Source organism: Thermus altitudinis (assembly GCF_022760835.1).
Classification (GTDB): domain Bacteria; phylum Deinococcota; class Deinococci; order Deinococcales; family Thermaceae; genus Thermus; species Thermus altitudinis.
Genome location: NZ_JAKTNQ010000015.1, coordinates 1 through 53,946 on the forward strand (window position 1 = coordinate 1; position 53,946 = coordinate 53,946).

General features: G+C 64.9%; 53 protein-coding genes, 3 tRNA genes, 1 other RNA gene and 1 pseudogene (1 of these 58 only partly in view). 30 read left to right on the forward strand and 28 right to left on the reverse strand.

What is annotated here, in order from left to right:
• On the reverse strand, window positions 1-374 hold a 374-nt coding region (locus L0D16_RS06755; RefSeq protein ID WP_243030784.1), incomplete at its 3' end, for a histidine phosphatase family protein.
• 17 nt (window positions 375-391) lie between these two features.
• On the opposite strand from L0D16_RS06755, the gene L0D16_RS06760 reads away from it, so the two are divergent.
• Window positions 392-1,312, forward strand: coding sequence for a diacylglycerol/lipid kinase family protein (locus L0D16_RS06760; protein WP_243030785.1), 921 nt, complete (start codon window positions 392-394; stop codon window positions 1,310-1,312).
• A gap of 286 nt (window positions 1,313-1,598) precedes the next feature.
• Complete coding sequence (gene aspC, locus L0D16_RS06765) at window positions 1,599-2,753, forward strand: aspartate/prephenate aminotransferase (protein WP_243030786.1); 1,155 nt, start codon at window positions 1,599-1,601, stop codon at window positions 2,751-2,753.
• On the opposite strand, the pseudogene L0D16_RS06770 reads toward aspC, so the two are convergent.
• Window positions 2,750-2,941 (reverse strand): annotated as a pseudogene (locus L0D16_RS06770) (DUF2283 domain-containing protein); the annotation flags it as partial. The gene aspC and the pseudogene L0D16_RS06770 sit on opposite strands and share 4 nt — an antisense overlap.
• A 320-nt stretch (window positions 2,942-3,261) precedes the next feature.
• Window positions 3,262-3,711, reverse strand: a complete 450-nt coding sequence (gene lspA / locus L0D16_RS06775) for a signal peptidase II (protein WP_243030788.1) — start codon at window positions 3,709-3,711, stop codon at window positions 3,262-3,264.
• Window positions 3,712-3,784: 73 nt separating this feature from the next.
• Here lspA and rpmB point away from each other — a divergent pair, with 73 nt between their 5' ends.
• The 3 genes from rpmB to L0D16_RS06790 are packed head-to-tail and all read left to right on the forward strand — an operon-like array spanning window position 3,785 to window position 5,935.
• On the forward strand, window positions 3,785-4,081 hold the full coding sequence (gene rpmB / locus L0D16_RS06780) for a 50S ribosomal protein L28 (RefSeq protein ID WP_243030789.1): 297 nt from the start codon (window positions 3,785-3,787) through the stop codon (window positions 4,079-4,081).
• Window positions 4,082-4,137: 56 nt separating this feature from the next.
• Entirely contained in the window at window positions 4,138-4,833 is a 696-nt protein-coding gene (locus tag L0D16_RS06785) for a M23 family metallopeptidase (protein WP_243030790.1), read from the forward strand.
• 4 nt (window positions 4,834-4,837) lie between these two features.
• Window positions 4,838-5,935, forward strand: a complete 1,098-nt coding sequence (locus L0D16_RS06790; protein ID WP_243030791.1) for an AI-2E family transporter — start codon at window positions 4,838-4,840, stop codon at window positions 5,933-5,935.
• Between the two features lie 58 nt (window positions 5,936-5,993).
• Here the strand turns inward: L0D16_RS06790 and tgt are convergent, their stop codons facing one another.
• The 6 genes from tgt to L0D16_RS06820 form a co-directional block, all read right to left on the reverse strand.
• Window positions 5,994-7,151, reverse strand: a complete 1,158-nt coding sequence (gene tgt / locus L0D16_RS06795; protein WP_243030792.1) for a tRNA guanosine(34) transglycosylase Tgt — start codon at window positions 7,149-7,151, stop codon at window positions 5,994-5,996.
• The gene (gene ispG, locus L0D16_RS06800; protein WP_243030793.1) at window positions 7,151-8,359 is read right to left on the reverse strand and encodes a flavodoxin-dependent (E)-4-hydroxy-3-methylbut-2-enyl-diphosphate synthase; all 1,209 of its coding nucleotides are present in this window, start codon (window positions 8,357-8,359) and stop codon (window positions 7,151-7,153) included. Before ispG ends, tgt begins: the two co-directional genes overlap by 1 nt.
• A 54-nt stretch (window positions 8,360-8,413) precedes the next feature.
• Window positions 8,414-9,193, reverse strand: coding sequence for an enoyl-ACP reductase FabI (locus L0D16_RS06805; protein ID WP_243030794.1), 780 nt, complete (start codon window positions 9,191-9,193; stop codon window positions 8,414-8,416).
• Between the two features lie 41 nt (window positions 9,194-9,234).
• Window positions 9,235-9,675, reverse strand: a complete 441-nt coding sequence (locus L0D16_RS06810; RefSeq protein ID WP_243030795.1) for a PIN domain-containing protein — start codon at window positions 9,673-9,675, stop codon at window positions 9,235-9,237.
• Window positions 9,675-9,923 (reverse strand): AbrB/MazE/SpoVT family DNA-binding domain-containing protein, encoded by a 249-nt coding sequence (locus L0D16_RS06815; RefSeq protein WP_243030796.1) that lies wholly within the window; start codon window positions 9,921-9,923, stop codon window positions 9,675-9,677. The genes L0D16_RS06810 and L0D16_RS06815 overlap by 1 nt, the downstream gene beginning before the upstream one ends.
• Before the next feature lie 94 nt (window positions 9,924-10,017).
• A complete protein-coding gene (locus L0D16_RS06820; RefSeq protein ID WP_243030797.1) occupies window positions 10,018-10,290 on the reverse strand; it encodes a glutaredoxin family protein in 273 nt (90 codons plus the stop codon).
• 127 nt (window positions 10,291-10,417) lie between these two features.
• Between L0D16_RS06820 and zapE the strand changes: the two genes are divergently transcribed.
• From zapE to fmt, 7 genes are read left to right on the forward strand one after another with little or no spacing between them, the layout of a single operon-like run.
• The gene (gene zapE / locus L0D16_RS06825; RefSeq protein ID WP_243030798.1) at window positions 10,418-11,389 is read left to right on the forward strand and encodes a cell division protein ZapE; all 972 of its coding nucleotides are present in this window, start codon (window positions 10,418-10,420) and stop codon (window positions 11,387-11,389) included.
• Between the two features lie 9 nt (window positions 11,390-11,398).
• On the forward strand, window positions 11,399-11,653 hold the full coding sequence (locus L0D16_RS06830; RefSeq protein WP_243028027.1) for a hypothetical protein: 255 nt from the start codon (window positions 11,399-11,401) through the stop codon (window positions 11,651-11,653).
• Window positions 11,653-12,795 carry a phosphopentomutase gene (locus L0D16_RS06835; RefSeq protein WP_243030799.1) on the forward strand — a complete coding sequence of 381 codons (1,143 nt, stop codon included), beginning with the start codon at window positions 11,653-11,655 and terminating at the stop codon, window positions 12,793-12,795. The genes L0D16_RS06830 and L0D16_RS06835 overlap by 1 nt, the downstream gene beginning before the upstream one ends.
• A gap of 3 nt (window positions 12,796-12,798) precedes the next feature.
• Complete coding sequence (cdaA, locus tag L0D16_RS06840; protein WP_243030800.1) at window positions 12,799-13,512, forward strand: diadenylate cyclase CdaA; 714 nt, start codon at window positions 12,799-12,801, stop codon at window positions 13,510-13,512.
• Window positions 13,505-14,323, forward strand: a complete 819-nt coding sequence (locus L0D16_RS06845; protein ID WP_243030801.1) for a CdaR family protein — start codon at window positions 13,505-13,507, stop codon at window positions 14,321-14,323. The genes cdaA and L0D16_RS06845 overlap by 8 nt, the downstream gene beginning before the upstream one ends.
• 5 nt (window positions 14,324-14,328) lie before the next feature.
• On the forward strand, window positions 14,329-14,904 hold the full coding sequence (gene def, locus L0D16_RS06850) for a peptide deformylase (RefSeq protein ID WP_243030802.1): 576 nt from the start codon (window positions 14,329-14,331) through the stop codon (window positions 14,902-14,904).
• The gene (fmt, locus tag L0D16_RS06855; protein WP_243030803.1) at window positions 14,901-15,815 is read left to right on the forward strand and encodes a methionyl-tRNA formyltransferase; all 915 of its coding nucleotides are present in this window, start codon (window positions 14,901-14,903) and stop codon (window positions 15,813-15,815) included. The genes def and fmt overlap by 4 nt, the downstream gene beginning before the upstream one ends.
• 102 nt (window positions 15,816-15,917) lie before the next feature.
• Here the strand turns inward: fmt and L0D16_RS06860 are convergent, their stop codons facing one another.
• Together L0D16_RS06860 and L0D16_RS06865 are read right to left on the reverse strand one after the other, a co-directional pair.
• Window positions 15,918-17,633 (reverse strand): hypothetical protein, encoded by a 1,716-nt coding sequence (locus tag L0D16_RS06860; protein ID WP_243030804.1) that lies wholly within the window; start codon window positions 17,631-17,633, stop codon window positions 15,918-15,920.
• On the reverse strand, window positions 17,630-18,241 hold the full coding sequence (locus tag L0D16_RS06865) for a hypothetical protein (RefSeq protein WP_243030805.1): 612 nt from the start codon (window positions 18,239-18,241) through the stop codon (window positions 17,630-17,632). The genes L0D16_RS06860 and L0D16_RS06865 overlap by 4 nt, the downstream gene beginning before the upstream one ends.
• A 79-nt stretch (window positions 18,242-18,320) precedes the next feature.
• Here L0D16_RS06865 and L0D16_RS06870 point away from each other — a divergent pair.
• The 6 genes from L0D16_RS06870 (at window position 18,321) to L0D16_RS06895 (ending at window position 22,562) form a co-directional block, all read left to right on the forward strand.
• Window positions 18,321-18,394: transfer RNA gene (locus L0D16_RS06870), tRNA-Gln, on the forward strand.
• 6 nt (window positions 18,395-18,400) lie between these two features.
• Window positions 18,401-18,475 (forward strand) — tRNA-Glu (locus L0D16_RS06875).
• Between the two features lie 21 nt (window positions 18,476-18,496).
• Window positions 18,497-18,572 (forward strand) — tRNA-Glu (locus L0D16_RS06880).
• 131 nt (window positions 18,573-18,703) lie between these two features.
• Entirely contained in the window at window positions 18,704-19,681 is a 978-nt protein-coding gene (trxB, locus tag L0D16_RS06885) for a thioredoxin-disulfide reductase (RefSeq protein WP_243030806.1), read from the forward strand.
• An 8-nt stretch (window positions 19,682-19,689) separates the two neighbouring features.
• Window positions 19,690-20,946, forward strand: coding sequence for a DUF4127 family protein (locus L0D16_RS06890; RefSeq protein WP_423247863.1), 1,257 nt, complete (start codon window positions 19,690-19,692; stop codon window positions 20,944-20,946).
• Between the two features lie 8 nt (window positions 20,947-20,954).
• Complete coding sequence (locus L0D16_RS06895) at window positions 20,955-22,562, forward strand: HD domain-containing phosphohydrolase (protein ID WP_243030807.1); 1,608 nt, start codon at window positions 20,955-20,957, stop codon at window positions 22,560-22,562.
• Between the two features lie 47 nt (window positions 22,563-22,609).
• Here L0D16_RS06895 and glmS read toward each other — a convergent pair whose 3' ends face one another.
• On the reverse strand, window positions 22,610-24,424 hold the full coding sequence (gene glmS / locus L0D16_RS06900; protein WP_243030808.1) for a glutamine--fructose-6-phosphate transaminase (isomerizing): 1,815 nt from the start codon (window positions 24,422-24,424) through the stop codon (window positions 22,610-22,612).
• A 465-nt stretch (window positions 24,425-24,889) separates the two neighbouring features.
• Between glmS and L0D16_RS06905 the strand changes: the two genes are divergently transcribed.
• Both L0D16_RS06905 and uvrB read left to right on the forward strand, forming a co-directional pair.
• Entirely contained in the window at window positions 24,890-27,697 is a 2,808-nt protein-coding gene (locus tag L0D16_RS06905; protein WP_243030809.1) for an S-layer homology domain-containing protein, read from the forward strand.
• 58 nt (window positions 27,698-27,755) lie between these two features.
• A complete protein-coding gene (uvrB, locus tag L0D16_RS06910) occupies window positions 27,756-29,750 on the forward strand; it encodes an excinuclease ABC subunit UvrB (RefSeq protein ID WP_243030810.1) in 1,995 nt (664 codons plus the stop codon).
• Here the strand turns inward: uvrB and L0D16_RS06915 are convergent.
• The gene (locus L0D16_RS06915; RefSeq protein ID WP_243030811.1) at window positions 29,747-30,883 is read right to left on the reverse strand and encodes an E3 binding domain-containing protein; all 1,137 of its coding nucleotides are present in this window, start codon (window positions 30,881-30,883) and stop codon (window positions 29,747-29,749) included. The two genes, uvrB and L0D16_RS06915, sit on opposite strands and share 4 nt — an antisense overlap.
• Before the next feature lie 20 nt (window positions 30,884-30,903).
• Between L0D16_RS06915 and L0D16_RS06920 the strand changes: the two genes are divergently transcribed.
• The gene (locus tag L0D16_RS06920; RefSeq protein WP_243030812.1) at window positions 30,904-31,998 is read left to right on the forward strand and encodes an aminopeptidase; all 1,095 of its coding nucleotides are present in this window, start codon (window positions 30,904-30,906) and stop codon (window positions 31,996-31,998) included.
• Here L0D16_RS06920 and L0D16_RS06925 read toward each other — a convergent pair.
• Both L0D16_RS06925 and L0D16_RS06930 read right to left on the reverse strand, forming a co-directional pair.
• Window positions 31,995-32,765 carry an ABC transporter permease gene (locus tag L0D16_RS06925; protein WP_243030813.1) on the reverse strand — a complete coding sequence of 257 codons (771 nt, stop codon included), beginning with the start codon at window positions 32,763-32,765 and terminating at the stop codon, window positions 31,995-31,997. The two genes, L0D16_RS06920 and L0D16_RS06925, sit on opposite strands and share 4 nt — an antisense overlap.
• On the reverse strand, window positions 32,758-33,636 hold the full coding sequence (locus L0D16_RS06930) for an ABC transporter ATP-binding protein (RefSeq protein ID WP_243030814.1): 879 nt from the start codon (window positions 33,634-33,636) through the stop codon (window positions 32,758-32,760). The genes L0D16_RS06925 and L0D16_RS06930 overlap by 8 nt, the downstream gene beginning before the upstream one ends.
• A 19-nt stretch (window positions 33,637-33,655) precedes the next feature.
• Between L0D16_RS06930 and ffs the strand changes: the two genes are divergently transcribed.
• Window positions 33,656-33,756, forward strand: an RNA gene (gene ffs / locus L0D16_RS06935) — signal recognition particle sRNA small type.
• A gap of 85 nt (window positions 33,757-33,841) precedes the next feature.
• Here the strand turns inward: ffs and L0D16_RS06940 are convergent.
• Window positions 33,842-35,044, reverse strand: a complete 1,203-nt coding sequence (locus L0D16_RS06940; RefSeq protein ID WP_243030815.1) for a CaiB/BaiF CoA transferase family protein — start codon at window positions 35,042-35,044, stop codon at window positions 33,842-33,844.
• Between the two features lie 31 nt (window positions 35,045-35,075).
• Between L0D16_RS06940 and L0D16_RS06945 the strand changes: the two genes are divergently transcribed.
• Window positions 35,076-35,861 (forward strand): carbohydrate ABC transporter permease, encoded by a 786-nt coding sequence (locus tag L0D16_RS06945; RefSeq protein WP_243030816.1) that lies wholly within the window; start codon window positions 35,076-35,078, stop codon window positions 35,859-35,861.
• Window positions 35,862-35,894: 33 nt separating this feature from the next.
• The gene (locus L0D16_RS06950; protein WP_243030817.1) at window positions 35,895-36,416 is read left to right on the forward strand and encodes a hypothetical protein; all 522 of its coding nucleotides are present in this window, start codon (window positions 35,895-35,897) and stop codon (window positions 36,414-36,416) included.
• A gap of 550 nt (window positions 36,417-36,966) precedes the next feature.
• Here L0D16_RS06950 and L0D16_RS06955 read toward each other — a convergent pair.
• Window positions 36,967-38,214: a replication-associated recombination protein A gene (locus L0D16_RS06955; RefSeq protein WP_243030839.1), complete on the reverse strand. Its 1,248-nt coding sequence runs from the start codon at window positions 38,212-38,214 to the stop codon at window positions 36,967-36,969.
• A gap of 43 nt (window positions 38,215-38,257) precedes the next feature.
• Between L0D16_RS06955 and L0D16_RS06960 the strand changes: the two genes are divergently transcribed.
• Window positions 38,258-38,959 carry a hypothetical protein gene (locus L0D16_RS06960; protein ID WP_243030818.1) on the forward strand — a complete coding sequence of 234 codons (702 nt, stop codon included), beginning with the start codon at window positions 38,258-38,260 and terminating at the stop codon, window positions 38,957-38,959.
• 229 nt (window positions 38,960-39,188) lie between these two features.
• On the opposite strand, the gene typA is transcribed toward L0D16_RS06960, so the two are convergent.
• Window positions 39,189-40,952: a translational GTPase TypA gene (typA, locus tag L0D16_RS06965; protein ID WP_243030819.1), complete on the reverse strand. Its 1,764-nt coding sequence runs from the start codon at window positions 40,950-40,952 to the stop codon at window positions 39,189-39,191.
• A gap of 52 nt (window positions 40,953-41,004) precedes the next feature.
• On the opposite strand from typA, the gene L0D16_RS06970 reads away from it, so the two are divergent.
• Genes L0D16_RS06970 through folE form a run of 4 tightly spaced genes read left to right on the forward strand, consistent with a single transcriptional unit; the run spans window position 41,005 to window position 43,562 of the window.
• Window positions 41,005-41,871: a DUF1028 domain-containing protein gene (locus tag L0D16_RS06970; RefSeq protein ID WP_243030820.1), complete on the forward strand. Its 867-nt coding sequence runs from the start codon at window positions 41,005-41,007 to the stop codon at window positions 41,869-41,871.
• On the forward strand, window positions 41,862-42,242 hold the full coding sequence (locus L0D16_RS06975; RefSeq protein ID WP_243030821.1) for an NUDIX hydrolase: 381 nt from the start codon (window positions 41,862-41,864) through the stop codon (window positions 42,240-42,242). The genes L0D16_RS06970 and L0D16_RS06975 overlap by 10 nt, the downstream gene beginning before the upstream one ends.
• Entirely contained in the window at window positions 42,223-42,915 is a 693-nt protein-coding gene (locus tag L0D16_RS06980; RefSeq protein WP_243030822.1) for a gamma carbonic anhydrase family protein, read from the forward strand. The genes L0D16_RS06975 and L0D16_RS06980 overlap by 20 nt, the downstream gene beginning before the upstream one ends.
• A gap of 38 nt (window positions 42,916-42,953) precedes the next feature.
• A complete protein-coding gene (folE, locus tag L0D16_RS06985) occupies window positions 42,954-43,562 on the forward strand; it encodes a GTP cyclohydrolase I FolE (protein ID WP_243028053.1) in 609 nt (202 codons plus the stop codon).
• Window positions 43,563-43,602: 40 nt separating this feature from the next.
• Here folE and L0D16_RS06990 read toward each other — a convergent pair whose 3' ends face one another.
• From L0D16_RS06990 to L0D16_RS07015, 6 genes are read right to left on the reverse strand one after another with little or no spacing between them, the layout of a single operon-like run.
• Window positions 43,603-44,034 (reverse strand): hypothetical protein, encoded by a 432-nt coding sequence (locus tag L0D16_RS06990; RefSeq protein ID WP_243030823.1) that lies wholly within the window; start codon window positions 44,032-44,034, stop codon window positions 43,603-43,605.
• Window positions 44,035-44,085: 51 nt separating this feature from the next.
• Window positions 44,086-45,246, reverse strand: coding sequence for a hypothetical protein (locus tag L0D16_RS06995; protein WP_243030824.1), 1,161 nt, complete (start codon window positions 45,244-45,246; stop codon window positions 44,086-44,088).
• 30 nt (window positions 45,247-45,276) lie between these two features.
• Window positions 45,277-48,390 (reverse strand): hypothetical protein, encoded by a 3,114-nt coding sequence (locus L0D16_RS07000; RefSeq protein WP_243030825.1) that lies wholly within the window; start codon window positions 48,388-48,390, stop codon window positions 45,277-45,279.
• A gap of 1 nt (window position 48,391) precedes the next feature.
• Window positions 48,392-48,880 carry a hypothetical protein gene (locus L0D16_RS07005; RefSeq protein WP_243030826.1) on the reverse strand — a complete coding sequence of 163 codons (489 nt, stop codon included), beginning with the start codon at window positions 48,878-48,880 and terminating at the stop codon, window positions 48,392-48,394.
• Window positions 48,877-49,719: a DUF916 domain-containing protein gene (locus L0D16_RS07010; RefSeq protein ID WP_243030827.1), complete on the reverse strand. Its 843-nt coding sequence runs from the start codon at window positions 49,717-49,719 to the stop codon at window positions 48,877-48,879. The genes L0D16_RS07005 and L0D16_RS07010 overlap by 4 nt, the downstream gene beginning before the upstream one ends.
• A 52-nt stretch (window positions 49,720-49,771) precedes the next feature.
• The gene (locus tag L0D16_RS07015) at window positions 49,772-50,605 is read right to left on the reverse strand and encodes a hypothetical protein (protein WP_243030828.1); all 834 of its coding nucleotides are present in this window, start codon (window positions 50,603-50,605) and stop codon (window positions 49,772-49,774) included.
• Between the two features lie 152 nt (window positions 50,606-50,757).
• Here L0D16_RS07015 and L0D16_RS07020 point away from each other — a divergent pair, with 152 nt between their 5' ends.
• Window positions 50,758-52,392: a hypothetical protein gene (locus L0D16_RS07020; RefSeq protein ID WP_243030829.1), complete on the forward strand. Its 1,635-nt coding sequence runs from the start codon at window positions 50,758-50,760 to the stop codon at window positions 52,390-52,392.
• Here the strand turns inward: L0D16_RS07020 and L0D16_RS07025 are convergent.
• The 4 genes in view from L0D16_RS07025 to L0D16_RS07040 are tightly spaced (each overlapping or abutting the next) and all read right to left on the reverse strand, a layout consistent with a single transcriptional unit that may run on beyond the window.
• The gene (locus L0D16_RS07025) at window positions 52,378-52,599 is read right to left on the reverse strand and encodes a DUF2905 family protein (protein ID WP_243030830.1); all 222 of its coding nucleotides are present in this window, start codon (window positions 52,597-52,599) and stop codon (window positions 52,378-52,380) included. The two genes, L0D16_RS07020 and L0D16_RS07025, sit on opposite strands and share 15 nt — an antisense overlap.
• The gene (locus L0D16_RS07030; RefSeq protein ID WP_243030831.1) at window positions 52,586-53,494 is read right to left on the reverse strand and encodes a glucokinase; all 909 of its coding nucleotides are present in this window, start codon (window positions 53,492-53,494) and stop codon (window positions 52,586-52,588) included. The genes L0D16_RS07025 and L0D16_RS07030 overlap by 14 nt, the downstream gene beginning before the upstream one ends.
• Entirely contained in the window at window positions 53,491-53,727 is a 237-nt protein-coding gene (locus L0D16_RS07035; RefSeq protein ID WP_243030832.1) for a putative signal transducing protein, read from the reverse strand. Before L0D16_RS07035 ends, L0D16_RS07030 begins: the two co-directional genes overlap by 4 nt.
• A protein-coding gene (locus tag L0D16_RS07040) for a M20 family metallopeptidase (protein ID WP_243030833.1) crosses the window boundary here: on the reverse strand, window positions 53,712-53,946 show its end. It continues 836 nt past the right edge of the window; the window shows 235 of its 1,071 coding nt (coding positions 837-1,071); the start codon falls outside the window, past its right edge; its stop codon occupies window positions 53,712-53,714. The genes L0D16_RS07035 and L0D16_RS07040 overlap by 16 nt, the downstream gene beginning before the upstream one ends.

Sequence of the window (53,946 nt, forward strand, 5' to 3'; positions counted from 1 at the left end):
AGGTTTAAACTTGTCCCCGAGAAGCCTTGCTCTTTAGAGCGGGGAGTCGTCACCTCGGCGAAGCTGAGCCCTTCCCATTCCCCCCAGCTTCGCTCCCTGAGTTCCGGAAGGAGGGTGAAGGGCACCCCCAGGGCTTCCGCCAGAAGCCCGGCTGCCTCGGCCTCCGCCTGGCTGTCGGAGGCGTAGACCCAGGCCACGGGGTAGCCCTGGGCCAGCCTGGCCAGGGCGCGGAGGGCCTGCCTGCCCGGTTCCGCAAGGGGAAGGCCGGGATGGCTGTGGAGGAGGTGTTTTGGGTTTTCCACCGGTCCGGCCCGGGTGAGGAGCAGGGTGGTCTTGGGATGGGGACCTCGGAGGAAATGGGCCAGGAGCCCCATGGGTCTAGAATACGGGGGTGGAAAGGTGGGTCATCGTGAACCCGGCGGCGGGGCGGGGCAAGGTGGGGAGGCTTTCCGGGGCCATTCTGAGTTCCGCGCGGGCCAAGGGGGCCAAGGCCTTCCTCACCGAGGGGCCGGGCCACGCCACGGAACTGGCCCGGGCGGCTCCCCCGGGGGCGCGGGTGGTGGCCGTGGGGGGGGACGGCACGGTGCATGAGGTTTTACGGGGCCTTGCGGGTGCGGAAAAGGTCCTGGGGGTGGTGCCCATCGGTAGCGGCAACGACTTCGCCCGCATGCTGGGCCTGAAGGGACTTCCCTGGAAAGAGGCCTTGGACCTGGCCCTCTTTGCCCAAGAGGAGGCCATAGACCTCGGTTGGGTAAACGGCGAGCCCTTTGGGGCCTCCCTGGGCATCGGCTTTGACGCCTTGGTGGCCAAGAGGGCCCTCACCGCCCCCTCCTTCCTGCGGGGCATGCCCCGCTACCTCTACGCCCTCTTTGGGGTGCTCAAGGAGCTCCGCCTTCCCGAAGGGCGGGTGATGGTGGAGGGGGAGGAGGTGCACCAAGGACCCCTGCTCCTGGTGGCGGCCATGAACGGCCCCGCCTACGGGGGTGGGATTCCCATAGCCCCCATGGCCGATCCCCGGGATGGCCAGCTCTCGGTGATCCTGGCCCGTTCCTTCACCCGGCCCGGGGTGGTCCTCATCCTGCCCCGGCTTCTGTTGGGTCGGCACCTTTCCCATCCCCAGGTGGTGGCCTTTGTGGGCCGGGAGGTGACGGTGGAGTTTTCCCAGCCTGTGCCGGCCCATGCCGATGGGGAGCTTCTACCTGAGACCAGCCTTTACCAGGCCCGGGTGGAGGCTCTGGGCCTTAGGGTGGTGGGGGGAAGGGCTATGGCCAGAGGGGAGGCGCCCCTCCTAAGCCCGGTGGGCGCGGGATAAAACCGGTTGGCGCTGGGGCTTGCAGGGGGGTTGGTGGCCCGGTCATGGGGGTGCCGGGTTAAGGCCCCGGGGCTCCTCCGCCAGGTGGGGGCCACGGGGGAGGCTTTGGGCCTCACGGACTGGGGGCGGTCCAGTCCTACCGAGAGGAGGACGACCCGGATAGCCTTGCAGGGGCCCTGATGCCTTACCAAGACCCCCTGGAACCCACGGGGCCGGCGTAGCGTCCAGGGCCCATCCCCTCCTCGGCCCCCTGCCGTCTTCCCCTTCTGGCCCGTATACTTAGGCCATGCGCGGCCTTTCCCAGAGGGTTAAGGGCATGAAGCCTTCGGCCACGGTGGCGGTGAACGCCAAGGCCCTGGAACTTAGGCGCCAAGGGGTGGACCTGGTGGCCCTGACGGCAGGAGAGCCCGACTTTGACACCCCGGAGCACGTGAAGGAGGCGGCCCGGCGGGCCTTAGCCCAGGGGAAGACCAAGTACGCGCCCCCGGCGGGCATCCCGGAGCTGCGCGAGGCCTTGGCGGAGAAGTTCCGCAAGGAGAACGGCCTTCAGGTCACCCCGGAAGAGACCATCGTCACCGTGGGGGGTAAGCAGGCCCTTTACAACCTCTTCCAGGCCATCTTGGACCCCGGGGATGAGGTCATCGTCCTGGCCCCCTACTGGGTGAGCTACCCAGAGATGGTGCGCCTGGCGGGAGGGGTGCCGGTGGAGGTGGAAACCCTGCCCCAGGAGGGCTTCGTGCCCGATCCTGAGCGGGTGAAAAGGGCCATTACCGGGCGCACCAAGGCCCTGGTGGTGAACTCCCCCAACAACCCCACGGGGGCCGTCTACCCCGAGGAGGTCCTAAGGGCCCTGGCCCAGCTGGCGGTGGAACACGACTTCTACCTGGTTTCCGATGAGATCTACGAGCACCTCATCTACGAGGGGGCCCACTTCTCCCCGGCTCAGGTGGCCCCCGAGCACACCGTCACCGTGAACGGGGCGGCCAAGGCCTTTGCCATGACCGGCTGGCGCATCGGCTACGCGTGTGGCCCCAAGGAGGTCATCAAGGCCATGGCCGACATCTCCAGCCAGTCCACCACCAGCCCCGATACCATCGCCCAGTGGGCCACCCTCGAGGCCCTCACGAACCAGGAGGCCTCCAGGGCCTTCATAGAGATGGCCCGGGAGGCCTATAGGAGGCGGCGGGACCTTCTCCTCGAGGGCCTTTCGGCGCTGGGCCTAAAGGCGGTGCGTCCCAGCGGGGCCTTCTATGTCCTCCTGGACACCTCCCCCTTCGCGGAGGACGAGGTGCAGGCGGCGGAAAGGCTTTTGCAGGCGGGGGTGGCGGTGGTGCCGGGTACGGATTTTGCCGCCTTTGGCCACGTGCGCCTCTCCTACGCCACGGGCGAGGAAAACCTGAAGAAGGCCTTGGAGCGGTTGGCCCGGCTCTTGGGGGCCTAGGGGCCTTCCCAAGCGGAAAGGGTTTCCAGGGAAAAGCGCCTTAAGGCCTTGGGGTCGGATAGCCGCTTGCTGGCATTCCGGATCCCCATACCCAAGAGCTTGCCTTTCGCATCCCGGTCCAGGGCAATGCCTTCTCCCCCTTTCTCCACGGTGCTAGGTCCCTCACCAAAGGCGATGCCCAGGGCAGCGGCTTCGGGGTCCTAGGTGAGCCGCAGGGTCCTCCTCCTTCAGTCCCCCCTGGGGCAGGAAGTAAAGCTAAACCGTAATGACCACGATCGCCTCCGTCTCCTTCACGAATATGGGGCGCACCTGCTTTCTGTTGCGGTGCCTCCCGCTTCAGTGGCCCTTAAAAGGAAGCTCCCAAAGGCATTCCCATCGCCCCTGGGTTGCGGGTCTCCAGGGAGCTTTTTGGAAGCGGGTAATCACCTCGTCCGCAGGGGTCCCCGGGTCAGGGGAAGCATGGCGTGCTGGGTAAAAGGGATAGGCTTCTTGGACATGCCCCTGGGTCCTAAAAGCGACGCTTCCTTTTGGGGGCCAGAAGGAGAAGGGCAGCCCCCACGGTCACGCACACATCCGCCAGGTTGAAGACGGGGAAGTGGGCGATGAGGGGGATGGGGGTTCCCAAGTCCAGATAGTCCACCACCCAGCCCCGGCCCAGGCGGTCAATGCCGTTGCCCAAGGCCCCCACGGCGATGAGGGAAAGGGCCAGGGTTGGCCAAAAGGGGTAGCGTTTTTGGGCTAGCAAGTAGAGAAGTAGGGTCCCCACCCCCAGGCTAAGCCAGCCCAGAAGGAAGGCCTGGCCTTCCAGCAGTCCAAAACCGGCCCCCGTGTTCCTCACCAGGGTGAGGTAGAGGAGGTCCCCCAGAAGGGGCCTAGGGACCGGGGAGAGGTTTTCCAGGGCCCATAGCTTAAGGATCTGGTCCAAGGCTAGGAGGAGGGGCACAAGAACCGTGGGCATCCCCTTGAGTCTACCCAATGCTCCCCTTTGTGCTATACTCCATAGGGTTTGCCTTCGGGCACGGGAGGGCCATATGTCCAAGGTGTGCGAGATCAGCGGAAAGAGGCCTATCGTGGCCAATAGCATCCAAAGGCGGGGTAAGGCCAAGCGGGAAGGGGGCGTGGGTCGGAAGACCACCGGCATCTCCAAGCGCCGCCAGTACCCCAACCTGCAGAAGATCCGGGTGCAGGTGGCGGGGCAGGAGATCACCTTCCGGGTGGCCACCAGCCATATTCCCAAGGTTTACGAGCTTCTGGACAGGGCCAAGGGGCTTAAGCTGGAGGGCCTTTCCGCCAAGGAGATCAAGGAACGGCTTCTCAAGCTCCTCTAGCCCTGGTTGCCCCTTGGGCGAGACCCCTGAGGGGGTCTTTTTTGTAGCATAGGCCCATGGTGTGGAAGCCGGGGCACTACCTCCTTTTGGCCCTGGCCCTGTATGCCTTGGTGGTCAGCCTGGGGTTTTCCCTTAGGGGGCGCCAGCTTGCCGCCTTGCGCCAGGAGGTGGGGGTTTTACGTCAGCAGGCCGCCTGGGGTCCTGGGGGGTACCTGCTTCCCCTGCCCGGGGCCTGCCTACCCACCCGTCCCGAAAACCTTCCTGGGGCCCCCCGCCCTTACCGCAAGGGCGTAAGCGCCGGCTTTGTCTTCATCCAAGGGGATGCCTGCGTGCCCGTGGTGCGGGGGATGGGGGTGGTGGCCGCCGCCAGTGGGGAGGTGGTGAAGGTGGAAGGGGACTATAGGGAACCCTCCCGGGAGGCGTACCAAAAGCTTCTGGAGGAGGTGCGAAACGGGGCCTCCCCAGAGCAGATGGACCTCCTGAGGGGCCTCGAGGTCTGGATCCGCCACCCCGATGGCCGCACCAGCGTGTACGCCCACCTTCAGGCGCCCTACCGGAAGCTAAAGGTGGGGCAGAGGGTCCATCGGGGCGACCCCATCGGCTACGTGGGGAACACGGGGCTTTTGGGTGGGGCGCCTAGGCTCCTCTTTGAGGTCTGGGAGGGGGAGCCCGACCGGGGGAGGTTCCTCTTTCAAGGCCTATCGGGGGAGGAGCTCGTAAGGAAGGCCAAGGCCTTCTTCCGCTTAGAATAACCCCATGCGCGAGGCCTTCGCCCGGGTGTGGGAAAACCCCTATGTCCGGGTCCTGGTCTACCTGCTCCTTTTTTATGTGGCCTATCGCCTTCTCCTCCGGGCCTGGCCCGCCCTTTCCATCCTGCTCACCGCCTTTGCCATCGCTTACCTAACCCATCCCGTGGTGCGCTTCTTTGAGGGCAAAAGGCTTCCCCGCTTCCTGGGGGTGGCCTTGGTCTACCTGGGCCTAGGCCTCTTCCTTGGCCTCGCCTCCTTCCTCACCGCCCAGACGGTTTTGGAGCTTTCCCGCCTGGCCCAGGAGCTTCCCCGGCTGTTGCAACCCTTTCTTGCCTGGCTTTTAGACCTGCCAGGCCGCATCCGGGCCATTCCCCTTCCCGAAACCTTGAAGCCGGTTTTGGCCGAGGCGGGCCAGAGCCTGCAAGGCCTCATCCAGGGGTTCTTGGACACCCTGGTGCGCTGGCTGCAGGGGCTCATGGGTCAGGGAGGAAACCTTCTAGGCTTCTTTATCTCCCTGCTGGGCGGCATCTTCCAGTTCCTTACCGCCCTTACCCTTTCCGTCTACTTCCTCTATGACCTTCCCCGCCTGGCCCAGGCGGCCTTAAGGGTCTTCCCCGAGCCCTACCAGCCCCTGGTGGCCGAGCTGGCCCACAAGCTGGACCGGAGCGTGGGGGGGTATGTGCGGGGGCAACTTCTGGTGGCCCTTCTGGTGGGGCTCATGGTGGGGGTGGGGCTGGGGCTGGTGGGGGTGCCCTTGGCCCCCAGCCTGGGCTTTCTGGCGGGGGTCTTCAACCTCATCCCCTTCGTGGGGGTGATCGTCTCCGGGGTTCCCGCCCTGCTCCTGGCGGCCACGGGGGGGTGGGGCCAGGTGCTCCTTGCCCTTTTGGTCCTCTGGCTGGCCAACCAGGTGGAGGGAAACCTTCTTGGGCCCCTCATCGTGGGCCGGGCCACCCGGCTCCATCCCGTGACCGCCATCGCCGCCATCCTGGTGGGCGCCACCCTTTTTGGCCTTTGGGGGGCCCTTTTGGGGGTGCCCACCGCCGCTTTCCTGAAGGTGCTTTTGGAGGAGTACTACAAGAAAAGCCGGTTCTACCGGGAGGGCTAGGCGCCTTGGGCTAGGGGGAGGCTTTGGGGGCCCCCACCGGGGCCCGAGCGGGGTGGCCTCACCAGTGCCCCCCCGCCGCCAGGGCCTCGCGGAACCAGGGGGGCACCTCCCGGCCAAAACGCCTTTCGGCAAACTCCCGGGCAAAGGCCCCGTAGTCCCCTTGGCGGATGGCCTCCCGGGCCCTTTGGGTGAGGCGGTGGAGGAAGCGGAGGTTATGCAGGGAAAGGAGGATGCCCGCGAGCATCTCCCCTGAGCGCACCAGGTGGGCGATGTAGGCCCGGCTGAAGTTCTGGCAGGCGTAGCAGTCGCACCCCTCTTCCAAGGGCCTGGGGTCTTCCAGGTAGCGGGCGTTTTTCAGGTTGATCCGCCCTTCGGGAAGGAGAGCGCTGCCAAAGCGCCCGGTCCGGGTGGGGTAGACGCTGTCAAAGAGGTCCACCCCTAGGCCCACGGCCGCCACCAGGTCCTCCGGGTGGCCCACCCCCATGAGGTAGCGGGGTTTTCCCTGGGGAAGGATCTCCGTGGAGAGGGCCGCCATGGAGAGCATCTCCTCCTTGCTCTCCCCCACGGCCAAGCCCCCGATGGCGTAGCCGGGAAGGTCAAACCGCACCGTCTCCCGGGTGGAAAGGGCCCTAAGCCCGGGGTCCGTGCCCCCTTGGGCGATGCCGAAAAGGGCCTGGTCGGGCCGGGTTTTGGCCTTTAGGCTCCGCTCCAGCCAGCGCAGGGTGCGCTCCAAGGAGGCCTTCAGGTATTCCGGGGGCGAGGGGTAGGGGGGGCACTCGTCAAAGGCCATGATGAGGTCGGCTCCCAGGGCCTCCTGCACCTCGAGGCTCCTTTCCGGGGTGAGCCGGATGAGGCTGCCATCCAGGTGGCTTTGGAAGACCACCCCCTCCTCATCTATGCGCCGCAGATGGCCCAGGCTCATCACCTGGAAGCCCCCGGAGTCCGTGAGCCAGGGGCCCGGCCAGCCGGCGAAACGGTGAAGCCCCCCTAGGGCCCGGATCCGCTCGGGGCCGGGTCGGAGGAGGAGGTGGTAGGTGTTGGCCAGGAGCACCTGGCTGCCGATGGCCCTTAGGTCCTTGGGCAAAAGCCCCTTCACCGAGCCCTGGGTGCCCACGGGCATGAAAAGGGGGGTTTCCACCACCCCGTGGGGGGTGGAAAGAAGCCCCACCCGGGCCCGGCCGCTTTGGGCTTGGATGACGAAGCGAAAGGGCTCCATCAGGCCTTGGAAAAGCGTCTTTCCACGTAGTCTTCCAAGATGTCCAGGAAGTCCTGGGCCAGGTTTTCCCCCTTAAGGATGGTGAGAAGCTGGCCGTCGGCATAAACCGGGGCCTTGGGCTCCTCCCCGCTTCCCGGCAGGGAGATGCCGATGTGGGCGTGGCGGCTTTCCCCAGGGCCGTTCACCACGCACCCCATCACCGCCACCCTCAGTTCCTCCACCCCCGGGTACCTTTCTCGCCACTCGGGCAGCTTGGCCCTGAGGTAGGCCCCCACGGTCCCGGCCAACTCCTGGAAGAAGGTGCTCTTGGTGCGGCCACACCCCGGGCAGCTGGTGACCTCGGGGGCAAAGCTACGCAGGCCCAGGGCCTGGAGGATCTCCTGGGCCACCTCCACCTCCTTGGTGCGGGGTTCCCCGGGGGCGGGGGTGAGGGAGATGCGGATGGTATCCCCGATGCCCTCCAGGAGCAGGGGGGCTAGGGCGGCGGTGCTGGCCACCATGCCCTTCACCCCCATGCCCGCCTCGGTGAGGCCCAGGTGCAGGGGAGCCGGGGTGCGGCGGGCCAGCTCCCGGTAGACCCAGACCAGGTCGGGGGCCTTGGACACCTTGGCCGAGAGGACGATCCTGTCCTCCCCTAGGCCCAGCTCCCGGGCGGCCTCATAGGCGCGCACGGCGCTTTCCACCAGGGCTTCCAGGAGGACCTCGTGGGCGCTTTTTGGCTCTGGGCGGCGGGCGTTGGCCTCCATGAGCTCGGTGAGGAGGGCGGGGTCCAGGCTTCCCCAGTTGGCCCCGATGCGTATGGGCTTGCCCAGGTCCAGGGCGATCCTCACCATCTCCTGGAAGTTTTCGTCCTTGTGCCGGCCGCGGCCTAAGGTGCCCGGGTTGATGCGGAACTTGTCCAGGGCCTCGGCCATCCTGGGGTATCTCCGGAGGAGTAGGTGGCCGTTAAAGTGGAAATCCCCCACCAGGGGTACCTCCACCCCCTCTTCCCCAAGCCGCCTTTTGATCTCGGGTACCGCCTGGGCGGCCTCCTCGTCGTTCACCGTAAGGCGCACCAGCTCGCTTCCCGCCCGGTATAGGGCCAGGACCTGCTCCGTGGTGGCCTCCACCTCCCGGGTGGGGGTGTTGGTCATGGACTGCACGGCCACGGGGTGGGCGCCCCCCAGGGGAAGGCGGCCCACCCAGACCGTGGGGGTAGGGCGTCTCATCCTTCCTATGGTACCTGAAGCGGCTAGGACCATATGGTTTTGGGCTACGGGGGCTTACTCCAGCTCCATCCCCATGATGTGGTACCCGGCGTCCACGTAGACCACCTCCCCGGTGATGCCGCTGGCGAGGGGGGAGAGGAGGAATAGCCCCAGGTTTCCCACCTCCTCCTGGGTGATGTTGCGCCCTAGGGGGGCCACCTGGGCCACCCGGTCGTACATCCTCATGAAGCCGGGAATGCTCCTGGCGGCCACGGTGCGCACAGGCCCGGCGGAGATGGCGTTCACCCGCACCCCCTTGGGCCCAAGCTCGTAGGCCAGGTAGCGGACGCTGGCCTCTAGGGCCGCCTTGGCCACGGCCATCACGTTGTACCTGGGCACCACCTTCTCGCTGGCGTAGTAGGTGAGAGTGACCAAGCCCCCACCTTCCCGGAGGAGGGGCTCGGCCCGCTGGGCCACGGCCACCAGGGAGTAGGCGGAGACCTCGAGGGCCAAAAGCCAGTCCTGGCGCCGGGTATCCAGGTAACGCCCCTCCATGGCCTCCTTGGGGGCGAAGGCGATGGCGTGGACCAGGTAGTCCAGCCCGCCCCAGGCCTCCTTGAGCCCAGCGAAAAGCCGGTCCAGCTCCTCGTCCTGGGTGACGTCCGCCTGGAAGGTGAGGGCGCCCAGGGGAGCGGCCAGCTTCTCCACCTCTTCCTTAAGCCTTTCCCCTTGGTAGCTGAAGGCCAGGGTGGCCCCTGCTTGGTGGAGTTTTTCCGCGATGGCGTAGCCTAGGCTCCGCTGGTTGGTCACGCCCATGATGAGGGCCTTCTTGTCCGAAAGGTCTAGGGTGAGCATGGGGGGATTATACCCAAGGGAGCAAGGTCGAGGGACAAGGCTTACGAAGGGGGCCTTTGCCCTTCTGCCTTTTGCAGAAGCACGAACCAGGCCTCTTTCAGGGACAGCACCCATACCCCCCGGACTTTACGCCCCATAAGGGGGCCGAAATGTTTGCGGTCACCGGTGACCAGGAGGTCGGCCTTGGCCGCCCAGGCCGCGGCCAGAACAGGGGCGTCTTTGGGAGGTAAGCCCTGCCTGAGGGCCTGGTGGACTAGCCGGGCTGGGGCCTCGGGGACCAGGACTACCCCTAGGGAAAGTTCCTCAAAAAGAGGCCAGGTTTCGGGCCGTTTAAGGAGTAGGTTGCGCCTCGCCTCCTCCAGAGCGTGAGGAGAGGTTAGGAGCTGGGCCTCTGCCCGTTTTGCCAGGGGGAAGAGGCTTCGGGCTCTCCCCTCCTGCCAAGCGGCGGCAAAGAGAACATTGGCATCCAGGAAGAGGCGCATTAACCCTCGCCCAGAACCTTCGCTAGGCGCTCTTTTTCCTCCGGGGTAAGGCGATCCTCCTCCAGGAACTCCTGGATGCGGTTTTGGGAATAGATCTCTATGGGATAGACCCCGGCCGGCTTGAGCACGATGGTCCCTTCGGGGGAAAGTTCCACGAGGAAATAGGCCTCGCCCTCGAGGCCCAAGGCCTTTAGGAAGCGCTTAGGGATGGAGATCTGCCCTTTGCGGCTAAGCTTTACCAGCTCCATATACCTAGTTTACCCGATATTCCAAAAGCTTGGTTTCCTGGTTTTTGGCAAGTTACGCGGCGGGATCCAGACCCGTTCGGGCCGGCCGGTAGGGTCAGCCTGGATGGGAGGGCGAGGTTGGTTCGGCCTGGTACCTGGCCCACCAGGCGTTGAGGGTGGCTGGGGATACCCCGCGGATGGCCTCCACCCTTCCCTTCCACTCCAGGACCACCCCCGCGGTAGGGCTTCCCACCAGTTCGGCGATCTTCCGTGCGGCCTCCGGGTCCTGGCGGGCGTTCACAAACTCAAAGGGGACGCCCTTTTGGGTCAGGAACATCTTCACAATCTCGCAGGGTCCACAACCGGGAATCCCGTAAAGGCGCACCATACCCTTCCATGGTAGCAAAGCCCTTCCCGGGGATGGAGGGGCTGGAAAGAGACCGGGACCTTCCCCCCAAGGAAGGCTTGCCCAATAGGCTGACGCCAAGGGGGTATCCCCATCTACAATGGGCTTCATGCGTCTAGTGGACCGCTATCCCGAGGTGGGGTTGGATGGGCTTCTCCAAAGCCTTGTGCCCCCACCCCGCTTCCATGCCGCCACCTTTGCCACGTACCGGCCCGATCCCCGCTACCCTTCCCAGACCTTGGCCAAGGAGCGCCTGCGACGATGGGTTAAGGACCGGCCCCAGGGTTTCTTTCGGCCCAAGCTTCCCGGGCCGCAAGGGCTCTACCTGGACGGGGGCTTCGGCGTGGGGAAGACCCACCTCCTGGTGGCCGCCTACTGGGAGGCCCCTCCTCCTAAGGCCTTCCTCACCTTTGAGGAGCTCACCTACACCCTGGGGCTATTGGGGCTACGGGAAGGGGCCAAGCGGTTTGCCGCCATGCGTTACCTTTTCCTGGACGAGTTTGAGTTGGATGACCCCGGCAACGCCCAGATGATCACCCACTTCCTGGCCCTTACCATGGACAAGGGCCTAAGGGTGGCCACCACCTCCAATACCCCGCCCGGCGCCTTAGGGGAGGGGCGCTTCAACGCCGACCAGTTCCGGCACCAGATCCAAGGCCTGGCCCGGCGCTTCGCCGTGGAACGCATAGAGGGGGAGGACTTCCGCCACCGCCATCCGGAGCGGTTGCCCGTCCCTCTTTCCGATGCCGAGCTCCTGGCTCTCTACCGGGAAGACCCTCGCCGCAAGACCCTGGACGACTTTCCCAGCCTTCTCGCCCACCTCTGCACCCTCCATCCCATCCGCTACCGCTATCTCCTGGAGGGGGTGGAGGTCATCTACCTCAGGGGCCTCGAGGCCATCCCCGACCAGAACGACGCCCTACGCTTCGTGCACTTCGTGGACCAGGTGTACAACCTTAAGGTGGCCTTGCGAGCCTCCGGTGCCCCTCTACAGGAGCTTTTCCCCGAAGATTACCGCCACGGGGCCTTCGCCAAGAAGTACGGCCGGGCCCTTTCCCGGTTGGCGGAGCTTTTGGGGTAGCATGGGGGCATGGACCTGGCAGAAAGGCTTTCGGAGATGGCCCAGGCCCTATCCCAGGCCAGCGCCGCGGTGGGGATCCTGGAGGCCATAGAGGAAGTGTTGGACGATTACCAGGATGGGGAGCTTTCCCTGGAGGAGGCCATGGAGGAGATCCAGGGCCTTGTGGAGGAGTTCCAGGCGGTCCGGGCCCTTTCCGAGATGACCCCGGAGGAGCTCATGGCCCTGGCGGAGGAAGAGGAGGAAGAAGGGGGCTTGAGGTCTTAATGAAGGTGACGGCCATCGTCCTGGACTCGGTGGGCCTGGGCTATCTGCCGGACGCCGCCCTTTTTGGGGACGAGGGGGCGGATACCCTGGACCACACGGTGCTGAAAACCGGGGTGGAGCTTCCCCACCTGGCTGCCTTGGGCCTGGGATGGGTGCAGGGGGTTCACACCCTGCCCCGGCCCGAGCCCCAGGGGGCCTTTGGCCGCATGCGGGAGGTGAACCCCGGCAAGGACACCACCACCGGGCACTGGGAGTTCGTGGGGGTGTACCTGGAAAAGCCTTTCCGCACCTATCCCGAGGGTTTTCCCGAGGAGCTCCTTAGGGCCTGGGCCAAGGAGATCGGGGTGGGGGGGTGGCTTCTGAACCGCCCCTACTCCGGCACCGAGGCCATCCGGGACTACGGCGAGGCCCACCTAAGGACCGGCTTTCCCATCGTCTACACCTCGGCGGATAGCGTCTTCCAGGTGGCGGCCCACCTGGAGGTGGTTCCCCTGGAGGAGCTCTACCGCTGGTGCCAGGCGGCCCGGGAGATGCTGAAGGGGGAGCACCAGGTGGCCCGGGTCATCGCCCGGCCCTTTGCCGGGGAGCCGGGGAACTTCTATCGGCGGGAGGATTTGCGGAAGGACTTGGCCCTGGAGCCACCCCGGAATGTCCTGGACCTGCTTAAGGAGGGGGGCCTCGAGGTGGTGGGGGTGGGGAAGATCCCCGATATCTACGCCCATCGGGGCTTCACCCGGGAGGTGAAGACCCGGGATAACGCCGACGGTCTGGAGATGACCCTAAGCCTGATGGAGGAGCCCTTTTCCGGCCTGGTCTTCACCAACCTGGTGGACTTTGATGCCAAGTACGGGCACCGGAGGAACCCGGAAGGGTACGCCCGGGCCCTAAAGGAGGTGGACGATTTCCTTCCCCGCCTCCTGGAAGCCCTAGGCCCCGAGGACCACCTCTTTTTGGTCTCCGACCACGGCAACGACCCCACCTTCTTCGGCACCGACCACACCCGGGAGTATGGGATGCTCCTCTGGGTGGGTCCCGGGGTGAAGGGGGAGCTGGGTACCCGGGAGAGCTTCGCGGATCTGGGGGCCACCTGGGCGGCACTTTTTGGCCTTACCTGGGAGGGCCCGGGAAAGAGTTTGGTATAGGCTATGCCCCTCACCTGGCGCGATGCCCTGGATATCCTCCTGGTAGCCATCCTCTTCTATTACCTTTGGCGCCTTATGGCGGGAACCCGGGCTCTGAACCTGGTGCGGGGGGTCTTGGTTTACCTGGCGGTTTGGTTTCTGGCCAGCCTTCTTGGGCTTTCCACCCTTTCGTGGCTTTTGGGGAACGCCGCCACCCTGGGGGCCTTCGCCCTCATCGTGGTCTTTCAGCCGGAACTCAGGGGGCTTTTGGAGCGCATCGGTCGGGCCCAAGGGCCCAGGGCCCCTTCCTTGGCCTTGGAGGAGCTCCTTCTGGGCCTGGCCCGGCTTTCGGAAAAGCGCTATGGGGCCATCCTGGCCCTGGAAAGGCGCACCCCCCTGGGGGAGTATGCGGCCACAGGGGAGGTGTTGGAGGCCCGGCTTTCCGCCCGGTTGTTGCAAACGGTGTTTTATCCTGGGACCCCCTTGCACGACGGCGGGGCCCTCCTGAGGGGGGATCGGCTTTTCGCCGCGGGGTGCGTTTTCCCCCTTTCCGAGGCCCGGATGGGCCTCGGCACCCGGCACCGGGCGGCCTTGGGCCTTTCCGAGGTTTCCGATGCCCTGGTGATCGTGGTGAGCGAGGAGACGGGGGCCATCAGGCTGGCCGAGGGGGGAAGGCTTTCCCCGCCCATGAGCCTCGAGGCCCTGAGGGAAAAGCTCAAGGAGGTGCTCCGTGCGTGACTGGGGAAGCTTCCTCCTCGCCCTTCTCGCGGCCTTCGCCGTCTGGTACTCCCTAAGGGAGAGGGCTCCGGTGGTGGAGCGGGCGGTGAGCGTGCCCCTGCAGGTGGTGGGCCTGGGAGGGGAGCGCACCGCGGAAGGGGTACCCAAGGAGGTGCTCTTGCGCCTTAGGGGGCCTGCCCCCCTGGTGGAGGGAGCCAGGGTTCCCGTGTCCGCCTACCTGGACCTCTCCGGAGCCGAGGGGGCCTTCACCCGGGAGGTGCGGGTGGCCGTGCCCCAGGGGGTGGAGGTGTTGGAGATCCGCCCCGCCCGGGTGGAGGGCCGGGTGGAGGCCATCCTCACCCGCACTTTGCCCGTGGAGGTACTGGCCCAGGGGGCTTGGGTGGAGACCCAGCCGGCCTTCGTGGAGGCCAAAGGGCCCAAAAGCCGGGTGGAGGAGGCGGTGGTGGCCCTGGGCGTGGACCTGGGAGGGGAGACGGTGGTCCTGGCCGCCTTCGGTCCCCAAGGGCCCCTCCTGGGGGTGGAGCTTTTCCCGGCCCAGGTGCAGGTGGTGGCCCGGGCTTCCCCTCTTTTTCGCAAAGAGGTGCCCTTGGTCCTGAGACCCCCGGCGGGCCTAAGGGTGGTGGCCTTTTCCCCCAAGACGGTGGAGGTGGTGGGGCCCAAGGAAGCCTTGGAAGGCCTAACCCAGGTGGAGGCCCGGCCCCAAGGGGGCTTCCGCCCCGGGGAGGTGGTGGGGCCCTTGGTCCTCACCCTACCCTCGGGGGTGCGGGTTCTTGGGGAGGTTTTGGGTAGGGTGCGGCTTGCGCTAGAATAGGTGGGATGATCTACCCCATACGCCTTTACGGGGATCCGGTGCTCCGCAAGCGGGCACGGCCTGTCCAGGACTTCGGGGGCCTCAAGAAGCTTGCCGAGGACATGCTGGAAACCATGTTTGCCGCCCGGGGCGTGGGCCTGGCGGCACCCCAGATTGGGCTTTCTGAGCGCCTTTTTGTGGCGGTGGAGTACGCCGACGAGCCCGAGGGGGAGGAGAGGCCCCTAAGGGACTTGGTGCGCCGGATCTATGTGGTGGCTAACCCCGTGATCACCCACCGGGAGGGCCAGGTGGAGGGCCTGGAGGGTTGCCTTTCCCTCCCTGGGCTTTACGCCGAGGAGGTACCCCGGGCGGAGCGGATCCGGGTGGTCTACCAGGACGAGGAGGGACAGGAGCGCACCCTGGAGCTGGAGGGGTATATGGCCCGGGTTTTCCAACACGAGGTGGACCACCTGGAGGGCATCCTCTTTTTTGAACGCCTGCCCAAGGCCAAGCGGGAGGCCTTTTTGCAGGAGCACCGGGCGGAGCTGGCCCGGATGCAGAAGGAAGCTAGGGCCCTCCTGAAGGAGCTTTCCCAGAGATGAGGGTGGCATTTTTTGGCACGCCCGCCTGGGCGGTGCCGGTGCTGGACGCCTTAAACCGCCACCACCAGGTGGTGCTGGTGGTCACCCAGCCGGATAAGCCCAAAGGCCGGGGGCTTAAGCCCACACCAAGCCCGGTGGCGGAGTATGCTGCGGCCCATGGCCTCCCCCTTCTCAAGCCCCCGCGCCTCAAGGGGAACCTGGAGTTCTTGCAGGCCTTCCGCCAAGCGGCGCCGGAGGTAGCGGTGACGGCGGCCTATGGCAAGATCCTGCCCAAGGAGGTCCTCGAGGTGCCCCCCTATGGCTTTTTGAACCTGCACCCTTCCCTCCTGCCCAAGTACCGGGGCCCGGCCCCGGTGCCCTGGGCCCTGATCCAGGGAGAGAAGGAAACCGGGGTGGCCATTATGAAGACCGAGGAGGGCCTGGACACCGGCCCCCTCTACGCCCTTTGGCGCACGGAGATAGGCCCCGATGAGGATGCGGTGGCCCTTTCCGAGCGGCTTAGGGATAAGGGGATTGAGCTTCTCCTATGGGTCCTGGAAAACCTCCCCCACCTCACCCCCACCCCCCAGGAGGGGGAGCCCTCCTATGCTCCCTTGCTCACCAAGGAGGAGGGGCGCATCCGTTTTACGGATAGTGCCCAGGCCATCTACAACCGCCACCGGGGGGTGCAGCCCTGGCCGGGAAGCCACTTCTTCCATGGGGGCAAGCGGGTTAAGGTCCTAAGGATGCGCCCTGAGCCAGGTGTGGGGGAGCCTGGGGTGGTGCAAAGGGTGGAGCGGGAAGGGGTCGTGGTGGGTACCGGGGAGGGGCTCATCCGGCTTATGGAGGTGCAGCCTGAGGGCAAGCGCCGCATGCCTGCCTCCGACTGGGCCCGGGGGTATGGGGTGGTCCCGGGCACCCGGTTGGGGTGAGGGGCCTCTGGCACGGCCTCGGCTCCGCCCAGGTGGGGAAGGGTTTACCTAAGCCCCCAATTCCAAGGCACGCAAGGCCTAGTCGCGAAGCCCGTTTGGGGGCTAGAACTCCTCGTCCCACTCCACAATGGTTTCGCTGGTGAGGGTGGTGGCGGAGGGTTTCTGCTCCGCAAGGGTGGCCACCTCCCTGCCCCGTTCCTTCAGAAGGCCAAACTGGGCGGCGATCCCCCTAAGCCCCGCCCCTGCTAGGGCCACCACAAGGAAGGCCGAGATACCCCAGGCCAGGTAGGGCACCAGCCCTTGGGCGATGGAGAGGTTGGCCAAAAGGCCCAGAACGGGCAGGCCCCCATACTCCGCCAGGATGGAACCCATGTAGGAGAGCCCTTCTGCCAAAATGGGGAGAGCTAGGAAGAGGAAGGCTAGTCCAAGAAGCGTCCAGTACACATTTCTACCGCCGAAGGTGATCCACCCCAAATAAAGGGGAAAGAAGGCTAGGGCCGAGGCAAGGAGGAACAACATGGCCCGGGGAATTCCCAGAAGGAAAAGCTGAAGCTGAACCTGCAAGGCGTGCCAAGGACCCAGGGAGCTTCCCAGGAGGCGTTCCTCGATTTCCTGGATTTCGCCCAGGAGGACGGTAAAGTCGACGGTGCGCAAGCCCACTGCGTTCTGCATGGCCAAGAAGAGGCGGTCGGTGCGCTCGGCCAGCTCAGGGGCGTAGGCCCCCACCACGGGATAGACCTTAAGGCGAAAGCGGCTATAGGCATAGGCGAGTTGGGTCCGGGCCCGGTTGTATTGGCCGGCTTCGGTGTAAAGCTGGGCTTGGGCCAGGCTGCTGCGCACCTCATCCAGAAGGTCCAGCCAGTTGATCAGACTGGGGATGGCCAGGCGTTGCAAAGCCTCACCCACGCGGGTGGCGGCTGGGGGATCCAGGCGGAGGAGGCTGATTTCCTCCCGAATCTCCTGAGGGAGGGCGCTTGCTGCTGGGGACACCTGGGTGGATGAAGGGGCAGGGGGAGGGGAAGCAGGCGGAGGGGTGGTGGAGGCTTTCCCTGCCGAGGAGCCGGCGGGGGGTGGTGCTGGAGCCGAAGAAGGTGGGGAGGCCACCACGGAGGAGGGGGCCGTCTGGGCTTGCAAGTGCCTTCGCCAAGCCAGGGTCTTTTCCTGGAAATCCCTTACCAAGGGACGGAAATCTTCCCCGCCCGAAACCTTAGCCAAGGCCTGGATGAAGTCCTGGGCTTTAAGGGTGCTTTGGGGGCTGTCTTGAATGACCAGGAAGCGGGCGTAAGCCCGGGCTAGGGCCAGATAGGCCTGGGGGCGGGAGGTGGCGGAAAGGGCTTGGCTCAGGTCCTCAGCCAGGAGCTGAAGGTAGACGGCTTCCATCTGGAGCCGGGCTTCCCCGGAGGGGCGGTTTTCCACCCCCTGGACCCGGGCCTGGGGCAGGCCCGTGGCCCGGATGAGCCGGCTTAGGTACTGGGGTTTTTCGGTGGCTTTGGCCTGGAAAAAGCCGTCGTAAAGGGCCTTACCCAGGAGGTGGCGCACCAGGAGAAGGCGGGCCTCGAGGTCCACCCGGCTTTGCTTGAGCACCGCCTGCCGGGCATCCTGCAGGTGCAGAAGGGTGGCGTCGCGCAACACGGGGGGAAGCCCTTCGCTTTCCTGGCGCAGAAGGCTTTGCGCCCGGTCCAGGGCGGAAAGGGCCTGGGTGGGGTTTTCCAGGCGCACCTGCCTGAGGGTTTCCTCCAGGCGGTCATAGACCTGGGGCAGGGGGGCGGCCAAGGCCACAAGGCCGAGGAACAGGGCTAGGGCCAACCATTTTTTCATCCGCTGACCTCCGCTAGGGATATGAGCCGCCGCAAGGCGTGGAGCAGGCGGCCGATGTTGGCTTCTTTTTTGGCCAGAAGGCCAATGTACCCCTGGGCTAGGGGTCTAAGGGCCACGATTTCCCCCTCCAGGATGGCGTAGAAGACCCCGTAGCCCTGGCGCCGGAGGAGGGGGTAGGCCAGGTCCAAGGGCACGGGTTCCCCGGAAAAAAGCTCCTCCTTACCGCTTTTTCCGGCCACCACCACCCCTGTCACCCCCTCCAGGCGGGCGAGCCTTCTCGCTAGGTCCTGGCGGGCCTGGGGGTCCTCGAGGTTCACCGCCTCCAGGGGCGGCTCTTCTTCCTCGGCTTCGGGGGCCTCAGCCTCCGCCATCGGGATAGAGGCCTGTTCCCTCCATTCCCGCGCCAGGGCCTTGAGCTCCGGGGGCATTTCCCGGAAGGGAAGAAGGCGGCTAAGCTCGGGCCAGAGGGTTTCCTCTAGAAGGCGCGCCCACCCCTCTGGGGAGGTGGGCATCCTCTGGGCCAGGGCCCGTCCCACCAGGTTTTCCGCCGCCCGGGGGGAAACATACTGGCTTAGAACTTGCAAAAGGCTTTCCTCGTTGGACGCCATAGGAGGACACCCTGGGGCTTGCCAATCTGCCCTTCAGAGTGTACCATAACCTCTGCCCGAGGGATCGGGCAAGCGCCGCTGGGGTGTCGTCTAACGGCAGGACAGCGGACTCTGGATCCGCCGGTCGTGGTTCGAGTCCACGCACCCCAGCCAAAACTTGGCCCCATCGACTAGTGGTTAGGTCACCGCCCTTTCAAGGCGGCGGCGGGGGTTCGAGTCCCCCTGGGGTCACCAGAAGCAGTCCGAGCCGCGCATGGCCCCATCGTCTAGAGGCCTAGGACACGGCCCTCTCAAGGCCGAGACGGGGGTTCGAATCCCCCTGGGGTCACCAGATGCGGCTCGGATTGCTTTTGCCCCGGGCTGGATTTCCCTTGACTTGCGCCCCGGGGTTGGGGGAAACTGGGTGGGCTATACCCCCACTGGGTATGTGGGGGTGTACCCTAGGTGAAGAAGGAGGAATCCATGGAGTTCACCCTCACTGGGCTTGCGAGAAGCGGTGAAAAGGAGGAGCGGTACGACGTGGTCATCATCGGGGGGGGGCCTGCGGGCCTTACCGCGGGGATTTACGCCGGGCGGGCCCAGCTCAAGACCGTCATCCTGGAAAAAGGCCTCCCCGGGGGGCAGATCGCCCAGACCGACGAGGTGGAGAACTACCCGGGTTTTCCCGAGGGCATCTCCGGGCCGGAGTTGGCCAGCCGCATGGTGCAGCAGGCGGAGAAGTTTGGGGCCCGGATCGTCATGGATGAGGTCCTGGGCCTCGAGGCCCAGGACGGGGGCTTTCTGGTGCGGGGGTTTGAGCGGGCCTACTTCGGGCGCGTGGTCATCATCGCCACCGGCGCCAATCCCAGGAAGCTCGGGGTGCCCGGAGAGGAGAAGTTCTATGGCCGGGGGGTTTCCACCTGCGCCACCTGCGACGGCTTCTTCTACCGCGAAAAGGAGGTGGTGGTGGTGGGCGGCGGGGATGCGGCAGTGGAGGAGGGGCTTTTCCTCACCAAGTTTGCCCGCAAGGTGACCCTGGTCCACCGCCGGGATGAGCTAAGGGCTAACAAGGTGGCCCAGGCCCGGGCTTTCCAGAACCCCAAGATGCACTTCCTCTTCTCCCATATCGTCACCGAGGTGTTAGGGGAGGAGCAGGTCACGGGGGTCAGGCTCAAGAACCTAAAGACCGGGGAAGAGTACGTCTACCCCACGGACGGGGTCTTCGTCTTTATCGGCCACGAGCCCAACACCTCCTTCCTCAAGGGGGTGGTAGAGCTAAGGCCCGACGGCTACGTGGCGGTGCGGGACGAGGTCTTCACCTCGGTGCCCGGGATCTTCGCCGCCGGGGACGTGGCCGACCCCATCTACCGCCAGCTCACCACCAGCGTGGGGGCGGGTACCCGGGCGGCCATGATGGCGGAGCGTTACCTGGCGGAGGCCCAGGAGAAGGTGAAACCCTAGGGCTTAGGGTGCGGGGCCTTGGCCTGGTGGGGCTTTTCCTTTGGGGCTTGGGCCTAGCCCAAGCCCTACCCGGGGGGTCCTTGGCCCAAGCCCCCACCTTGTATCTTCCCCTGGACGACCGTCCTCCCAACTGGGCTCCTTGCACTTGGGGCTTGGTGGTCTGTCCTCCCAAGGGGGCCTACCGGGGGTCCATGGGGGCCAACTTGGAAGCCCTGCGGGCTTGGCTTCTTGCCAACCCGGGGAGGAGGCTGGTGGCCAGCTTGGATGTCCTAGCCTATGGAGGCCTCCTGCAAAGCCGCCACCTGGCCTTGCGGGCCGAGGAGGCCCTAGTCCGGCTCGGCCCTTTGCTTTCCTGGAAGGTCCGGTATGGAGGGGAGCTTTTCCTCTTTGGGGTGGTGCCCCGGTGGGACGCTACCAGAAGGGAAAGGAACCTGGCTGTGTTGCAGGCCTTGAACCCTTGGGCGAGACTTCCTGGGGTCTACCTAGAGGCGGTTTGGGACGACGCCCTGAGGAACTCCCCGGCCCCCAAAGAGGCTAAGGCCCTTTCCTACCCCAGCCGTCCGGGGGCGGACGAGGCGGGGCAGGTCCTCCTCCTAAGGGCTTTGAGGCCGGGCCTTAAGGTGGCGGTGGTCTACGAGGAGGAGGCCCTGGAGGGGCGCACTACCCCCTATGAGGGCCTACCCTTGCGGGATACGGTGACCGGGGTGCTCCAGAGCGCCCTTGCCCAAAGGGTTTCCCTGGAAGAGGGGCCCGACCTGGTCCTTTACGTTTACGGGGGCCGGAATCCCCGCAGGGCTACCCAGGACCTCCTCCGCCTCATGCCCCGCTTTCCCCTGGCCCTAGCGGATCTTTCCCGGGTGAACCGGGGGGATCCGGGCCTCATGACCTACCTGGAGGGCTTGGGACTTTTGGCTCGCCTCGCCGCCTATGCCGCCTGGGGCACCCCGGCCAACAACCTGGGGAGCGCCCTGGCCCAAGGAGGGCTTTTCCTGGGGGACCAAGAAGGCCGGCTTAGGCGCTTGGCCGAGGCTTGGTTCGCCTACTGGTGGGGGGAGGTGGGCCGCCCCTGGGTGCGGGCCCGTTTCCCCGAGCCCTTGCCCCAGGAGGCCCAAGGGGTGGGGGCCCTTTGGGCTTATCCGGAGCTGGATGGGTATCGGGTGGAGCTACGGGGTTTGCGCTTTCCTTGGGCTAGGGCTTTTGAGGCGGAGGCCATCGTAGACCTCGTCCCCCCTTCGGCGTTTGGGTCCCGCCAGCTGGTAGAGTGAGGGGCGTTATGACCCCCGGTCAGCCGGAAGAGCCCCAGGGCGTGGGTCTTAAGGAGCGGGAGCTATGGCGCCTCCAGGCCTTAGCCGAGGCCTGGCGCCTCCTGGCCCCCTTGGAGCGGCCGGAGGAGGTGTACCGGGCCGTGGTGGAAACCGCCAAAAGGGCCACGCGGGCCGTCTCCGTTCTCCTCTTTCTCCACCGTCCCCAGGAGGATGTGCTGGAGCTGGTGGCGGCCGCGGGCCTCAGCCAGGACAAGGTGGGCATCAGGCTTCCCCGGGGGCAAGGGGTTTCCTGGGCGGTGCTGGAGAGGGGAGAACCCCTTTACTTGGCGGATGTGACCCGGGATGCGCGGGTGGTGTTCCTCTCGGGTAAGCCCCAACCAGGGGCCTACCTGGGCGTGCCCTTGCGGGATGCCCAGGGCCGGGTTTTTGGGGTGCTTTCCATGGATACCGCCGGCGGAGTAGGGGAGATTCTGCCCGAGGAGGAGGCCTGGGTCCAGGCTCTGGCGGAAGCGGCGGGGTTGGTCTTGGCCCGGATAGAGGCCCTGGAAAAGGCTAGGGTGGAGGCCGGGCGGGCCCAGGCTCTTCTGGAACTTTCCTTGGCCTTGGAGGCTACCCGGGACCCTTTGGCCATGGCCCAGGAGGCCCTGGAGACCCTCCTCCGCCTGACCCCTTACCATGCGGGGGCCCTTTACCTTTTTCAGGAGGGAAGGGTGCGACCTGCGGTGTTGGCGGGGCGCTACCCAGGGGACTTTCCCCGGCTTTACGAGGAGCATCCCATCCGCTTTGGGCAAGGGCTCCTGGGCCATCCCAGGCTTTGGGAAGGGCCGGTGTACGTGGAGGACTATACCCGTTTTCCCGGGGCCTTAAGGCCCTATGCGGAAAAGGGGCTTCGTTCTGCCCTTCTGGTGTCCCTTAAGCCTGAAGGTAGGCGGTACGGGGTACTGGCCCTGGGCTCGTTTTGGGAGGTGGTGCCCTACTCTTCTGAGGACGAAAAGGTCTTGCGCCTGGTGGCCCGTAGGCTCGAGGAGGCCTTGGAGCGCCTATCCCACATTAAGGCCTTAAGCCATACCCGGGAGGCGGCCCTTATGGCCTTGGCTCGGGTCCTGGAATACCGGGACCTGGAGACCAAGGGGCATACGGAGCGGGTGGTGGAGCTCTCCTTGCGCTTGGGTCGGTCGGTGGGGTTTCCCGACCTGGAGGGCCTCCGCCTGGGCGCCTACTTCCACGACCTGGGCAAGCTGGCCCTGCCCGACGAGGTTTTGCGCAAGCCCGCAGCCCTTTCCACCGGGGAGTGGCGGGTGGTCAAGACCCACCCTGAGGTGGGCCTAGAGATCCTCAGGAGCCTTCCCTTTTTGCCAAAGACCGCCTTGAACGTGGTCCTCTACCACCATGAACGGTGGGACGGTTCGGGGTACCCCAAAGGGCTTAGGGGGGAGGAAATCCCCTTAGAGGCCCGCATCTTTGCGGTGGCGGATGTCTACGATGCCCTCATTTCCGAAAGGCCCTATAAACGGGCCTGGGCGCCGGAGGAGGCTAGGGAGGAGCTTAGGAAACAAGCCGGCAGAACCTTGGACCCCAGGCTGGTGGCTGCTTTCCTCCAGCTTCTGGAAGACTAGCCCTTTACCCCTCGCGCGGGGGTAAGGGGCGGCCATCCGGGGTCCCGTTACTCCACCGTCACGCTTTTGGCCAGGTTCCGGGGCTGGTCCACGTCCCGCCCCAGGAGGACAGCGATCTCGTAGGCCAGAAGCTGCAGGGGCACCACGCTCACGATGGGAGCCAGAAGGGGATGAACCTCGGGCACGGGGATCACATCCTGGGCCAGTTTTGGGATCTCCCCGTCCCCTTCGGTGGCGATGGCGATTACCTTGCCACCCCGGGCCCGCACCTCCTGGATGTTGGATAGCGTCTTCTCGTAGAGGGGGCCCCGGGTGGCCAGGACCACCACGGGCAGGTGCTCGTCTATGAGGGCGATGGGCCCGTGCTTCATCTCCCCGGCGGGGTAGGCCTCCGCGTGGATGTAGCTGATCTCCTTGAGCTTTAAGGCCCCCTCGTAGGCGGTGGGAGCCTGCACGTGCCGGCCTAGGAAGAGGAAGTCCTGGGCCTGGTGGTACTTTTCGGCGATGTGGGCCACCAGGGGCCGCTTTTCCAGCACCTCCTCCACCAGCCTAGGGAGCTTGCGCATCTCCCGGAGGAGCTCCCGGGCCCCTTCCTGGGAAAGGGTGCCCCGGCCTCGGCCCAGGTGGACGGCCAGCATGGCCATGGCGGCCAGCATGGCGATGTAGGCCTTGGTGGAGGCCACCCCGATCTCAGGCCCCGCATGGATGTAGAGCACATCCTCCACCTCCCGGGTGAGGCTGGAGCCCTTGGCGTTGATCACCCCTAGGGTCCTCGCCCCCTTGGCCTTGGCCTCCCGGAGGCCTTCCAGGGTGTCAATGGTCTCCCCCGACTGGCTGATGGCGATGGCCAGGGTCCTCTCGTCCACCACGGGGTCCCGGTAGCGGTACTCGCTGGCCACGTCCCACTCCGTGGGGATGCGGGCTAAGGCCTCGAGGAGGTACTTGCCGTACCAGCCGGCGTAGGCGGCGGTGCCGCAGGCGATCACGTGGATGCGCTCTAGGGCCTTGGAGTCCAGGCCAAGGCCCAGCTCCACATCCCCTTCCTCCTCCCGAAGCCGCCCCCCCAGGGTGTTTTCCAAGACCCAGGGTTGCTCGTAGATCTCCTTCAGCATGTAGTGGGGGAAGCCTCCTTTTTCGGCAGCCTCGAGGGTCCAGTCAATCTCCACCACCTCCCGGGCCAGGGGATTCCCCTCTAGATCCCGGATCTCCACCCCTTCCCGGGTGATGCGGGCCAGGTCCCCGTCGTGGAGGAAGATCACCCGGCGGGTGTAGGGAAGGAGGGCGGGCACGTCCGAGGCCAAAAAGTTCTCCCCCTCCCCCAGGCCGATCACCAGGGGGCTCACGGTGCGGGCGGCCACCAGCTCCTCATGGTCTTGGTGGACCGCCACCACCGCATAGGCCCCCCGCACCTCCATTAGGGCTTCCCGCAGAGCTTGGAAGAGGTCCCCTTGGTACTTTTCCTCTATCAGATGGGCCAGGACCTCGCTGTCGGTCTCCGAACGGAAGCGGTGCCCCCGGGCCCTGAGGGCTTCCTTCAGCTCCAGGTAGTTCTCAATGATGCCGTTATGGATCACGGCGATCCGGCCGTCCTCCGTGGTGTGGGGGTGGGCGTTGGGGTCGGTGGGGGCCCCGTGGGTGGCCCAGCGGGTGTGGCCGATGCCCCAAGGTCCCTCTAGGCGTTCTTCTTTAAGGGCTTCGGCCAAAACGGAAAGCTTCCCTGAGCGCTTCACCACCCTCAGCCCTTCCGGGGTCCTTACCGCCACCCCGGCCGAGTCGTACCCCCGGTACTCCAACCTCCTAAGGCCGTCTATGAGCACATCCGTGGCGTTGCGAAAACCGATATACCCTACAATGCCGCACATAAAGCTCCCCTTCGGGTGGCGCAAGGCCTACCCGCTGACTTCTCTTTTGCGCCCTGCCCCTCGGTTGTCCCCAGTGGGGCTTTCCCTTAGGGCTCTTCCCAGGCGGGCGGGGCGGGCACACCCCGGGCGGCATCCGCGGATTCCTCGACCTTTCCCGGTTTCCCGGTTATCCCCTTTAGGGGTCCGCCACCTCGTCAGGCCTCTTCGGCCCCCTGCGCTTCCCGCCTTCCTACCATCTGGCTAGGATTTTTCCTGCCTTCCCACCTCCCCTCCGGGGGAGTATAGCAAACCTTAAGGCCGGGGTGCTTGACAAGATCCGGGTGAGGCTTTTATGATAGCACCGGACGCAAGGCAGAAAAAGTTTCGCCGTTGGTCTTGCGTCCCGGAAGGCGCCCTTTGGGGAGGAAACGCGGAAACTCGCCCAAAATGGCGCTTCCCGAAACCCTAAAGGGGGTGTAAGGAAGTATGAAGAAAAGGCTAGTCACGCTACTGGCAGGGCTTTTGACCGTGCTCTCCATGGGCTTCGGTCTGGCCCAGTTCTCCGACGTGCCCGCCGGCCACTGGGCCAAGGAGGCGGTGGAGGCCCTGGCGGCCAAGGGGATCATCGTGGGCTTCCCCGATGGCACCTACCGGGGCAACGAGACCCTCACCCGCTACCAGGCGGCCCTCATCATCTACCGCCTCCTGCAGCAGATTGAGGAGGAGCTGAAGGCCAAGGGCGAGTCCCCTACCATGGAGGCCATGGCCCCTGAGGACCTCGAGGCCCTGAAGAACGCCGTGCAGGAGCTGGCCGCGGAGCTGGCCGCCCTAGGGGTGCGGGTCTCGGCCTTGGAGGATAGCGCCGCCACCAAGGAGGACATCGCCCGCCTGGAGGCCATGATCCAGGAGCTCAAGGCCATGCCCATGCCTGAGGTGGAGCCCGGCATGGACGCCGCCGCCCTCCAAGACCTGGCCGACCGGGTGGAGGCCGCCTCCATCGCCGCCGACACCGCCTTGGCCCAGGCCCAGCAGCTGGCCGAGCAGCTGGAGGCCCTGGCCCAGGATGTGGAGGGGGTGAAGGGCGACCTAGCCGCCTTGGGCACCCAGGTGGAGGCCAACGCCCAGGCCATCCAGGCCCTGAATGAGCTAGCGGTCCTCCTCAACCAGGATGTTCTGGCCCTCCAGGACCGGGTGACCGCCCTGGAGAAGCTGGTGGGTGGCGGTGCTGAGCTTCCCGACCTGGAGCAGTTCGCCACCAAGGAGGACGTGGCCGCGGTGCAGGAGTTCGCCGCCGCCCTCCGTTCCGACCTGGTGGGCCTCTCCGAGAAGGTGTCCAAGCTGGAGGGCCAGGTGGCGGAGCTCTCCCGGGTGCAGTACTCCATCAAGGGTTCCCTATCGGCTACTTACGGCACGGTGGTGACCAATACCGCGAACAACTTTGACATTGACCGTCTCTTCCCTAACACCTTCTCCACCGGCGTATTCGGCAGTGCCACCTCCAATGTGCAGAGGGGAGACAGCAACCAAGGCAACATCTCCTATGGTGGGGCGAGCCTCTCCTTTGGCCTTAAGAACACGGCTCCCAGCGCCCAGGGCCTGGCGGTCTCCGAGGCCAGCGCCAGCTTCGGGATTGACGCCTTTACCGGTACTTTCTCGGGAACTCCGACCATCTACTTCAACGAGGCCAAGGTGAAGGGCAGCGTGGATGGGCAGCCCTTCAGCGTGGCCTATAGCCGAGAGAACAGCGCCTTCAAGTTCAACGATTACCTCTTTGCCAACGACCGGGATACCGAGGCGGCCAACCCCCGCCAGGGTATGGTGGCCACTTTCAGCGCCACCAAGTTCCCCCTAGCCCCGGAGGTCACCTTGGTGACGGGTGTTGCCGGTACGACGGCAAAGGACGGTTCCCCGGCCCTAGCTGCGGGCAACTACTTTGGGGTGCGCACCGCTGTGAAGCCTTTCTCTGGGCTTAACTTGGCCCTCAACTACGCCACCAACCTGGGCAACAAGTCTGCTATCGGTGTGGATGGGGGTCTGGAGGTGGGCCCTGTTAGCTTGACGGGTCTTTGGGTGTCCTCCCAGGCGCCCGGTGCTCCGGTGGCCAATTTCTTTGACAACACCCTTTCCAACTGGGCGTACTACGTGCAAGGCGAGGCTAAGCTGGGGCCCGTTAGCCTCTCTGCCAATTACCATGCGGTGGACCCTCTTTATGCGGACGGCCAGGCCGGGATGTCGGAGAATGAGGACACCACCTACTATGGTGGGGTAAAGGCCGGCGCGCCTTACGGGGACGATACCCGGGGCTTTGGCGTCCAGCTTTCCGGTGGCGTGGGTCCGGTTGGCATCAAGGGCTATGTGGAATCGGAAGGAGATTACTCCTTGAGCCCAGGGAGTGTAAAGGATGCCTTGGGCGTCGCGGCCACCTTGGGGAGCTTCCGCGGCTTTAGCCTGACCGGGTTCTACAACGCAGCCTTTACCGGGGGTACGGGTTACCTTAGCCTTACCACACCAAGCGATGCCATTAACCCCGGTACCACGTACTACTACACCATCGAGAACCAAAAGTACTCCTCCAGCTGGGGTGTGCGGGTGGCCCACGACGGCAAGGCCCAGGATGCCTTGGTGCCCTCCCTTAACCTCACCCTGCAATACGCTAACTTCTACGTTTCCGGCTACAACGACATCCAAGCCTACTTCAACTTGGCTAACCCCTTGAAGCTGGCCTTCCTGAACTTGAGCCCGGGCTTCCGGTACCATAGCTTTACCCAGGCCACTCCGGCCACCGCTCCCACCGGGGATTACACCACCCTTAAGGCCGGAGCCCAGGTGAGCACCGACCCCATCCTCTTTGGCCTGGCCTTGGACGGGGCGGTATCCTACCGCAAGACCGATTACGCCGGCAACGGAAGCGTGGTAGCTAATCCCACCACTACCTACGAGCTGTACTGGCGCGCCGGCGTCAAGATCAACGATTTCCTGGCGCCCAAGCTCAACTTCAGCGTGGCCTACGCCCACTACGAGGGGGACAGGCTGGCAGGTGTGGGCCTTCCCGTGGTGGGTAGCGGGAACCAGGCCTTCAACTTTGCCCGCGACCGGGTGTACCGGAGCCCTGACCCCATTGCCGCTCCCTGGTTGGCTACCCCGGGCACCCAGGCGGGCCAGCTGGAGGGCTTCTACCTGGAGGCCAAGTACTATAACCTGACCGTGGCCTACGGGGAGTTCGCCCTCGGGCCCCTGGGTTCCTTCACCGATTACGGCCGGGGCTTCAAGATCTCCTACAACGTGGACTTCTAACCGGGCTGGCCCCTAGGCCCCCCGCCCCCTGGGCGGGGGGCTTTGCTATGGTGGAGGTATGCCCTTCCGCTACCATGGCCCAAGCCCCAAGGGGGACCAGCCCAAGGCCATCCGGGAGCTTGTGCAAGCCCTGGGGGACGGGGAGCGCTTCGTTACCCTCCTGGGGGCCACGGGGACGGGGAAGACGGTGACCATGGCCAAGGTGATCGAGGCCCTGGGGAGGCCGGCCCTGGTCCTGGCCCCCAACAAGATCCTGGCGGCCCAGCTGGCGGCGGAGTTTAGGGAGCTTTTCCCGGAAAACGCCGTGGAGTACTTCATCAGCTACTACGACTACTACCAGCCCGAAGCCTACGTGCCGGGGAAGGACCTCTACATTGAGAAGGACGCCAGCATCAACCCTGAGATTGAGCGCCTCCGCCACTCCACCACCCGTAGCCTCCTCACCCGTAGGGACGTGGTGGTGGTGGCCTCGGTGTCGGCCATCTACGGCCTGGGGGACCCCCGGGAGTACCGGCAAAGGAACCTGGTGGTGGAACGGGGGGCCCTCTACCCCCGGGAGGCCCTTTTGGAAAGGCTTCTGGAGCTGGGGTATACCCGGAACGATATCGACCTGGCCCCGGGCCGCTTCCGGGCCAGGGGGGAGGTTTTGGAGATCTTCCCCGCCTACGAGACGGAGCCCCTCCGGGTGGAGCTCTTTGGGGATGAGGTGGAGCGCATCCTCCAGGTGCATCCCATCACGGGGGAGAGGCTGAGGGAGCTTCCCGGCTTCGTGCTCTTTCCCGCCACCCACTACCTTTCCCCGGAGGGGCTGGAGGGGATCCTTAAGGAGATTGAGAAGGAGCTATGGGAAAGGGTCCGCCACTTTGAGGAAAGGGGGGAGGTCCTCTACGCCCAGCGCCTCAAGGAGCGCACCCTTTACGACCTGGAGATGCTAAGGGTCATGGGCACCTGCCCGGGGGTGGAGAACTACGCCCGCTACTTCACGGGCAAGGCCCCCGGGGAGCCCCCCTACACCCTTTTGGATTACTTCCCCGAGGATTTCCTGGTCTTCCTGGACGAGTCCCACGTGACCGTGCCCCAGCTTCAGGGCATGTACCGGGGGGACTATGTGCGCAAGAAGACCCTGGTGGACTACGGCTTCCGCCTGCCCAGCGCCCTGGACAACCGGCCCCTGCGCTTTGAGGAGTTCCTGGAGAGGGTGCCCCAGGTGGTCTTCGTCTCCGCCACCCCGGGGCCCTTTGAGCTTGCGCACTCGGGCCGGATGGTGGAGCAGATCATCCGCCCCACGGGGCTTCTGGACCCCCTGGTGGTGGTGAAGCCCACGGCGAACCAGATCCTGGACCTCATGGAGGGGATCCGGGAACGGGCGGCAAGGGGGGAGAGGACCCTGGTCACCGTCCTCACGGTGCGCATGGCCGAGGAGCTCACCGCCTTTTTGCAGGAGCATGGCGTAAGGGCCCGGTACCTGCACCACGAGCTGGACGCCTTTGAGCGCCAGGCCCTGGTCCGGGACCTTAGGCTTGGGCATTTTGACGCCCTGGTGGGGATCAACCTCCTAAGGGAGGGTCTGGACATCCCCGAGGTCTCCCTGGTGGCCATCCTGGACGCCGACAAGACGGGGTTCTTGCGGAGCGAACGGAGCCTCATCCAGACCATCGGCCGGGCGGCCAGGAACGCCAAGGGGGAGGTCTGGCTCTATGCGGACACGGTCTCCGAGGCCATGGAGAGGGCCATCCGGGAGACCAACCGGAGAAGGGCCTTGCAGGAGGCCTACAACCGGGAGCACGGCATCGTCCCGGAGACGGTGCGCAAGGAGGTCAGGGCCATCATCCGCCCGGAGGGGTACGAGGAGGCTGCCCTGGAGGCCTTGGAGGGGGAGGACCTGAAGGAGCAGATTGCCCAGCTGGAGCTGGCCATGTGGCAGGCGGCGGAGGCCTTGGACTTTGAGCGGGCGGCGAGGCTTAGGGACGAGCTGCGGGCCCTCGAGGCCCGCCTACAGGGCCTCAAGGGCCCGGAGCCGGTGCCGGGAAGGAGGAAGCGGAGGCGCCGCTAGGCCAAGAGGAGGACGGGGTTTTCCAGGTAGAGGGCCACCCGTTCCAGAAGCCTCTGGGCCAGGGGCGCCTCGAGGCCCGAGGCCGCCAGGAGGCCCCCTTCGTCCAGGAAAAGGCTGGGCTGGCCGGTGTGCACCTCTTCCCCAGTGGCGAAGCACAAAAGCCCTTCTCCCTCCTCCCCGCCCTCCTGGTGGAAGAGGGCCAGGAAGCTCCCCACTGGCCTTAGGCCCAAGACCCTTTCCCCCTCCACCTTGCCCAGGAGGGGCCTAAGGGGAAGCTCCAGCTCGGATAGGGCCCGTTCCGCCGCCTTGAGGAGGAAGGGCAGGGGGTTTTCGGGAACCCCATGGACCCTACGGAAGGCCTGAAGGGCATTCCTAAGCCCATCGGGATTAAAGCGCAGGCGGTACACCTTTAAAAGGGAAGGTGTGGAGGGGGTGGGGAGGCCTGGAGCTGGGATAGGTGGGGGGATGGCCGCGGCCAAGGTGGGTTCTGGGGGCTTGGCCTCCTTCCCTGGGGCCGGGGAAGGCTCGTGGGGAAGAAGGTCCTCCTCTGGGGCCTGGGCGAGGGTGGGCTCCTCGGAGAGCGCTTCCTCCAGCTCTTCCAGGGGCTCTAGGGGAGGGGCTTCCTCCTTGCCGCCGAGAAGCAGGTCTTCCAGCTCCTCTTCCGCCTCCTCGGGGAGCTCCAGGAGGGCTTCCTCCCCTTGGTCTTCGGGGAGGAAAAGGGCCTCCTCCTCCACGGGGGGAGGGTTGGATTCCTCGGCCAGGAGGAGATCCTCTTCCAGGTCCAGCTCCAGGTCCTCCAGAAGGGCGGGCTCGAGGTCCAGCTCCTCCTCGGCCACCTCCTCCACCGCCAGGGTGGGGGCCTTGGGTGGGGTGGGGAGGACGTCCTCCAGGTCCACCCCTTCCCGGTCCAGGACTTCCTGGACCCGCTTCAGCTCCTCTTCCGGGGGGAGGGGCGGGGCCTCTTCCGGCATGGGGGGCAGCTCCACCTCCCCGGCCATCACCTTGGCCAGGAAGGCCAGGATGTCCCGCTCCACAATGGTGCCATCGGGCCCGGTGCCCTGGAGCCTGCGCCAGTCTATGCCGTTTTCCTCGGCCAGACGCCGGGCCAGGGGCGTGATCTTGGGTTCGGCCATCTTGGCCCTATGATAACAGGGTGGAAGCCAGGTTCGCGGAACTCTTGGCGGCGTACTGCCTCGAGGCCCAGGAAGGAGAGGCCATTTTGGTGGAGGCGGAACTTCCAGCCTTGCCCCTCCTGCCCCACTTGAAAAGGGCCTTCCTAGGGCGGGGGGCCTACCCTCTTTTCCGCATCGGCTACCCGGGGGAAGGGCGGGATTTCCTCCTCCACGGGGGGGCTTGGCTGGAGAGGATACCGGAGGTGGAGCGCGCTCTTTATGAAAAGGCGGACAAGTTCCTGCGCATCCTTTCCGCGGAAAACCCCCTGGAGGTAGCCTCCCTGGACCCCGGGCTTTCCCTCAGGCACCAGCGGGCCTGGCAGCCGCTTGCCGAGCTCCGCTTAAAAAAGCCCTGGGCCCTCACCCTCTACCCCACGGTGGGCTACGCGGTGGGGGCGGGGATGGGCACGGAGGAGTTCCGGGAGTACTTGCAAAGGGCCTTGTTCCTGGACCGGGAAGACCCCGTGGCCGCTTGGAAAGCCCTTTCCCGCTTCCAAGAGGCCTTAATCCAGAGGCTGGCCCAAGGAGAGGAGCTTCGCCTCCTGGCACCGGGCACGGACCTAAGGCTTTCCGTGGCGGGCAGGCGGTGGATCAACTCCGATGGCCGGCGCAACATGCCCTCGGGAGAGGTGTTTACCGGCCCCCTGGAGGACTCCGCCGAGGGCGAGGTGCGCTTCAACCTGCCCGCCTTCGTGGGGGGAAGGCGGGTGGAAGGGGTCTACCTGCGCTTCCAGAGGGGCGAAGTGGTGGAGGCCCGGGCGGAGGTGGGGGAAGAGTACCTGCGGGCGGCCCTGGCCACGGATGAGGGGGCCAGGCGGCTTGGCGAGGTGGGCATTGGCACCAACTTCGGCCTCACCCGCCCCACGGGCCTCATCCTCCTGGACGAGAAGATGGGGGGTACCGTGCACCTGGCCCTGGGACGGAGCTATCCGGAAACGGGCGGGAAGAACCAAAGTGTCCTCCACTGGGACCTGGTGCTTTCCTTGCGGGAAGGAAGCCTTCTTTTGGACGGAAAACCCGTGGTGGAAAAGGGACGCTTCGTGGGGGTTCCTGAACCCCATCCCCTGGCCCCCTAGAGGTCCTTGCGTTCGAAGACCAAAGCGGCCAGAAAGGCAAAGCCCAGGGTGTAGATAAAGAGGAGGGGAAGCCCAAGCCCGGCGGCCTGGGGCCTCAGGTGCAGGTCCAGGTAGGTGGTGAGGAGAAAGGGGGTAAGGGCGGGGAAGGCCACCAGAAGCCGCATGAGAAGAAGCGTGGCCACCGCCGCCAAGGCGCTGGCCGTGGTGGAGAGGAAAATGGTGGCGTAAAGGAGGGCCAAGGCAGCGAGGGGCAATAGGACCACCCCCGCCAAAAGATGGGCGTGGAGGAGCTCGCCTAGGGCCTGCTGGGCGCTCAGGAAGCCCGCGCCGGCAAACCCCCCTTGTCCGAGCCCCGTGCCCCCATAGAAACCACCTAGCCCATGGGGTAGGCCCGCCAGGAGGCTTCCCAGGAAGCTTGCGCCGAGGAGGGCAAAGGGGTAGAGGAGTACCGCCAGGAGCTTGGCCAGGAGCAGGGCGGTCCGGGGAAGGGGCCTTAGGAGAAGGCTTTTTAGGGTACCCTGGCTTATCTCGCTACCCAAGGATTCGCTGGCGGCCATGACCACCAAGAAGGGAAAGAGGAACTCCATCCCCGCCAGGAGGCTTAGGGAGACCACCTGCCAGCCCGAGGCCAGGACCAGGCCGTAGACCTCCTTAAGCCCTGGGGCCAAGGCCCAGAGAAAGGGGAGAAGGAAAGCGGCCAAAAGGCCAAGCCCTACAGAGCGCAGACGGAAGAGCTTAAAGAGTTCAAATATCACAAGCCTAAACATGCTTCACCCTCTCTTGGTAGTAGGCCATCAGGTCAAACCCTTGAGGGTGCAAGGCCTTGACCCGGTAGCCTTCCCGGAGGAGGACCCTAAGGGCTTCCTCCGGGTTCCCCTCAAAGAGAATGACCTTTCCTTGCAGGTGGGGATGGGTAATCCCAGGCAGGGTTCTGAGGAGGGCCAGGGCACCCTCCAAGGGCTCGGCCTCCAGGCGAAAGATCTCGCGCCCCTCGAGGCGCACCTCGTCCAAGAGCCTGCCCCCGCCCAGGATGCCCACCTTGTGGGCGTAGCGGCTTACCTCCTGCAGGTGGTGGGTGGAGAGAAGGACCGCCACTCCTTCCTGGGCTAGCTCCTCGAGGAGGCCATGGACCAGCTCCACCCCTTCGGGGTCCAGGCCGCTGGTGGGTTCATCCAGGACCAGTACCTTGGGGTGGTGCAGGATGGCCGCCGCCAGGCCCAAGCGCTGCCTTTGGCCTAGGGAGTAGCTACCCACCTTCTGGTCGGCCACGGCAAGCAGCCTAAGCCGGGCCAGCACCTCGCTGATGCGGCCTTCGTCCTTAATCCCTGCCAAGTACGCCTGCATCCTCAGGTTCTCCCGGCCCGTGAGGTAGGGGTAGAAGGCGGCGGGGGCCTCCACCACCGCCCCTAGGTGGCGCCGGGCTTGGGGATTCTGGTGCACATCCTCCCCCAAAAGGAGGGCCCGGCCTGCCGTGGGAAAGGCCAGGCCTGTGACCAGGCGGATCAAGGTGGTCTTTCCCGAGCCGTTGGGCCCGGCTAGGGCATAGACCTCCCCGGGGCGCACGGCTAGACTTACGTTTTCCAGAATGGGCTTCCTCCCGTAGCGTTTGCCCAAGCCCTCTAGCCTTAGGGCATCCATGGGTGCTATACTACCCAAGCCCCCGGTCCAGCGCGACGGTCCGGGCGTGAACCGGGTCAGGTCCGGAAGGAAGCAGCCCTAAGCGCCACGGGTCGGGTGCCGCTGGGTAGCCGGGGGCAGTTATCCACAGGGTTATCCACAAGGTCTCGGAGTTGCTGGGCGCCGGGTTTAAACGCGTCAAGCCCCTTGGGAACGGGTGTTTTACTCACCCTTTTCTTTGAGGCGCCGTACGGACCACCCCCTTTTCCACAAGCCGGGCCACTTCTTCGGGGGCGTACCCGGCTTTCCTTAACACCTCTTCCGTGTGCTCTCCCAAAAGGGGCGGGGGTAGGGAGGGTTTTGCGGGGGTGCGGGAGAGAAAGCGCAAGGGGTTGGCCAGGGTGGGCAAAAGGCCCAAAAGGGGGTGGGAAAGGGTCCAGATGGCCCCCCGGGCCTGGGCCTGGGGATCTTGGAAGGCCTCGGCCAAGTCGTTGACGGGAGCGGCGGGGATGCCTGCCTCCTTGCACCTTTGGAGCCAGTAGGCCCGGGGCTGGGTCCGGAGAACGGCAAACAGGGCTTCCACTACTTCCTCCCGGGCCTCCACCCTTTGGGGGTTGGTGGGGAACCGCTTTAAGAGGTCGGGTAAGTCCAGAACCTGGCAAAGCCGGGCAAACTGCTCGTCGTTCCCCACCGCTAAAACCAGCCAGCCGTCTGCGGCGGGAAAGGCCCCATAGGGCACGATCTGGGCGTGGGCGTTGCCCAGGCGCTTAGGGGGCTTTCCCGTGAGGAGGTAGCTTTCCCCCAGGTTGGCCAGGGCGAAGAGGCCCACGTCAAAAAGAGAAAGGTCTATGTGCTGGCCGAGGCCGCTTCTTTCCCGCTCCAAAAGGGCGGCAAGCACGGCCACCGCTCCCATCATGCCCGTCATCACGTCAATCCAGGCCACCCCCACCTTCATGGGGGGGCCCGCTGGCTCCCCGGTGACGGACATGATGCCGGTATAGCCCTGCAAGGCGGCGTCGTACCCGGGTTCCTGGGCCCTGGGTCCCGTGTGGCCGAAACCGGTGATGGAAAGGTAGACCAGGCGGGGGTTTAGCTCTTTAAGGCTTTCGTAATCCAGACGGTAGCGCTTCAGGTCCCCGGTTTTGAAGTTCTCCACCAAGACATCGGCGCCTTGGGCTAGCCTCCGCACCACCTCCTGGCCCTCTGGGGTTTTCAAGTCCAAGGCCAAACTCCGCTTTCCTCGGTTCACGGAGAGGAAGTAGGCACTTTCCCCCTGGACAAAAGGAGGTCCCCACCCCCGGGTTTCGTCCCCCCAGGGGGGTTCCACCTTGATGACCTCGGCCCCTAGGTCGGCCAGGATCATGGTGCAAAGGGGGCCTGCCAGCACCCGGGAAAGGTCCAGCACCTTGATGCCGGAAAGGGGTCGCATGGGAGCATCATAAACAAGCTATATTGGTGGCGTGGGCCGGGCTTTAGGGCATCTTTTGGTCTTTTTGGTTCTCCTTTTCGTCCTCCTTCCCTTCCTCTGGATGGCCTACGCTGCTTTCATGCCCAAGGAAGCCGTGTACTCGGGGGAACTGTTCTCAAAGGTGGGTTTTAGCCTGGAGAACGTGCGGGGCTTGGCGAAAGAAGGGTTTTGGAGCCGGCTTTTCTTTTCCATGATGCTTTCTGGAGGGGTGGTCCTCCTTCAGCTCCTCACGGCCCTTTTGGCGGCTTACGCTTTGAGGGCTGGGCTTGGGCTTTTGCCCTTTTACCTGGTGCTTATGGCCGTACCCGCCGAGCTCCTTTTGGTACCCCTCTATGGCATTCTCAGAGGGCTTTCCCTTTTGGATACCGCCCTTGCCCTGGCCCTACCCTTTGCCGCTAGCCCCTTCGTCATCTACCTGGTCTACCAGGCCATGCGGGCGGTACCCGAGGAACTTTTGGAGGCAGCCCGGCTGGATGGGGCGGGGCACCGGGTGCTTCTTTTCCAGATCCTTTTCCCCTTGGTGCGGCCCACCTTGGTGGCGGCTGGGGTCTTGGCCTTCGCTGCCCATTGGAACCTGGTCCTCTACCCCCGGGTGATGGTTTCTGATCCAAGGTTTTGGACCCTTCAGACCTGGCTTACGGACCTGCAGCGCAAATACCCCACGGACTGGGGCCTTCTTTCTGCCGCTGCCCTCTTCTCGGTGCTTCCCATCGCCCTTCTCTATTTGCTCTTTGAGAGGCGGGTGGTCGCCACCTTTGAGGAGGGGCTTAAGGGCTAACGTGCTATCCTGAGGGCTAAGGGGGTGCAAGCCATGCGGGTCCTGTTGGTGGTCTTGGCCCTGGCGTTGGCCGGCTGTCTGCCGGTTGCGGTTTTGCGCACTCCGGAGCCGGTTTCCGGAAGGAGTCTAGCCTTGGGCTTGAGTGCAGTGGGGCTGGAAGGGGGTGTGGCCCTTCTTCCCTATGCTGCCTACGCCGAGGGCAACGGCCAGACCGAGTATAGCTTTTCCGTTCAGATGGGCTTCAGGGCGGGGATCAAACAGGCCTTGGCCCCTGGGCTTTCCTTAGATATGGGCCTGACCTTGCCTCCCGTGCTGGGGGGGGATGCGGTGCCCCTGGCCCTGGATGCTGGGCTTTTGCTAGGGCTAGGGGGTGTCTACCTTTCTCCTAGGGTGCACTGGATTGGATTCCAGTCCCAGAATACGAGGGTGTCGGGCCTTCTCTACCAGGCTACCTTAGGCTATGCCGAGGAGGGGTTCTTAGGAGAGGGGAGCGTGCTCTTCCATGCCCAAGGGGGGGCAGTGCTTTTCGTGGTTTCCGCGGCCGTGCGTCTTTAGGGGGCAGGTATGCGGGTCTTGGTGGCTTTGATCCTGTGTGTGGCAGGGTGTGCCCCTATAGCTGTGCTTCGCCCGCCGGATCCGGTGCGGGGGCAGGTTTTCACGGTGGGAGGCAGTGTTTTCCCAAATCCCTACGGCCACGGCCAGTATCCGGTCTGGGCCGTACCCTACCTGGGATACGCCGGAGGGGATGGAACGTGGGAGTTTAACTTCTCCATCCAGTGGAGCATTAGGGTGGGGGGAAAGCTCAAACTGGCCCCAGGGTTGAGCTTGGATGGCGGCGTCAGCTTTCTCCCAGAATCGGACGCTTGGTTTGGGGACGTAGATCTAGGTCTGATCTTGGGTATGGATGGCTTCTACCTCTCTCCTCGCCTACACGCGTTGGGCAATAGGGATCAATACCGTTCCCGTACCGACCTTGCCTTCCAGGTGAGCCTGGGCTACTGGGGGGAGGGCTGGGCCGTGGAGGTGGGTTACGGCCCCTGTGGCTATTGCCAGATGGGTTGGGATTATAGCCGCTTGCACCAGGGGCCTTACGTGGCCTTGGGCCTCACCTTCGGAATCTCTCCCTAAGGGCCTTAAGCCTCTCCCGCACCCGTTCCTCCCAGCCCTCCCCTGTGGCCTCAAAGAGAAGGAGGCCTTCCAGGCCCTCAGGCAGGTAGGCTTGGGCAAAGCTTCCCTCCTTATCCTCGTGGTAATAGGCATAGCCTTTGCCGTGGCCAAGGGCCTTCTGCAAACCGGTGGGAGCGTTCCTCAGATGGAGGGGCACGGGAGCGTGAGGATGGCTCTGGGCTACCTCCTCCGCTTTCCTCCAGGCGGTGTAAAGGCTATTGGACTTGGGGGCCAGGGCCAGGTAAACGGTGGCCTCCACCAGGGCTAGCTCCCCTTCCGGGCTTCCCAGGGCCTCGTAGGCCTCCTTGGCCGCTACCGCCAGGCGCAGGGCCAAGGGGTCTGCCAGGCCCACATCCTCCACCGCCACCCGGATAAGACGGCGTGCCAGGTAGAGGGGGTCGGCCCCAGCCTTAAGAAGCCGGGCCAGATAGTAAAGGGAAGCGTCCACATGGCTTCCCCTCAGGCTTTTGTGGAGGGCGGAGACCAGGTCGTAAAACCTGTCCCCGCCCTTGTCCATGGCGAAGCGCTCGGCGCCCAGGGCTTCCCGTACGGTCCTTACGCTTACCTCTCCCAAGGAGGCGGCCAGCTCCAGGGTGTGGAGGGCGAAGCGGGCGTCGCCTGCGGCCGCCTGGGCCAGGAGGTGGAGGGCTCCCTCCTCAAAGGGGGTCCCTGGCAATCCCCTGGGGTCCGTGAGGGCCCTTTTGAGGAGGGAGAGGAGGTCCTCCTCGGAAAGGGGCCTTAAGGGGAAGAAGCGCAGGCGGGAGCGGAGGGCGGGGGTGAGCTCAAAGGCGGGGTTTTCTGCGGTGGCCCCCACCAGGGTGAGGAGGCCCGACTCCAGATGGGGCAGGAGGGCGTCCTGCTGGGCCCGGTTGAAGCGGTGCACCTCGTCCAGGAAAAGGACTAGGCTTCCTTCCCTCCGGGCCCTTTCCACCACCGCCCTTATCTCCCTAAGCCCAGCCTCCACCGCGGAAAGCCTAAGGAAGGGCTTGCCTACCCCCTGGGCCAGGATCTGGGCCAGGGTGGTCTTGCCCGTGCCCGGGGGGCCGAAGAGGACCATGGAGGAAAGCCTTTTCCCCTCCAGCATCCGCCTCAAAAGCCCCCGGGGCCCGGTGAGGTGGGGCTGGCCCAGGACCTCGTCCAAGGAGCGGGGCCGTAACCGTTCCGCCAGGGGCTCCATCCTCTTGATGTTAAGGCTGGGGTAAGGGGGGCATGGTAAGCTCGGAGGGAGCATGCGCTGGCTTTTCCTGTTGCCCTGGGTCCTTTTTCTCCTTGGGCTTACCCCTTTAGCCTTGGCGGAACCCTTGGGTCAGGTGGGAAGAGGGTTTGGGCTTATCCTTTCCGCCCTCCTTTTGGCGGCTTCTGCAAGCCTCTTTTCCCGTTTCCCCGTGGCTTTTCGGGTGCAGTTTTTCTTGGTCTTGGGTATTGGGCTTTTGGCTTTCCAGTTAGCTTTGGAAGGGGCTTTGGCCCTTACCGGTTGGGGTTGGGTACAGTATGGGGAGGCTCGGGAATACACCGCCTTAGGAGGGGTCCTGGGGGCCCTGGCCTTGGGGGTAGCCTTCTTCTTGGGTACGGGACAGGAGGCGCCCCTTTTGCCGGCCTTAGGGGGCGTGGGTACCCCAGAGGACCTTCGCCGATTGGCGGGGGCTTTAGAGGGCCTGGCCTTACGGCGTCCTTTGGTGTTGGTGTACCTTTCCACCTCGGCGCCTCCTGAGCGCCTTCAGAAGGAGCTTCGGCGGGGGGATTTGGCTTTCCAGCTTTCAGGGGGATACCTTCTGGTCCTTCAGGGAAGCCGGCCCGAGGATGCTGCCGGGCTTCTTAGGCGACTGAAGGAGGGCTTTCCCCTTTCGGCCTACGCCGTGGAGCGTTGGCAGGGGGGAAGCCTGGAAAGGGTGCTGGCCCGCCTCGAGGCGGAAACCCTTCTCCAAACCTGACTTCGGTGTAGGGAGCGCGGGCTACACCGCCTATGAGGTGTACCGGTTTCCCCTTTACCTTGGGCCGTTTGGGCCTCCGGTTCCCTACCCTTAGGCTCAGGGAGGTCAAGATGGAACAGGCCAAGGAGATCAGCCAGGCGTGGCAGGAAGCCCTGGAAACCTACGGGGAGCGGGAAGAGGAGTAAGGCCAATGGGGATAGGGGGCCGGGGTCCTAGACCCGGCCCCCTCTTATTTCCCCACCAGGCGTTTGCGTTGCGAAGGGTCCAGCACCTTCTTGCGCAGGCGTAGGCTCTTGGGGGTGACCTCCAAAAGCTCGTCCTCGGCTAGGAACTCCAGGGCTTCCTCCAGGGAAAGCCGCCTTGGGGGCACCAGGCGGATGTTCTCGTCCGAGCCTGCGGCCCGGATGTTGGTGAGCTTTTTGGCGGTGGTGACGTTCACCTCCAGGTCCTTTTCCCGCACGTGCTCCCCCACGATCATGCCGACGTAGACCTCGGTGCCTGGCTCAATGAAGAACTGCACCCGCTCCTGCAGGCGGTTGAGGCTATAGGCGGTGGCCACCCCCGCTTCCATGGCCACAGCGCTTCCCGTGGTGCGGGTAGGGATGGGACCCGCCTCGGGGCCGAAGCCGTGGAAGGTGTGGCTCAAAAGCCCCTCCCCTCCGGTGAGGGAAAGGAAAAGGCTGCGGAAGCCAAAAAGCGCCCGGGCCGGTACCACGAACTCCGCCCTTACCCGCTCGCCCACCTCCATGTGAAGCATTTCTGCCCGGCGGACCCCCAGGGCCTCCATGACGCTGCCGAAGCGGTCCTGAGGCACCTCTATCACCAGAAGCTCGTAGGGCTCGAGGCCCTCCCTGGTGAGCACCCGGGGCTGGCCCACGCTGAACTCGTATCCCTCCCGGCGCATGCTTTCCAGGAGGATGGCCAGGTGGAGCTCTCCCCGGCCCCGAAGCTCAAAGACCTCGGGGGCGACTTCCTCCACCTGGAGGGCCACGTTGGTGCGGAGCTCATTAAGGAGGCGCTCCTTTAGCTTCTGGCCGGTCACGTGCACCCCTTCCCGTCCGGCAAAAGGGGAGGTGTTGGCGGTGAGGGTGAGGGCCACGGTGGGCTCGTCCACCTTCAGGCGGGGAAGGGCCTCCCGGGTCTGGGGGTCGGACAGGGTATCCCCGATCTCCACCCCTTCCACCCCCGCCAGGGCCACGATGTCCCCAGGCAGGCTCTCCGCCACCTCCACCCGCTCCAGGCCCTGGTGGGTGTAGACCGCCACCACCTTGGCGGAGAGGGTTTCGCCCTCTTTCAAGATGGCTATGTTTTCCCCCTTGCGCACCCGGCCCCGGGCCACCTTACCGATGGCGATGCGCCCCAGGTAGGGGGAGTGGTCCAGGTTGGCCACCAGAAGCTGGAACGGCCCCTCCTCCCACCGGGGCGAGGGGATGTGCTCGAGGATGGTTTGGAAAAGCTCGGAGAGATCCTCTTTGGGTTCCTCCCGCCAGGCCCGGCCATCCCGGCCGATGGCGTAGAGGTAGGGAAAGTCCAACTGCTCCTCCGTGGCCCCCAGCTCCACCATCAGGTCAAAGGTGAGGTTTAAGACCTCATCGGGGCGGGCTTCCTTCTTGTCCACCTTGTTGAGGACCACGAGGGGCTTGAGCCCAGCCTCTAGGGCCTTCCTTAGGACGAAGCGGGTCTGGGGCATGGGGCCTTCGGCGGCATCCACCAAAAGGAGCACCCCGTCCACCAGGGAAAGGGCCCGCTCCACCTCCCCGCCAAAGTCCGCATGGCCGGGGGTGTCCACGATGTTGATCTTCACCCCATCCCAGACCACGGCCGTATTCTTGGCCAGGATGGTGATGCCCCGCTCCTTCTCCAGGTCGCCCGAGTCCAGGATCCGCTCCCCCTCATCCTTGGCCAAGGCCTTGGCCTGGCGAAGCATGGTGTCCACCAAGGTGGTTTTCCCGTGGTCCACGTGGGCAATGATGGCAATATTTCTAATCTCCATGGGCGCACCCAATCCCCCCACTCTACCATGCGGGGGCGCGTAGGATAGGGGCATGGTGGTGGCCACTTTTTCCCTGGTAGCCCAGGACCCGGAAACCGGGGACCTGGGCGTGGCCGTGGCCAGCAAGTTTTTGGCGGTGGGCTCAGTGGTTCCCTTCGCCCGGGCAGGGGTGGGGGCTATCGCCACCCAGTCCTACGCCAACCCCCGCTTTGGGCCCCAGGGCCTTACCCTTTTGCAACAGGGGGCGAGCCCGGAAGGGGTCTTGGAGGCTTTCCGCCGCACCGATCCCGGTCTGGAAAAGCGCCAGTTTGGCCTGGTGAGCGTCAGGGGTGAGGCCCTCAGCTTTACGGGGGCGGAGTGTCATCCTTGGGCTGGGGGAAGGGCAGGGAAGGGCTTTGCCGCCCAGGGCAACCTTCTGGCCGGCCCTCAGGTGGTGGAGGCCATGGTGGAAACCTTCCTGCGGGAGGAAAGGACCCCTTTTCCTGAAAGGCTTCTTTTGGCCTTGAAGGCTGGTGAGGAAGCAGGAGGGGATAAAAGGGGCAAACAATCCGCCGCCCTTTTGGTGGTGGGGGAGGGTAAAGGGTACGGAGGGTTTTGGGACCGGTACATCGACCTTCGGGCCGACGATCATTCAGAGCCGGTGGGGGAGCTTTTCCGCCTGCTTTCCCTGCACCGCCTTCTCTTTGAAAGGCCCAAGGAGCGCCGCCCCTTGACCCCGGAAGAGGTGCGGTGGTTGCAGGGGGTGCTCCGGAGCCTGGGGCTTTATGCGGGAGAGGTGCACGGGGAGTTCGACCAGACCACGGAGCAAGCTTTCCTTGCCCTGATCGGCATGGAGAACCTTGAGGAGCGCTACCAGGGAGGTCCGGAGGTGGACGAGGGCACCTTGAGCCACCTCAAGAGGAGGTACCCGTGGAGCTAGGAGCGGGGGGTGTGGTCTTCAACGAGAAGGGAGAGGTGCTTCTCCTGCGGGACCGCATGGGCTTCTGGGTCTTCCCCAAAGGGCATTTGGAGCCGGGGGAGTCCTTGGAGGAGGCGGCGGTGCGGGAGGTCCTGGAGGAAACCGGGATCAGGGCCGAGGTCCTCGCTCCCCTTTTCCCCACCCGGTACGTGAACCCCAAGGGGGTGGAGCGGGAAATACACTGGTTTCTCATGCGGGGGGAGGGGGAGCCCCGCCTGGAAAAGGGCATGAGCGGGCTGGGATGGTTTAGCCCCGAAGAAGCCAGGTCCCTCCTCTCTTTCCCCGAGGACCTGCGCCTTTTGGAGGTGGCCCTTGAGCGTTTACCGCTTTGAGGACAAGCTTCCCAAGGTGCACCCCACCGCCTTCATCGCTCCCGGGGCCTATGTGGTGGGGGAGGTGGAGGTGGGGGAGGGGGCTTCCATCTGGTTCGCCGCCGTGGTCCGAGGGGACTTGGAGCGGGTGGTGGTGGGCCCGGGGAGCAACGTCCAGGATGGGGCGGTTCTCCATGCCGATCCGGGTTTCCCCTGCCTTTTGGGCCCGGAGGTGACCGTGGGCCACCGGGCGGTGGTCCATGGGGCGGTGGTGGAGGAAGGAGCCCTGATCGGTATGGGGGCGGTGGTGTTGAACGGGGCCAGGGTGGGGAAGAATGCCGTGGTGGGGGCAGGGGCGGTGGTCCCTCCCGGAATGGAGGTTCCCGAAGGGAAGCTGGCCGTGGGGGTCCCGGCCCGCATTAAAGGGGCGGCGGAGCCTCCGGGGAATGCCCCCCGGTATCGGGCGCTGGCCGAGCGCTACCGCCAGGGGCTTTCCCCCGTGGACCTTCCGAGGCGCTACCGCCTCACCCTGCGGGGCCAGGATGCCCTGAACCCCTTTAGCGAACTGCACCTTCGCCTGAAGCGCAGCCGAAAGGAGGTCCTCGAGGTCCTGAGGCGGGCCTCCCAAGGTTTTCCCCTGGGCCCGGAGGAGGCCCTCCCCTTGGTGGAGGAGGGTTTTCTCTCCCCCGAGTGAGCCCGGGGCTACATAGGCTAGGGAGTCAGGGTGACAAGATGGAACGCAAGATGGTGGAGATAGAGGAAACCGGCCTGGCCTTTGAAACGGAAATGGATTTGGAGCGCTTGCAGCGCCTTGCTGCGGAGTGGCTCCAGGTGATCGGTGAGGACCCTTCCCGTCAAGGTCTCGTTAAAACCCCTGAGCGGGTGGCCAAGGCCTGGGCCTTCCTCACCCGGGGTTACCGGCAGGATCTGAAGGCTATCGTGAACGAAGCCGTATTTCCCGCCGAGGGAAGTGAGATGGTGGTGGTGAAGGGCATAGAGTTCTACTCCATGTGCGAGCACCATCTCTTGCCCTTCTTTGGCCAGGTGCACATCGGCTACATTCCCAACGGGAAGATCCTAGGGCTTTCCAAGTTCGCCCGCATCGTGGACATGTTCGCCAGGAGGCTTCAGGTGCAAGAGCGCCTAGCGGTGCAGATCGCCGAGGCCATCCAGGAGGTCTTAGAGCCCCAGGGCGTGGGCGTGGTGGTGGAGGGGGTTCACCTCTGCATGATGATGCGGGGGGTGGAAAAGCAGCACTCCCGCACCACCACCAGTGCCATGCTGGGGGTTTTCCGGGAAAGTGGGAAGACCCGGGAGGAGTTCCTAAGTCACCTCAAGTGAAACCCCCCTGCCAGGACAGGGGGGCTTAGCCAGGATCTCGTTACTCGGGGTTTTGGGGTGGGGCAGGGACCTCGCAGCCCGGCACCGCCACCTGGGGGGCTACTTGTTCCACCGCGATGGGGATTTCCGCATCCCCTACCCCTTCCACGTGGATCCGCAGAAGGCCGCTTTGGGCTCCTAGCGGCACGCGGAACATCAAGGTGGCGGGATTCTGGGCCTGGGTGATCTCGGGGTTTTCCGCGGGCAAACCCGGATCCGGGGGGAATAGGGCATGGTTGGTACCGGCATCCCACTCCGCTTGTGTGCCGAAGGTGTTGCCCTTAAGGGCCATCCAGTCCCCTGCCCGCACGGTACACCCGGACACCACGTCGGGCTGGATGCTTTGAATGCGCAACTTCCCCGTGGTCTTGATGCCTTGAGGAGCCGAGCAGGCTACGAGGGCGAGAAGCAGGAGCCAAGGGATTCTTTTCATGCTACCTCCTTTAGCTCCCCGGAGAGCTTTTAGCTCTCCGGGGGGAAGGTTTTACTCCGAGCAATGACCAGGGCCTATGAGGCCGTTGTTGTAGCTATCCAGGGTAGCGGCGTAGCCCTTGGCCTGGTTGGAGGTGGCCTTGTCCAGGGAATCGCTCGGCTTGTAACTGTTGAAGAAGCTTTCCGCCCAGGCCATAGCCGCATCCACAGCAAGGGTGGTGGAGGCCCCGTTGAGGATGTTCAGCTTGGCGGCGATGTACTGGTGGGCCAGGATGTAGTAGGCGTTCCCCTTGGGAGAGGTCCAAAGAACCTGGTAATAGCTTTGGCCGGACAGGAAGAAGGGGGTGCCCTCACCTATCTTGGCCCAGGTGTTGTCGTAGGGGGCGGGACCGTAGGTGGAATGGGTCTTCCAATAGCCCTGGGTAAGGGTACAGCTTCCGGCGCAGGGAACGCTAACGTTAAGGGAGGCCGAGGCGGAGCCTTGAGTCTGGGTGGTGTTGGTGGTGAAGGTGGCGGTGTTGTCCACCTGGTACTCCCCGCAGGCGTCAAACTTAACCCAACGCTCAAAGAAGTAGGTCTGGGAGATGACGCCCTCGGGAGAGATGCCGCTAATGGCGCTGACCGGCGTGGCTGAAGGGTCGCTTACGGTGACGCTACCATCCACCACCGCGCTGGGCGTGGTAAAAGCGAAGCTGGCCTGGCCTGAGGCGGTGCCGCTTTCCCCGCCGCCGCTCCAACTCACCGTGGCGGTGTTGGTGCGGCTTTGCCCGTTGGGCAGGTTTTGGCTGTAGGTGCAGCTTAGGGCTTGGCCTGCGGGTAGGGTGTAGGGGAAGGTGACCCCACAGTTGAGGGCGAGGCTTTCTCCTGTGGAAAGGGTATCGCTGAGGGTTTGCAAGGTGACGTCCACCCCGCCCGTGTTCCTTATGGTGACCGTCCCCTTCACCTTGAAGTCCGAGTCCGTAGGGGTGCCCACCAGGGAGACCGCGTACTTGACCAGGTAGGACTGCCCTGGAGCCAGGGTAAGGGCTCCGCCTGCTGGATCCGTCACCTTCTTCTCAATGGTCCAGCGGTAGGTGCGCTTGAACTCGGGTACCGCCGTTTTTTCCACGGTCACCGAGGCGCCAACGGCCACCTGGGGCTTTACGCCTTGGGGAGCCTGGGAGCAGGCGCCAAGGAGCCCTACTGCTAAAAGAACCGCGTACCAATGCCGCATACTAACCACTCCTTTCCGAATCCTTCTACTTCAATGGCTTGCGCTTTCCGAAGGGATGGCCAGGCCCACCTCACCCAGCCCTTCTCCATCGGCCAGCACCAAAAGGGTGTGGTGACCAGGGTCTAAGGGTACCTCCCCGGTCCAGGTGTAGCCATCCTCGCTCTTTAAGGCGAAGCTTTGGCTTTTATTCGTGAGGGCTACTTGGTTAGCCCGGAAGCGAAGGGTGATCGTTACCTTAGGACCCTCCAGGGAACTGGGGCTATAGAGGGAGCCAGGCACCACCTGAAGAAACAAGGGGGCTTCAACTTCCTCCTGCCCCTTGGCCCTAACGGTCAGGGTATGAAACCCGGGGGATAAGGGCAAGCGGATCCGGGTGGCGTAGTAGTTGCCCTCCTGGTGGGCCAAGGCCACCGGCCCTGAGGGCAGGTCCAGGAAGACCTGCTGGGCTTCGCCTTGGACCAGGGCCTTGATCTCCACCTCGGCCCCGGCGATGGGGGTGGAAGGATCGGCGGTGGCCACCAGGCTCAGGCGGTCTGCGGTGTAGGTTACCTCCACCTCCCGCCTGGGGGGTTTGGCCACCACTTGGATGGCTTTAGGAGGTGCGCTAGGGTCCACCTGAACCTGGGTAGCTTCCCCTTTTCGGTAGCCCTCAGGCAGGTAGCGGGCATCGGGATAGACCCGGTATTCCCCGCGGAAAAGCCCGCTGATAAGGGCGCGCCCATTGGCGTCGGCCCGGGTACACCGCTGCACCAGTCCTTCGGCGCAAACCCCGGCGAAGGCCAGGCCCTTTTCGCTATCCCCGTCCAGCACCTGGACGGCTAAGGTGGTGGCGGGGGCGAAGGGTAGGTCTTTGTCCACCCGGGTGTTTATGGCTACCTGGATGCGTTCCTCCCCCAGTAGGGCCAAGGTGGCGGGAAGGTTGCCGAAGTAGAGGACGCCTTCCCCGGCAGCGGTGAAAAGACGGTAGTGGCCCTCGGCGTCGGTGGTTTCACAGGTCTTTCCTAGGCAGACCTTTAACCCGGCCAAGGGAGCCTCGCCTGGATCCAGCCGCCCGTTCAGGTTTTCATCTCGGAAGGCCCGGCCCACGATCTCGCCCCCCTTGCGGCCGCCGAAGAGGTCCACCACCTCTTTGGGGGTGGTGAAGGTGAGGGTTTGGGTGTAGGCCAGGTTGAGGCCAAAGGCGTGGCGGGCTTCCCCACCTTGCAGAATGAGGGTATAGGAGGCTCCCAAGGAGAGACCGGGCTGCAAAAAGTTCCGCTGGGCAAGGGAAAGGCCAAAGCGCTGGCTTAAACCCTCTTCTAGGCGATGCTCGTAAGAGAGGCGGCTTTGCAGGCTTCCAGGCCAGAGCTGGTTCCAGGCGGCCCCGTAAAGGGTGAGGTCCTTGTTCGTGCCCCGCTTGGTCAGATACTGCCCCTCGAGGCTCCCTCCCTCCAGGGCCAGCCGGAGGATTACGCCCCCTTCCAAAAGGGGATCCTCTTGAAAGAGGTAGCGGAAATATCCGGACAGGCTGAGGTCGCGGGTGCCCAGGGTAAGGCTGGCCTGGTAGGTTTGGTTCTCCGGCGCCTCTCCGGAAAGCCGCCGATGTAGGCCGTAGCCTAGGCTTAGGCTTCCGCTGTACACCCCGGGTTCGCCAAAGGCGGTGCTGAGGCTGGGGGCCAGGCCATACCCCCGGCTTTCCCCTTGTTGCCGGTAGCTTCCCGTGAGGCTCACAAAGGCCCCGGCCGCCGCCTGGGCATAAAGGGTGAGCTGGTTTTGCCAAAGCCCCTGGCTGGGCCCCAGCTGGAGGCTGGTGCTTCCGCGAAGGCCCAAAGGGTAAAGGCTCCGCGTGCCTCCCGCCAGCCCCAGGGTGTGGAGGCCCCCAAGGGGCACGCCGCCATAGCTTTGCACCAGTTCCAGGTCTTGGGTCTGCCAGGTGAGGCTTTGGCTCAGGCCAAAGGAGAGGCGGTAGGCCTCCCCAGTCTGGCCGCTGAGGTCGGTGCCCAGGCCCAGGCTAAGGCCCCCTTCCAGGGGCAGGCGGTAGCGCAGGCTAAGGTTGTCCTGGCGGCCTGTAGGGGCGGTTTGCGTGGAGAGGGCTCCTTGCAAGTCTAGGCTTTTATCCAGGCTCACCGCGCTGGCCCGAAGGCCTAGGGCTCCTTGGCGATAGGTGCCCTCGAGGCTCACCCGGGCTGGATCCAGGCGGAAGGTGCTTGCCAGGCCGAAACTCCCTTGTCCCCCCTGGGCCCGGGCCTCCCAGCCTTCCCCCTTAAGGCTTAGCGTCAGGGTCTGGGGTGGGCGCCAGGGGTCTTGCAGGTCCCCGGTAAAGGGGCCCGTGCCGGCAGTGGCGGTCACGTAGTCCGAAAGGGCCCCGCTTAAGCTGGGTAAGAGGAGGTAGCTCACCTGGCCCCGGAGCTGGCCACGCTCCAAAGAAGCCCCCAGGCTTAAGGCCAGGCCCAGGCCCACGGTAAGTTCAGGGTCCCGCCCCCTGGGGCCGCTGGCGGTTAGGGGGTCCTTGAAGAGCACGATGACCCCAGCCTCCTTTCGGGCCCCGGGCTGGGTTTTGGGAGTGGCTCTAAGCTTCATGTAGAAGCGGTAGCCGGCGGAAATCTGCCCCTTAGGGGCCACCAGGACCCTTACCACACCCGTCTCCCCGGGGGCCAGGCTCAGGCCCGACGGGTTTAGGAATACCTGGAACATGGCGGCTTCCGCCTCTAGGAACACTTCTTCCCCTTGGTTAGAACGGTTGCTGACGTAAACCGGGAACTCAAAGGGCCCTCCCAGGTCGGCCTCGAGGATGGTGGGGGCGGCCAGGGCCAGTTGGATCAGGGGTAACACCTTTAGCACCACCTCGGTCCTGGCGATCTCCCTTTCTCCTTCAAAGGCCACCACCTGGGCTTTCCCCTGGGTGCCTGCGGGTAAAGGGGGTACCCGGAGGGTGAAGCTTAGGGTTTCCTCCTGGCCCTCCAACACCGCTTGCCTTTCTTGGGAAAGGGCTTGCCAGCCCTCCGGAGGAAAGAGGCGGAAGCGAACCGGCCCTCTTCCTTCCACCCTAAGGCTTAGGGTGAGGTAGTCCCCCGGGACACCGGCAAGGCTCGGAGAGGGAAGGAAGCGCACCTGGCCCCAGGCCAGGCCCAGGAGGAGGGGGAAAAGGGCCAGAAAACGTCTCATCTCAAGGCTGCCTCAAAGCGGTGACCAGGGCCTGGACCACGTAGCTCCCCGCCCGCTCGTTGCCCAAAAGCTCTAGGGCAAACTCCAGGCGGATTTCCAACCAGTCCCCGGTAGGGCCCGATTGGGTGTAGATGATCTGCGGGGTACCGTCGGCCCTTAGCCAAAGCCCCCCGTTTACCCGGTAGAGGACTTGTTTAGCGGGTAGAAGCAAAACTCCGTTTGGGTCCTTCAGATCAGGTATCTGGAGAAGTAGGCTCCACACCCCGGGGGCGTTGGAAAAGACCTGGACCGGTAGAATACCCCCTTCCAGGTTGCTGGCGGGGTAGGTGGCTGGAAAGGCCTTGGGGGGGTAATCCTGAAGCTCAAAGGCGATCTGGGTGGTGGGGGTGCGGAGGGCGATGGTTTCGGGGATCAGGGTCTGGACGATCCAGGTGGCCTGGGCCAGGGCCGGGGCCAGGAACAGGACCATGGCGGTTAACCAAGTTCTCATGGGGTGCCTCCTTTTTCCCCTTCTTCGCTGGGGGGCGCGGGGGGTGCGGCCAGGGGGGTGCGCAGGGCGAAGGGCAGATCGGCGGCCACGTCCTTCCCGGGATCGCCGTAGTTAAGGATGGCCAAGGCGGTGTAGCTTCCCACGGGTAGAGGACCCACCAGGATTACAGGGAGGATGCGTACCTGGCCTGGAAGGACCACCACCTCCTCTATCTCCACCTCCGCCGCCTTCCGTCCCGCCGCGTCCCGGACTTCAAAGCGTCCGGAGAGTTTTTGGGCGGTGTTGCCGGTGTTTTGGTACTGGATGGCAAAGCGATAAGGGTCCTTGGGGGACTGGGGAGGGCTAGGTACGATGCCGGTGATGCGCCCGCCGGTTTTCAGAGGGGGTATGTTCACATAGAAGACATGGGCCATGCGTACCCGGAAGGTGGCCAAGGGTACCCCTGGGGGCGGGTTGGGGTCTTCGGATTCCAGAAAGAGGATGCCCCAGTGGGTGCCAGGTGGGGCCTCTTTGGGCACGGTGAGGGTATAGGTGAGGGGGCGGTTTTGCTTGGGTTCCAGCAGGAACTCCGCCGGGGAGAAGGTGGCCCAAGAGCTTGCGCTTTCCTTTAGGGAGCCCGTGGGCAGGAACTGGATCTTTCCCATGGGATCGTAGGTCCAGTCCCCCAGGCTGGCCCGGACCCGCACCGGGCGGGTACCCACGTTGTAGACGGTAAGGGTTTGGGTAAGGGTTTCTCCCGGTTTGGCCTCCTTGAGGAGGACGGGGGGTTCCACGCCTAGGGTGCTCTGGGCCAGGGCGCCGAGGGCCAGGCTTAGGAGGAAGGGAAAGATTCGCTTCATGGTTCACCCATAGGGTGAAGGCCTGGCCCTAGGGCCAGGCCTTCGGGTTCGCTTACCAAGCCGTGGTCGCTAAGGTGTAGGTAAGGTTCGCGGTGCTCTTGCCCCAGAGGTCGCTGTTGACCTTGACGGCCACCACCACCAGGTCATCCAGCCAGCTCTTGTATCCGCACCGCTCGGGGTTGTTGCCGGAGCGGGTTCCCGTGGGACCGGCCTGCAGGGTGCGGGGTACCAGTTCCAGGTTGGCCCCGTTGGGAAGCTCGTAAAGCCCCGTAGCCGCGCCGAAGGTATCGCAGGGGTTATCCTGGATGTAAAGGTGCTGGATCCCTTGGGCGCCTTCGGGGTCGTTGCGGTTCACGGTCAGGTGCCACTGCTTCCCGTTGGAGAACTTCTGCAGGATGAAGGTGCGGTAGCAGACGAAGTAGTTCTTGCTGCCAGGGACGAGTTCCCCGTTATTATCCAGCTTGATGGGGGGATAAGCGGTCACCGCACCGCCGCCGTTGATGGTGATGTTGGGCCACTGGGCCACCCCGTAGCTGGTGCCCAAGGGGAGGGTCTGCACCTGGTTGTAGAAGTTATTTCCCAGTTGGGTCTTCCTATCCTGGTCGGAAAGCCCATAGACGCAGACCATCTGCCCGCCGAAGTCCGGGGTGGAGTTGGGCCAGCTGGCCCCGTCCAACCCCGTCAGGTCAAAGGTCAGGGTGGTCACGTCCAGGTGCAGGGCCGTGGCCTTGGGCAGGATGAGCTCGATGGTCTGGTTCACGGAGGCCGAGTCCGCGCCCTTGGCGTAGGCGTCAGGGCCGTTGCCCTTGGTGGGAGCCACCGTGGGGGCCTGGGCCAGGGCCAGGGGTGCTAGAGCCAATACTGCTACCAAAATGCCTTTGCGCATATATCCCTCCGAATCTGCCCCTCGAGGTGGTGGCCTCTCAGGACGCCCTCACGGTACCGAAGGGGGCGTTACCTGGACGTTACCGGTTGAAAGGGCTTCTCCTAGCGGGAAAGGGGGAGTTGTGCTAGGGTAAAGGAGAGGCAGGTAACGGTTTGAAACGGCCACTTAACGATCCCCTTTACGTTCTTTTCCTTTACGGGCCGGCGAAGCTGGTTTCCCCTCAGGGCACCGAGGTCCGCCTTTCCCGTAAGGGCCTGGTCCTGCTCTACTACCTGGCGCTCGAGGGGCCCACCTCGAGGGTGCGCCTGGCGGACCTGCTCTATCGGCATGGGGCAGGCCTGCAAAACCTTCGGGTAGAGCTTTTCCGCTTGAATCAGGCCTTGGGGCGGAAGGTGTTTCCTGGCGGGCAGGATCCCTTGGCCTTGCCTTCCTGGATTCGCCTGGAAGTCCAGGGGCCAGGAGAGGCCTTGGGGGGTTTGGAGGAGGTTGGCGACCTGGAGGAGTGGGTTGTAGAGGTCCGGGCCCGTTACCAGGATGCCGTCAGCGGTTATTCTCGCGGGGAGCTTCTTTCAGAGTTAGCGTCCCTACGCCCTCCCTTTCTCTTAGTCCTGCGTGGACGCTTGGGCGCGGGCCAGAGGGAGCTAGCCCGGGAGCTGGCCCGGGTCCTGGGGCTTTCCTTCCACGAAATCTTCCGTCCCGAGGGCTTGGTTTACCTGGAGCCACCCTATTCCCAAGCTTCCCTGAGGGAAGCCCTTCGGTCCAAGGCCTTTTTGGTCGTGAGGCTGGACCCTGGGGAGGAACCCAAGTTCTTCCTGGAACTGAGGGCCCATTACCCGGCGGAGCGGATCCGGGTGGTGGACCTGGGGCCCATCAGCTGGCCCGAGGCGAGAAAGGGCCCGTTGGCCCAGATTCCTTTTCAGGAGGCCGCTCGGGCCTATTTCGGGGCTGGGGGGCAGCCGGAATGGATGCCCGAGTGGCTTTCCTGCTCCGCCCTTCCCCAAAGGCCCTTGGCCCAGCTGCGCTTGCAGATGTGTTACTTGAGCGAGGCGGCCCGCCTGGCCCTGGAGCGGCTTTCGGTAACCCAGGGGGCTATTCCCGAAGAGGTTTTGGACGCCTTGGGTGCCTTGCCCTACATAGAGGAGCTGGAGCGGAAGGGATGGCTGGTTTACCGGGATGGGTACCGTTTCGCCAGCGGGGTGGAGCAGCGCCTTCTTTACCTTAGCCTTCCTCCAGGGCGGCGAAGGGAACTCCATGAGCGGGCGGCCACAGCCTTGATGCTGGCGGGAAAGCGGCAGAAGGAGGCCTGGCATCGCAGGGCCTTGGGGGAACGGGTGCCAGTTCCTTGGGCGGGGGGCCTCGAGGAGGCGGCCTCCCAGGTTCCTGGGGGATGGTATTGGAGGCCAGAGGCCTGCGACCCTGGGCGGGAACAGGCCCTTCTGCCAGGGGATAGGGAGGGGGTTTTCCTTACGGAAAAGGGTTTTGGCGTCACCTTGCTGGAGCCGGAAAGCGAGGCCCTTCTGGCCTTGGCGGCGTTGGAGGAGGAACTCCTTTTGAGGATCCTGGGGGAGGCCTATACCCCGGAGGAGGGTTTCGGCCTTTTCCTGGAGGTGATTAACGCGGGGCAAAAAGCCTACCTCCGGTTAGACCGGGATTTGGATTACCGGTTGTGGGTGGGACCAGGTCCTTTGCGCCTGCGCTTCTGGGGACAGGGGGTGGCGGAGTTCGCCTTGCAGGCCCATAGACCCCGGCCAGGTAGAGGGCAGGCCTACCGGCTAGCGGCGGAGTAACTGGATTAGATTCAGGAGAAGGGTGAGGAACAGGGATAGGAGGAGCGTGGAGGTAAGGGGGATGTACACCCTTAGCCCCTCCCGCTCTATGTGGATGTCCCCTGGCAGGTGGCCGAACCAGGAGAATAGCTTGGGAGCGTAGAGGAGGAGAAGGCCTAAGAGGGCTAGGGCAAGGCCAATGAAGAGGAGAACCTTACCTGCTTCCATTCCCTACCTCCAGATAGGCGGTGAGGGCCGCACCCAAAAGCCCGGCCTCCCCCCCCAGGAGGGCCCGGCGCAAGGGGGGCACCTCCCAACCCGAGAGGTAGTGCCGGTAGGCCTCCTCTAAGGCTTCCCAGTACGCCAGGGGAGCGTTTAGGGCCAGGCCGCCCCCCAGCACCACCACCCCGGGGTCAAAGGCCTTCACCAGGCTGGCGAGGCCCGTACCCACGTAGCGGGCCGCCTGGAGCAGGATGCGCTTGGCCTTGGGCTCTCCCTCCAGAAAAAGCTGGAAAAGCTCCTTGGTGTCCACGCGTCGGTTATAGGCGTAGGAGGCTTCCCGCTCCAAGGCCCGGCCGGCGGCCAGGGCCTCGAGGCACCCCTCCAGCCCACAGCCGCATAGGGGTCCTCCGGGAAGCAGGGTGATATGCCCCAGCTCCCCCCCTTGCCCCCTCTCCCCCCTTAAGACCCGTCCCCCCAAGACCACCCCGCCCCCGATGCCGGTGGAAACGGTGAGAAAAAGGGAACTGGCCTCCCCCCTGGCCGCCCCCAGGTGGTGCTCGGCCAAGGCAGCGGCGTTGGCGTCGTTTTCCAGGTACACGGGCCTCCCCGTGGCCTCCTCCAGGAGGCGACGGATGGGGAAGTTCACCAGGCCCCGGATATTGGGGGTGAAACGGATCACCCCTTCCTTGAAGTCCAAGGGCCCTGGGGTGCCGAGGCCAATGGCTACCCCCGGGGTTCCGGCTTCCGCCTCCACCCTTTGGGTAGCCTCAGCCAGGGCCTTTACCACCGCTATCCCGCCTTCCTCGGGGGTGGGGAGGACCACCTTGGAAAGAAGCTTCTCCCCGTCAAACACCCCGGCGGCGATCTTGGTGCCCCCCAGGTCCAGGCCCACCACCCTCATGGGATTCCCTCCTCTAGCAGGGCTTCGGCTTCCCCTAAGAGGGCCTCGGGCACCCAAAGGTTCACGTCCCCCATGTAGGTGCCGAGGGCGGCCTCGGGGAGGTCGGAAAAGGGGGTTTCCAGGACCACGGGGATGCCCCGGGCCTCGAGCCTCACCTTTACCCCCTCGGCCACGGGCCGGGGGGCGGTGAGGAGCTTGCGGTAGGGGGTGCCGGCCATCAGACGGCGTTCCATAGGGCCTCCACCAGGCGCACATAGTCGTGGGCGGCTCTTTCCACCTCCCTTAAGGGGATGTGCTCCCTGGGGGTGTGGGCCAGGGCGGGGTCCCCAGGGCCATAGCCCAACACCGGGGCTTTGGCCCCCAGGTAGGGAGCATCGGTGGTGAAGGGCCAAAGGCCCGCCTTCCCCTGGCCCAAGGCCTCGAGGGCGGCGAGGAGCAAAGGATGATCCTCG

Bases quoted from the DNA above. Each gene is read 5' to 3' on its own strand.
- L0D16_RS07025 (WP_243030830.1), bottom strand. From the start codon at position 52,599: ATGGAAGCAGGTAAGGTTCTCCTCTTCATTGGCCTTGCCCTAGCCCTC.
- ispG (WP_243030793.1), bottom strand. From the start codon at position 8,359: ATGAGACGCCCTACCCCCACGGTCTGGGTGGGCCGCCTTCCCCTGGGG.
- cdaA (WP_243030800.1), top strand. From the start codon at position 12,799: ATGCCCCTCACCTGGCGCGATGCCCTGGATATCCTCCTGGTAGCCATC.
- L0D16_RS06790 (WP_243030791.1), top strand. From the start codon at position 4,838: ATGCGCGAGGCCTTCGCCCGGGTGTGGGAAAACCCCTATGTCCGGGTC.
- L0D16_RS06865 (WP_243030805.1), bottom strand. From the start codon at position 18,241: ATGGCGTCCAACGAGGAAAGCCTTTTGCAAGTTCTAAGCCAGTATGTT.
- tgt (WP_243030792.1), bottom strand. From the start codon at position 7,151: ATGGAGCCCTTTCGCTTCGTCATCCAAGCCCAAAGCGGCCGGGCCCGG.
- rpmB (WP_243030789.1), top strand. From the start codon at position 3,785: ATGTCCAAGGTGTGCGAGATCAGCGGAAAGAGGCCTATCGTGGCCAAT.
- L0D16_RS06815 (WP_243030796.1), bottom strand. From the start codon at position 9,923: ATGGAGCTGGTAAAGCTTAGCCGCAAAGGGCAGATCTCCATCCCTAAG.
- L0D16_RS06785 (WP_243030790.1), top strand. From the start codon at position 4,138: ATGGTGTGGAAGCCGGGGCACTACCTCCTTTTGGCCCTGGCCCTGTAT.
- trxB (WP_243030806.1), top strand. From the start codon at position 18,704: ATGGAGTTCACCCTCACTGGGCTTGCGAGAAGCGGTGAAAAGGAGGAG.
- def (WP_243030802.1), top strand. From the start codon at position 14,329: ATGATCTACCCCATACGCCTTTACGGGGATCCGGTGCTCCGCAAGCGG.
- L0D16_RS07005 (WP_243030826.1), bottom strand. From the start codon at position 48,880: ATGAGAACTTGGTTAACCGCCATGGTCCTGTTCCTGGCCCCGGCCCTG.
- L0D16_RS07015 (WP_243030828.1), bottom strand. From the start codon at position 50,605: ATGCGCAAAGGCATTTTGGTAGCAGTATTGGCTCTAGCACCCCTGGCC.
- L0D16_RS06990 (WP_243030823.1), bottom strand. From the start codon at position 44,034: ATGAAAAGAATCCCTTGGCTCCTGCTTCTCGCCCTCGTAGCCTGCTCG.
- aspC (WP_243030786.1), top strand. From the start codon at position 1,599: ATGCGCGGCCTTTCCCAGAGGGTTAAGGGCATGAAGCCTTCGGCCACG.
- fmt (WP_243030803.1), top strand. From the start codon at position 14,901: ATGAGGGTGGCATTTTTTGGCACGCCCGCCTGGGCGGTGCCGGTGCTG.
- L0D16_RS07035 (WP_243030832.1), bottom strand. From the start codon at position 53,727: ATGGAACGCCGTCTGATGGCCGGCACCCCCTACCGCAAGCTCCTCACC.
- L0D16_RS06835 (WP_243030799.1), top strand. From the start codon at position 11,653: ATGAAGGTGACGGCCATCGTCCTGGACTCGGTGGGCCTGGGCTATCTG.
- L0D16_RS06905 (WP_243030809.1), top strand. From the start codon at position 24,890: ATGAAGAAAAGGCTAGTCACGCTACTGGCAGGGCTTTTGACCGTGCTC.
- L0D16_RS07000 (WP_243030825.1), bottom strand. From the start codon at position 48,390: ATGAGACGTTTTCTGGCCCTTTTCCCCCTCCTCCTGGGCCTGGCCTGG.
- L0D16_RS07030 (WP_243030831.1), bottom strand. From the start codon at position 53,494: ATGAGGGTGGTGGGCCTGGACCTGGGGGGCACCAAGATCGCCGCCGGG.
- L0D16_RS06895 (WP_243030807.1), top strand. From the start codon at position 20,955: ATGACCCCCGGTCAGCCGGAAGAGCCCCAGGGCGTGGGTCTTAAGGAG.
- glmS (WP_243030808.1), bottom strand. From the start codon at position 24,424: ATGTGCGGCATTGTAGGGTATATCGGTTTTCGCAACGCCACGGATGTG.
- folE (WP_243028053.1), top strand. From the start codon at position 42,954: ATGGAACGCAAGATGGTGGAGATAGAGGAAACCGGCCTGGCCTTTGAA.
- L0D16_RS06860 (WP_243030804.1), bottom strand. From the start codon at position 17,633: ATGAAAAAATGGTTGGCCCTAGCCCTGTTCCTCGGCCTTGTGGCCTTG.
- L0D16_RS06820 (WP_243030797.1), bottom strand. From the start codon at position 10,290: ATGGTGCGCCTTTACGGGATTCCCGGTTGTGGACCCTGCGAGATTGTG.
- L0D16_RS07010 (WP_243030827.1), bottom strand. From the start codon at position 49,719: ATGAAGCGAATCTTTCCCTTCCTCCTAAGCCTGGCCCTCGGCGCCCTG.
- L0D16_RS06940 (WP_243030815.1), bottom strand. From the start codon at position 35,044: ATGCGACCCCTTTCCGGCATCAAGGTGCTGGACCTTTCCCGGGTGCTG.
- zapE (WP_243030798.1), top strand. From the start codon at position 10,418: ATGCGTCTAGTGGACCGCTATCCCGAGGTGGGGTTGGATGGGCTTCTC.
- L0D16_RS06970 (WP_243030820.1), top strand. From the start codon at position 41,005: ATGGTGGTGGCCACTTTTTCCCTGGTAGCCCAGGACCCGGAAACCGGG.
- L0D16_RS06915 (WP_243030811.1), bottom strand. From the start codon at position 30,883: ATGGCCGAACCCAAGATCACGCCCCTGGCCCGGCGTCTGGCCGAGGAA.
- L0D16_RS06830 (WP_243028027.1), top strand. From the start codon at position 11,399: ATGGACCTGGCAGAAAGGCTTTCGGAGATGGCCCAGGCCCTATCCCAG.
- L0D16_RS06930 (WP_243030814.1), bottom strand. From the start codon at position 33,636: ATGGATGCCCTAAGGCTAGAGGGCTTGGGCAAACGCTACGGGAGGAAG.
- typA (WP_243030819.1), bottom strand. From the start codon at position 40,952: ATGGAGATTAGAAATATTGCCATCATTGCCCACGTGGACCACGGGAAA.
- L0D16_RS06960 (WP_243030818.1), top strand. From the start codon at position 38,258: ATGCGCTGGCTTTTCCTGTTGCCCTGGGTCCTTTTTCTCCTTGGGCTT.
- lspA (WP_243030788.1), bottom strand. From the start codon at position 3,711: ATGCCCACGGTTCTTGTGCCCCTCCTCCTAGCCTTGGACCAGATCCTT.
- L0D16_RS06805 (WP_243030794.1), bottom strand. From the start codon at position 9,193: ATGCTCACCCTAGACCTTTCGGACAAGAAGGCCCTCATCATGGGCGTG.
- L0D16_RS06925 (WP_243030813.1), bottom strand. From the start codon at position 32,765: ATGTTTAGGCTTGTGATATTTGAACTCTTTAAGCTCTTCCGTCTGCGC.
- L0D16_RS06995 (WP_243030824.1), bottom strand. From the start codon at position 45,246: ATGCGGCATTGGTACGCGGTTCTTTTAGCAGTAGGGCTCCTTGGCGCC.
- uvrB (WP_243030810.1), top strand. From the start codon at position 27,756: ATGCCCTTCCGCTACCATGGCCCAAGCCCCAAGGGGGACCAGCCCAAG.
- L0D16_RS06810 (WP_243030795.1), bottom strand. From the start codon at position 9,675: ATGCGCCTCTTCCTGGATGCCAATGTTCTCTTTGCCGCCGCTTGGCAG.
- L0D16_RS06950 (WP_243030817.1), top strand. From the start codon at position 35,895: ATGCGGGTCCTGTTGGTGGTCTTGGCCCTGGCGTTGGCCGGCTGTCTG.